Source organism: Xanthomonas campestris pv. asclepiadis (assembly GCF_020784175.1).
Classification (GTDB): domain Bacteria; phylum Pseudomonadota; class Gammaproteobacteria; order Xanthomonadales; family Xanthomonadaceae; genus Xanthomonas; species Xanthomonas campestris_D.
In genome coordinates, this window is the sequence record NZ_JAJGQM010000035.1 from 1 (window position 1) to 57671 (window position 57671).

The following is a 57671-nucleotide window of genomic DNA, read 5'->3' on the forward strand; positions in this document are numbered from 1 at the left end:
GCCTTCAGGTGGGGCCATTGTCCAACCGCAGCGTCGCAGATCCTGCAACTACCGGCTGAGGAATGGGGCTAATCAAGAAACGTTGAGAGTCATCCGCGCGAAAGAGACATCCAGAACATATAAAAAGGTTACGAACGTTGTAGGCATCATCGACACTCTTGAACCCGGTCCGGGTGAAATGATTCAACGCGATTGGACTGCCGAACCGATGGTGCGTTGTTCTGATAGCGTTGTCCGACGCTATCCGAGTCCAGGATGGGAGCCGAGTCCAAATTACCTGAGCCAAATTTCAGAGGGATGGATTTATAGTGCACCGTCGGATCGGGTAACTCAACGTTTTGGTGCGTTGGGGGTGACAGATGACAACCAGCGGGCATTCATGGTGGCTGGCCATCCGGTCAGTCCGATAAGTATTGATGATTTCGAGGCATATGCACTGCCAAATGGTAAGTTCATGGTGCCACAACCTGGGTTTACTGATTGCTCCTCTGCATGCGAATTAATGATGAGGCTTGACCATCAGGAAATTTCAGTTGTCGGCAATAGCGGCCGCCTGTTCATGGGGGCGCGCAGGTCTATGTCGGAGATTGCGTCATCTTTGAGGGCAAAGACCGGAATGGAGCCGGTATCGCTTCAGTACAAAAACATCAGCTATAAAAGAATTCTGTGGGGAGGTTTGCATGAAGCACGGAAGGGCGCGTTGCGTGACATTGGGAAAAAGATCGATGAAATGGGTCCTTGCATATTCTCTGCAGCCGGGCATGTTGTAATGCTTGATGGCGTGAGGGAGGGCAAAGAAAATTTTTACTTGAGCATAAGGGAGCCATTTCATGGGGAAGTTTTGGAGTTTAAAGATACAAGAAAGTTCTTTTTTAGAGATAGGAAAGATGCGAATGATGTAGTTGATTTTGAGGCCATTTTTCTGAAGCAACCCTAGGGTCCGTCATCAATTGTCGGGACAGGCGATGCTTGATTCACAATGCGACAGCTTCTTCAACCTGTCACGTGAGAACGAAAGCTTCGCTGTTGGTCAATATGTGGTCCCGCCAACACTGCGAGACGGTCTGAACCAACTGTCGGACAGCGGTGATGGTCTGCACGCCGCTGGACGCACCATCGGTACCGGCCCATGCCCTCATGCTGTCGTAATTAGTGGCCCCTGAGAAATCCTAATCGGCCGGAACAGCAGCCCGGTGGTCGATGCCACCGGCCTGCCGTTCGATGGCGGGCAGTTGTTTGAAGGCATTCGTGCCGGCAGCCGGGCGGGGCGTCACCGCCGAAGGCTTGGCCATCGACGACGGCCATCTCGATTCGGCCGCCGCCACCGGCAATGCGCGCGTTGATGCCGCTTTTTGCGTGAGCGCGCGCAACGCCGTGGGCATCGTGCGCGGCAGCTGCCCGTCCGGCCCGCGCATCGGTGTGGGCGCCGGCCCGCTGCTGTTGCGCGACGGCAAGCGCCAACCGCGCGAAGCCAGCCGCGCCGACCACTACGACGGCGCCGAACCGCGCAGTGCGCTGGGCCTGGATCGCGCGCGCAGGACGCTGTGGATGGTGGTGGCCGCCAGCCGCAGCCGGGCTATAGCGTCGGCATCACCCCTGGACGCACTGACCGCGGTGCTGCAGCAGCTTGGCGCCACGTCTGCCATCAACCTGGACGGCGGCGGCTCCAGCACCCTGGCCGCGCGGGTGGACGGGCGCGTGCGCACACTCAATCGCCCCATCCACACACCGGCATCCCGGGGCGCGAACGCCCGGTCGCCAACCAGCTCGGGGGACGCATCGCGCCGCGGCCCTGAGCGCACGCGGGCGGCGCGGTACCATTGGCGGTTTGAACCACGGTCCGCGCCATGAAGATTGCCTCCTGGAACGTCAACTCGCTCAACGTGCGCCTGCCGCACCTGCAACAGTGGCTGGCGGACTTCGCGCCGGACGTCGTGGGCATCCAGGAAACCAAGCTGGAAGACCACAAATTCCCGGATGCGGCCCTGGCCGCGCTGGGCTACCGCAGCGTGTTCTGCGGGCAGAAGACCTACAACGGCGTGGCGATCCTGTCGCGCTCGCCGGCGCTGGAGGTGCAGATGGGCATTCCTGGCTTCGATGACGTGCAGCAGCGCGTGATCGCCGCCACCGTCGATGGCGTGCGCATCGTCAATCTGTATGTTGTCAACGGCCAGGACGTGGGCACCGACAAATATGCCTACAAGCTGCGCTGGCTAGCCGCCGTGCACGACTGGCTGGCGCAGGAACTGCAACGCCATCCGCAGCTGGTGGTGCTGGGCGACTTCAACATCGCCCCGGACGCGCGCGACGTGCATGATCCGGCAGTGTGGAACGAGCACCACATCCTCACCTCCACCGCCGAGCGCGCCGCGTTGGAACAGCTGCTGGCGCTGGGCCTGCACGATGCCTTTCGTCTGCATCACGACGCCGCCGAGCAGTTCAGCTGGTGGGATTACCGCCAGGCCGGATTCCGCCGCAATCTGGGCCTGCGCATCGATCTGACCCTGGTCTCGGACGCCTTGCGCGCCCGCGCGGTGGAAGCGGGCATCGACCGCGAGCCGCGCACCTGGGAGCGCCCCAGCGACCATGCGCCGGCCTGGGTGCGACTGGCCGAGGCCGACGCATGAGCGAGCGGCATCTGCGGCGTAGCACGCACAAGGTCGGTGAGGTCACCCTGGGCCCGGTGCATCGGCTGAGCTGTCACTGCGGCGCGGTGCAGATCGATCTGGATCTGCCGCACGGGCTGCTCGATCCGCGCCGTTGCGACTGTTCGATGTGTCGCCGCCGCGGCGCCATCGTCGCCTCGGTCACGCTCGATGGCCTGCATGTGTTGCAGGGCGAAGACGTGCTGCGGCTGTATCAGTTCAACACGCATACCGCGGCGCATTATTTCTGCGGCGTGTGCGGCATCTATACCCATCATCGGCGGCGCTCCAATCCTGACGAATACGGCTATAACGTCGGTTGCCTGGAAGGCGTCAATCCCTATGCGTTGAACATCGCCGTGCCGGTGGAAGACGGGGTCCACCATCCGGCCGATCGGGTTGCGGTCGATGGCTGAAACGGCAACGCCCGGGCAAGCCCGGGCGTTGGATGCTGCAGCGTTGCGTGTGCGTCGTTTAGCGTACGCGGCCACGTGTAAACAGGTTGACGATGGCCAGCAGGATCACCGCACCGACCAGCGACCACACGAAGGTCCACAGGGTGATGGCCTGATTGATGCCGCCACCGAACAGGAACCCGGCAATCAGTGCGCCGATGATGCCGACCACGATATTGAGGATGATGCCCTGCTGCGCATCGCGACGCATGATGATGCTGGCCAGCCAACCCACGATGCCGCCGACGATCAACCAGATGATGATGCCCATGTTGCCGAACTCCTCATTCGATTGCACCGGAAGTAGTGCATGGACGCCATTCAACGCAGACAGGCGTGAAGTGACTGTCGAGCGCGATCACACGCCGATGCGACCGTTGTGCTTGGTGCACGCAGCGTGACAGCGCACGCAAGCTGGCACATCGGACCGGTGCAACTGTGGCTGCGTCCGCACCGGCATGGCGAGCGCGGCGAGCCACAGGCGCGCGAGCTGCTGGGCCAGGCGCTCGCGTTGGAACCTGCCCGGGTACCGCTGCTGCGTGACGCGCGCGGGCGCCCTTCGCTGCAACCGGCCTTGCCTGACTGGGACACCGGCTGGAGCCATAGTGGCGACTATCTGTTGGTCGGCCTGGGCAACCGCGTGCGGCTGGGCGTGGACCTGGAACGCATCCGCGCGCGCCCGCGGCTGCTGGAGATCGCGCAGCGATTCTTTCATGCCGACGAAATCGCACTGCTGGCCGGGCTGGAGCCGGGCGCGCAGCAGGCGCTGTTTTTCCGCCTGTGGTGCGCCAAGGAAGCGCTGCTCAAGGCGTACGGGCATGGTCTGTCGTTCGGCCTGCATCGGCTCGCCTACGCAGTGGCACCCGACGGCGCACTGCAGTTGCAGTGGTGCGACCCGGCGCTTGGCCAGGCCGCGCGATGGCAGTTGCACGAGTGGTGGGCCGCGCCGGACTGCCGCGCTGCACTGGCGTTCCATCCATTGCCGGCCGAATAGGCGCGGCGATCAACGCACTGCATCTCTGCACCGCAGCAGCGCGTTGTCTTGATCGGGATGCAGCACGTACGGGCCGTGGATCTGTGCCGCAGCGGCCCGACCGACGTCTCAGGCACGTTCCGGCCGCGCCGCGGCATGCGGCAGGATCGGCTGACGAAACTGCGCCACCCCATCCAGATCGCGCAAGGTCACCGTCAGCACGCCGGTGCGTGCATCGATCTCCACTTCGCCAAAGAATTGAAATCCTGCCAGCGGCGACAGGTTCGGCGCCGGCGGGGCTTTCTGAAAGATCACTGTCGGCCCGAACGTGGCGTCCAGCGCATTCGGGCCGAAGCTGCCGGCATTGAGCGGGCCGGCCACGAATTCCCAGAACGGCTCGAACTGCTGGAACGCCGCGCGATCCGGGTGGTAGTAATGCGCAGCGCAATAATGCACATCGGCGGTCAGCCACAGCGTGTTGCGAATGCGCGCTGCGCTGATGAAACGCAGCAGCGCGGCAATCTCCTGTTCGCGCCCACGCGGCACGCCCGGATCGCCGTTGGCGATCGCCTCCCAGCGCGCGCGGCCCGCTGCGTCCTGCCCATCGGGGACCTGCAGGCCGATCGGCATGTCGGCGGCGATCACCTTCCATTGCGCGCGTGAACCGGCCAGTTCGCGCTGCAGCCAGGCCAGCTGCTGCGTACCGAGAAATGCCGCGTCCGCGCCCGGCTGCGGTTGCAGGTTGTCGCTGTTGGCGCCGCGATAGCTGCGCATGTCCAGCACGAACACATCCAGCAGCGGGCCGTAACTGATCTTGCGGTAGATGCGACCGTCGCCATCGGCACGCACGCCGCGCATCGGTGCGTATTCCAGAAATGCCTGGCGCGCACGACCGGCCAGCATCCGGATATCACGCACCTGATAGCGCGCGTCCAGCTGCTTGCCGGGCGACCAGTTGTTGGTGGTTTCGTGATCGTCCCATTGCCAGAGTTGTGCGACCTCGGCATTGAAGCGGCGCACATGCTCATCGAGCAGGTTGTAGCGGTAATTGCCGCGGAATTCGTCCAGCGTTTCGGCGACCTTGCTCTTGGCCGCGGTGGTGAGGTTGCGCCAGCGCTTGCCTTCTTCGACGACCAACTCGGCCGGGACGGGGCTGTCGGCGTAGATGGTGTCGCCGCTGTGCAGGAAGAAATCCGGATTGCGCTCGCGCATCGCGCTGTAGATGCGCATGCCGCCGATCTCCGGATTGATGCCGAAGCCCTGGCCGACGGTATCGCCGCTCCAGACAAAGCGCACATCGCCACGCGCCTGCGGCGCACTGCGCAGATGGCCGTGCACCGGTGCGCTCAAGACGCCGTTGTCGGCATCTTCGAAGCGCACCCGATAGAAGATGTCCTGATCGCGCGGCAATGCGCCCATATCCACCCGCGCAGTGAAATCGTGCGCCGGCAAGGCCACCGGCCCATCCACGCGACGCGCCTGCCGCAGGCTCGGGCGCGTATCCCATTCCACCCGTAGCCGCGCCGGCCGATCGCAGCGGCTCCACAGCATGGCCCGGCCATCCACGACATCGCCGCTCTGCACCCCATCGGTGATCAGCGGCCGCCCGGACGGCGCAGCCAGGCTGCGCGTGGACCAACCGGCCGTGGCCGGCAGCAACAGGCCGGCACCCAAACCTTGCAACACGCGGCGGCGGGCGGGATCGGCGGTGGGCATGGCATCCTCGATGCGTCTGGCAGCGGGCATCCAGATATAGCGCCGCTGTCTTACCGGGGCGTGTCCATGGCGCTGCATGAAGCGCCCGGGCTGTGGTGATGGATGCAGTCACAGTTGTGCGGCACGCACAGCAAGAAGTGCGCGGCAAAGTCATGCAAAGCGGTTCACGCGCGCTGCGACGGTTGCGGAGATCGGCGAACGCAAGCTGGTTGATTGGTGCATGAAGTCGCCCCCACACGCGTCAGCAGAGCGCAGACTCACGCCTCCACCGCCCCCGCCTTGCCGTCTTCGACCACAAAGCGCTTCACCGTCGAGACCGTGGCATCGCGGTCGCGGCGGTCGGAGATACCTTGCAGGCGGGTTTCCATCCGCCCCGGCGTCAGCGTCACCGAGACATAGCCGCGGGTTTCGCCTTCGGCGTAGTGCACATGCGGATTGAGCGCCATGGTGGCGTGCAGTTCGGCGTTGCTCTGGCCGTCGGAGGTGATCGAGGTGCCGACGAATTCGGTGGCCAGCGTCGCCGAGTCCGGGTCGGCCGGATCTTTCTTCAGATCGTTCACCCAGTACGAGTGGATGTCGCCGCCCCAGAACACCGGGTTGCGCAGCCGGGTCGTGACAATTGCGTCGAGCATGCGCGTGCGTGTGGCCGGGTAGCCGTCCCAGCCGTCGGTCCAGTGGCCGAGCACGCCGTCGCGGCCATGCTGGTTCATCGGTGCGACCAGCAGATCCTGCGCGATCACGTTCCAGCGCGCGGGCGATCGTGCGAAGGCGCCATGCAGCCAGCGCTCCTGTTCCCAGCCGAGCATGCTGCGGCGCGGGTCAGTGCGTTCGCGGCAGCTGTCGTCCACCACGTGGCCGCCGCGCCAGCCGTTGGCCTGCGGGCAGGGTTGTTCGCTGCGGTACTGGCGCCCGTCGAGCACGTAGAAACGCGCCAGCTGGCCGTAGTCCAGCGCCCGGTAGATGCGCATGTCGGCGCCATGCGGGCGGCTGCGTGCGCGCAATGGGAAATGTTCGTAAAAGGCACGGTAGGCGGCCGCGCGCCGGGCCAGGAAGGTGTCGACCGCAATCGACGGGTCCTGTGACCAGCGATTGGCGTAATCGTTCTGTACCTCGTGGTCGTCCCAGGTTGCGACGCAGGCGCTGCCGGCGTGCAGCGCCTGCAGGTCGGGGTCGGTGCGATACAGCGCATAGCGGTTGCGGTAGCCGGCCAGGTCCAGGCACTCGCCGCTGCCGTGCGGGCGCACGATCTTGTTCGCCGCCTCGCCGCGGTTGCTGTACTCGTAGATGTAATCGCCGAGGAAGAACACCAGGTCCGGCTGTTCGGCGGCCAGGTGGCGGTAGGCGCTGAAATAGCCCAGCTCCCAGTGCGAGCACGACACAAAGCCCAGTCGCGCCGCATCCGGTAGGTGATGCGGCGCCGGCAACGTGCGCGCGCTACCGATGGCGCTACGTGCGCCCAGCGCCTGGAAGCAGTACCAGTACGGGCGATCGGCGGCCAGGCCGGCGACCTCCACATGCACCGCATGGCCCCAGGCCGGGCTGGCGACGGTCTGGCCCTGGCGCACGATGCGGCGCATGCCCGGGTCGCTGGCCACCTGCCAGCGCACCTGCACCGGGGCGCTCAGTCCGCCCCGTCCATCCGGCTCCAGCGGGTGTGGTGCCAGCCGCGTCCAGATGACAAAGCCGTCGGCCAGCGGGTCGCCAGCGGCCACGCCCAGGGTGAACGGGTCAGGGCTGCCGCCGGCACGCGCGAACGGGCTGAGCAGTCCGGCGGCCGCCAGCCCGGCGCCGGCAACGAGAAGACGGCGGCGGCCGTGATCCACGGCGGCAGGTGCATTGTCGGGGGCAGGCAAGGGCGATGCGGACAACGGGTCGATCAAGGACATGGGCACACAGGCGATCTGGCGAACGCGACCATAGTGCGACGGGCGGATGTCCGTTGGATGGCAGCGGCACTGCGGGCGCTGCCGGCGCAGGCTCGCGCGCACCATCGACCATCGACCATCGACCATCGACCATCGACCATCGACCGACGACCGACGACCGACGGCAGAGGGCGGACACGGGAGTACCGCAGCGGCGGTTGATCCTGCCCACAGCGATGCGCATGTGCCGGTGCAGCCGCGGCTGTCGTGGCTGCAGGTCCTGCGGCATCGCCAGGCCTGGACGTTTGTGCTGGGCAGGTTGAAGTACGACGGCTTCCTGCCCACGCGCCGCGCATCGCCACCATGCGCGGTACACGTGCACCTGCACGCCGGCCAGCTGCGATAATCGCGGCATGAACGATGCCGCACTTGCCCCCGATGTAGCCGCCGCACTGGCGCATGGCCTGCAGGCCCAATCCCTGGATGCGGACTTTGCCGCGCCGTTGTTGCGCTATCTGACGCTGCTGGTGCGTTGGAACAAGACCTACAACCTCACCGCCGTGCGCGACCCGCGCGAGATGGTCACCCGCCATCTGCTCGATTCGCTGGCCATGCAGCCCTACATCGCCAGCGGCACGCTGGCCGACCTGGGCACCGGCCCTGGCCTGCCCGGCATCCCGCTGGCGATCACCCGCCCGCAGCTGCAGGTGACCCTGGTGGAAAGCAACGGCAAGAAGGCGCGCTTCATGCGCGAGGCGCTGCGCCAGCTGGCGCTGGGCAACGCACGCGTGGCCGAATCGCGCGCCGAAGCGCTGGACGAACCGGCCGCCTACGACCACCTCACCGCGCGGGCGCTGGATACGCTGGCCGGCATCATTGACGTCGGCGGCCACCTGCTGCGCCCGGGCGGCAGCCTGCTGGCGATGAAGGGCATCTACCCGCACGACGAGATCGCCGCGCTGCCCCCCGGCTGGACGGTAGCCGAGGTACATCCGCTGCAGGTGCCCGGCCTGGAGGGCGAGCGGCATCTGGTGGTGGTGCGCAAGGCAGGCTGAAACGGCCGGCCTGCCCGGCCGCGCGCATTCACTCCCCAGATCCCCAATCCCCAATCCCCGCGCTGGGACTTCCGGCCCATGGCAGCTCACCCGCGTGCTGCCATCATGGGGCGGTCGATCCAGAAGCAGGCTTTCCGTACGTGACCTCTCCGCTGACCGTTGCACTCGCACTCGCCCTGCTGGGCACCTCGTTCGTCGCCTCTGCCCAGGCCGCCACGCCGCCGGCTCCGGCCACGCTGACCGCCGAGCGCCCCGTCGATGCGCGCTTCCGCGCCATCTACGAAAAAGAATGGAGCTGGCGCCAGGCCGAGACCGGCCAGGCTGACGAAGACAGCGACACCACCGGCGACAACACCCATCTGCCCGATGTCGGCCCGGCCGCGCAGCAGGCGCGCCTGGCGGTATGGGACGGCGTGCTCAAGCAGCTCGACGGCATCGACCCGAAACAGCTCTCGCCCAGCAATCAGGTCAACTACGCCATCTACCGCCCGCAGGTGGAAAACCTCGCCGCCGAAGTGCGCCTGCGCCTGTACGAGATGCCGTTCAACTCGGACAGCTCGTTCTGGTCCAACCTGGGCTTCATGGCGCAGCGGCCGATGAAAACCGCCGCCGAGTACCGCGCCTATATCGCGCGCCTCAACGATGTGCCGCGCTACTTCGACCAGCAGACCGCCAACATGCGCGCCGGCCTGGCACGCGGGTTCAGCGTGCCGCGCGCGGTGCTGGATGGCCGCGACGTTTCCATCGCCACCGTTGCCGAGGTCAAGGATCCCACCGCGTCCAGCTTCTACGCGCCGTTCAAGCAGCTGCCGGCGCAGATCCCCGCCGCCGAACAGGCACAGTTGCGCGAGCAGGCCAAGGCCGCGCTGAGCAATGCAGTGCTGCCGGCCTACAGCAAGCTGCTGAGCTTTTTCCGCGACGAGTACATGCCCAAGGCGCGCACCACGCTGGCGGCCGAAGCGCTGCCCGACGGCAAGGCGTTCTATCGCCAGCAGATCCGCGAATACACCACGCTTGACCTGACCCCGGAGCAGATCCACAAGATCGGCCTGGACGAGGTGGCGCGCATCCAGGCGCAGATGGACGCGATCATCCGGCAGGTCGGTTTCAAGGGCAGCTTCGCGCAGTTCCTGACCTTCCTGCGCACCGATCCGCAGTTCTACGCCAAGACCCCGCAGGAGTTGCTCGATCGCGCCGCGTGGATTTCCAAGCGGGTGGACGGGCAGGTCGGCAGGTTCATCGGCACGCTGCCGCGCGGGCGCTTCACCATCAAGCCGGTGCCGGACGATATCGCCCCGTTCTGGACCGCCGGCCGCGGTGGCGCCACCACCTACTGGGTCAACACCTACAACCTGCCATCGCGGCCGTTGTACAACCTGCCGGCGCTGACCCTGCACGAGTCCTCGCCCGGGCATTCGCTGCAGGGCTCGCTGGCGCTGGAGCAGGGCGACCAACCGGCGTTCCGCCGCGAAAACTACATCTCCGCCTACGGCGAAGGCTGGGCGCTGTACACCGAAAAGCTCGGCCAGGAAATGGGCATCTACGAGACCCCGTACGAGGAGTTTGGCCGGCTCACCTATGAGATGTGGCGCGCCTGCCGGCTGGTGATCGACACCGGCGTGCACCACGACAGCTGGAGCCGTGCGCAGGCGCTGGCCTACCTGCGCGACCGCACCGCGCTGAGCGAGCACGAGGTCACCACCGAGGTGGACCGCTACATCTCCTGGCCCGGACAGGCGCTGAGCTACAAGCTGGGCGAGATCAGCATCGTCAAGCTGCGCGCCGAGGCTGAGAAAGAACTGGGCGACCGCTTCGACATCAAGGCCTTCCACGACGCGGTGCTGAAGCAGGGGTCGGTGACCTTGCCGGTGCTGGAGCAGCAGGTGCGCGCCTTCATCGCCGAGAGCAAGGCGCGCCCGGCCGATGCCAAGTCGACCCGCAACGCGGCGCCGTGATGCCCTGGTGCATTTGGAGCGGCTGACAGCACCATCTTTAGTGCGGCTGGTCTGTGGTTTGGCTGCAGGGCCCTTGCCCGCCCACCATCGCAGGACACGCTGCAAGTACGTCCTTGTAAGCTCTTACGCGGCATCCATGCCGCGTAAGGTCCCGCGACGGTGAGCGGGCAAGGACCAGTCGAGTTGGTCTGTGTGCATGGCTTTAAAAAAGCCGCCGAAAAACTCTCTGGTGCGGTGTCCTCGCCGATTGCGGGACCGTGTGGCGGCATGGATGCCGCCACCGAGCCTCCAGGGATGGATTCACGGCGTGTCCCGCAAGCGTCGAGGGCACCGCGCCCTCGACGCACTAAGCTTTTGACCTGAGCTTCCGACTAAACCGTGCATGCGATTGTGTAACTCCCCCGGCCCCGATACGCTGCGCCCATGTTGCTTCGCCGCGCCCGCCTATTGCACCCGTTGCTGCGCCTGATGGCGTTGGCGGTGCTGGTCATGGGCGTACTGGTCGCACCGGTGGCCTGTGCCCTGGGCGATGTGCATGCACTGGCCCACGACCAGGCGCATCTGGAAGACACCGCGCCGCACGGGCATGACGGCGCGGAAGAGCGCGATGCCGGCGAGCGTGACGGCGCCGGTCTGCTGCATGCGCTGATGCACAGCGGCTATTGCCACGGGCATAGCCCGGCCATGCTGTCGGCGTTGGCCTGGGGCCCGCTGCCTGCCTGCGCGCAGGTGCAGCCAGTCACGCTGCCGATCGCCTACCGCTCGCAGCTGAGCGAGACCGGATTGCGTCCCCCGATCGCGGCCTGATGCATCGCCGGCAGCTGCCGGCCTGTCCATCGATCCCGATTCCGGAGACACCCTCATGTGGTTGCGACTGACGGCACTGGCCGTCTTCGCGGTCGTACCGTGCGCCATGGCGCAGGACGCACCGCCCAAACCCGTGCTGACCCTGGACGACGCCATCGCGCGCGTCGCCCGGCAGCACCCCGACCTGCGTCTGGCCGATGGCCAACGCGCGGTCCTCACCGCCGACGCCGAGCGCGACGCGCTGCGTCCGCCGTTGCGCATCGGCGCCGAACTGGAAAACGTGTTCGGCACCGGCCCGACCCGCGCGCTGGACCAGGCCGAACTCACCGTCACCCTGGCCGGGGTGCTGGAACGCGGCGGCAAGCTGGACGCACGCCGCACCCTGGCCCAGGCACGCATCGACGCACTGGCCCCGCAACGTGCGCTGGCGCGCCTGGATGTGCTGGCCGAAGTGGCGCGGCGCTATCTGGCCATCGGCATGGCTGCGCAGCGGCAGGCAGTTGCGCTGGAAACGCTGGCGCAGCGGCAGCGCACCGTCAGTGCCGCGCGCCAGCGGCTGCAGGCTGGAGCCTCGCCTGAATCGGTGCTGCTGACCGCTCAGGCCCTGCAGGCGCGCGCGGAGCTGGAGCGCGACCGCGCGCAGCAGGAGCTGCTGGCCGCGCGCCGCCAGCTGGCGGTGTTGTGGGGGCAGCGCACGCCGGACTTCGGCGAGGTCACCGGCGACCCGCTGCAGTTGCCGGCGATTCCCGACTTCGAGGTGCTGGCACAACTGCTCGATGCCACTCCCGAACTGGCGCGCTTGAACGGCGAGCAGCGCGTGCGCGAGGCGCGGGTGCGGCTGGCACGCAGCCAGGCGCGTCCGGATCTGGACTGGCAGGTGGGCGTGCGGCGGCTCGAAGCCAACGACGCCACCGCGGTGCTCGGCAGCGTTTCGCTGGCCCTGGGCAGCGCCGCACGCGCACAACCGGAGATCCGCGCCGCCGAAGCGGAGCTGTTGTTGCTGGACATCGAACGCCAATCGCAGGCGCTGGTGCTCTACACCACGCTGGCCGACGCGCATGGCCGCTACCGCGCCGCACAGCTGGAAGTGACGCGGATGCGCAGCGATGTGCTGCCCGCACTTGCGCGGGCCGATGCCGCCGCCGAGCGCGCCTACCGGGCCGGCGCCACCAGTTATCTGGACTGGGCGCAGTTGCAGGCGCAGCGCAGCGATGCACGCCAGCAGCAGCTGGCGGCGGCGCTGGAAGCGCAGACCGCATTGATCGAGATCCAGCGCCTGACCGGGCAGCCGTTCGTGGCCGACAGCACTGCGCAGGTGGGGCCATGAGCGCTACCTCCGCTGTGCGGTTTCGCCACGCCTGCCTGCGTCCGCCTGGATCTGCTGCACCTGTATGGGTTTCGACGCTTGCAACCGCATCGGCATCCAGCAGTCCCCAAGTGCTGCTCGCGCCTACCGCGGATCCAGCACAGACCTTCTTCGTTCGTTCGCCCGACGCACTGCGCCGGCGCCAACCAGGACCAATTTCGATGAAAAGTTTTTTGATTGTGCCGCTTGTGCTGGCGCTGCTGCTGAGCGGCTGCGGCGGCAACAGCGGCAACAGCGAAGAAGCCCATGACCATGCAACGCCCGGTGCCGAGGGCGAGGCCGACGCACATGGCGAAGACGCCGAAAAAGGCGCGCACGGTGGGCGCCTGCTCAGCCAGGACGGCGACAGCGTGGAGCTGGCGATTGCCGAAGACGGCACGCCGCCGACGTATCAAGCCTGGCTGTACCGCGACGGCAAGCCATTGCCGCCCAGCGCCGGTACTGTCGAAGTGCGCTTGACCCGGCTCGGTGGCGTCCACGAAGTGCATCGATTGCGCGCGCGCGACGACGGCAGCCTGTTGGCCGACAGCACAGTCGGCGAGCCGCATTCGTTCGACGTGGAAGTGCGCGCCACCGTGCAGGGCAAGCCGCGTCGCTGGGCCTATCCCAGCTATGAAGGCCGCACCACCATCGCGGCGAAGATCGCGCAGGATGCCGGCATCCGGGTCGCGCCGGTCGGTCCCGGCAGCATCGCCGACCAGCATGAAGTGCAGGGCCTGCTGACGCCGGCAGAAGGTGCGCAGGCGCAGGCCACTGCGCGCTTTCCCGGGCCGGTGCGCAGCCTGCGCGTCAACGTCGGCGACCAGGTGCGCGCCGGCCAGGTGCTGGCCACGGTGGAGAGCAATCTGAGCCTGACCACGTATCCGGTCAGTGCGCCGATCAGCGGCACCGTGCTTGCCCGCAATGCCAGCCTGGGCAGCAACGCCAGCGAAGGCCAGGCGCTGTTCGAGATCGCCGACCTGTCGAGCCTGTGGGTGGATCTGCACATCTTCGGCGCCGATGCCGGGCACATCACTGCCGGCGCACCGGTGACGGTGACGCGCATCAGCGATGGCGTGGTGGCGCAGACCACATTGGAACGCGTGTTGCCGGGCACGGCGACGGCGAGTCAGAGCACGGTGGCGCGCGCGGTGCTGCGCAACAGCGATGGCTTATGGCGGCCGGGCTCGGCGGTCAAGGCGCGGGTGACGGTGGCGCAGCAGCCAGCGGCGATGGTGGTGCCGGTGGGGGCCTTGCAGCAGTTTCGCGACTGGGAGGCGGTGTTCGTACGGGTGGGGGATGTGTACGAGGTGCGGCCGGTGACACTGGGCGCGCGCGATGCGCAGCAGGTGCAGGTGGTGTCGGGTCTGGCGTTGGGGGATGCGGTGGTGGTGGAGCAGAGCTATCTGGTCAAGGCCGACATCGAAAAGTCGGGGGCGTCGCATGATCATTGATCGCTGCGTGTCCGGTTTGCGTCTGCCTCGACCGCAAGCGCGTGCGTGCGAACAGCTTTTCCATTCTTCTGTGAAACGTTTTTTACGTCATCCACGCACTCACGGCGCAGGCGATTACGTCAGCAACGGCGTGAGAATCTGCGCTGCGAAGGTCGGATGTGTCAGGGGCGATCGCGATAGCGGCGAAGGTCGGGATCCTCGCTGTGGTGCTGCCGTCGGCCGACGGCAGCCCGCTGCGATTGCACAGGCGTCGTGCGTGCGTACGCATGCACTGATCTGTGTGGCTGCGCACGCAGTTGCGCCGAGTGTGCGCGGAGGTGCGCGTCATGCTCACTAACATCATCCGGTTCGCGATCGCGCAGCGCTGGTTGATGCTGGCGTTGACGGGGGTGTTGATTGCGATCGGTGCGTGGAGTTTTTCGCGCTTGCCGATCGATGCCACGCCGGACATCACCAATGTGCAGGTGCAGGTCAATACGGCCGCGACTGGGTATTCGCCGTTGGAGTCGGAGCAGCGGGTGACGTTCCCGCTGGAAACGGTGCTGGCGGGATTGCCGGGGCTGGAGTCCACGCGCTCGTTGTCGCGCTACGGCTTGTCGCAGGTCACCGCCGTGTTTGCCGATGGCACCGATCTGTATTTTGCGCGGCAGCAGGTGGCTGAGCGGTTGCAGCAGGTCAAGTCGCAATTGCCGGCCGATCTGGAGCCGCAGCTAGGGCCGATCGCTACCGGCCTGGGCGAGATCTTCATGTACACGGTGGAAGCCAGGCCCAATGCGCGCAAGCCTGATGGCAGTGCGTGGACCGCGACCGATCTGCGCACCCTGCAGGATTGGGTAGTGCGCCCACAGTTGCGCAACGTGCCCGGCGTGACCGAGGTCAATACCATCGGCGGCTATGCGCGGCAGATCCATATCACCCCGGATCCGGCGCGCCTGGTCGCCCTGGGGTTCACGCTGGACGATGTGGCGCGCGCGGTGGAGGCGAACAACCGCAACATCGGTGCCGGCTATATCGAACGCAACGGCCAGCAGTTCCTGGTGCGGGTGCCGGGGCAGGTGGACGATATCGCGCAGATCGGGGCGATCGTGCTGGATCGGCGCCAAGGCGTGCCGATCCGGGTGCGCGATGTGGCACAAGTCGGCGAGGGGCGCGAGTTGCGCACCGGTGCGGCCACCCAGGACGGCAGCGAAGTGGTGCTCGGCACGGTGTTCATGCTGGTCGGTGCCAATAGCCGCACCGTGGCGCAGGCCGCAGCGCAGCGGCTGGAAGTGGCCAATGCCAGTCTGCCGGCCGGCGTGCAGGCGGTGCCGGTCTACGATCGCACCGCACTGGTGGACCGCACCATCGTCACCGTCGCCAAGAACCTGATCGAAGGCGCGTTGCTGGTGATCGTGGTGCTGTTCCTGCTGCTGGGCAATGTGCGTGCGGCCCTGATCACCGCGGCGGTGATTCCGTTGGCGATGTTGTTCACCCTCACCGGCATGGTGCGCGGTGGCGTGTCCGGCAACCTGATGAGTCTGGGCGCGCTGGATTTCGGCTTGATCGTCGATGGCGCGGTGATCATCGTGGAGAACTGCCTGCGCCGCTTCGGGCAAGCGCAACTGCGCCTGGGGCGGGTGCTCAAGCGCGATGAGCGTTTCGAATTGACCGCCGAGGCCACTGCCGAGGTGATCCGCCCCAGCCTGTTCGGGCTGGGCATCATCACCGCGGTGTACCTGCCGGTGTTCGCGCTGACCGGTATCGAGGGCAAGATGTTCCACCCGATGGCGATCACCGTGGTGCTGGCGCTGACCGGCGCGATGTTGCTGTCGTTGACCTTCGTGCCGGCGGCGATCGCCTTGTTGCTCGGCGGCAAGGTGGCCGAGCACGAAAACCGAGCGATGCGCTGGGCGCGTGGCGTGTATGCGCCCTTGCTGGATCGCGCGCTGCGTCACGGCCGTTGGGTCGGTCTCGGTGCGTTGGCGGCGGTGGCGCTGTGCGCGGTCCTGGCCACGCGCCTGGGCAGCGAGTTCATCCCGAACCTGGACGAGGGCGATATCGCGCTGCACGCCTTGCGCATTCCCGGCACCAGCCTGGAACAGGCCATCACCATGCAATCCACACTGGAAAAACGCATCAAGCAGTTTCCGGAAGTGGCGCATGTGTTCGGCAAGCTCGGCACCGCCGAAGTGGCCACCGATCCGATGCCGCCGTCGGTGGCCGATACGTTCCTGATCATGCATCCGCGCGAGCGATGGCCGGACCCGCGCAAGCCCAAGGCGCAACTGGTGGCCGAGATCGAGGAAGCGGTGAAGCAGCTGCCCGGCAATAACTACGAGTTCACCCAGCCGATCCAGATGCGCATGAACGAGCTGATTTCCGGCGTGCGTGCGGATGTGGCGATCAAGGTCTACGGCGATGACCTGGACACGCTGGTCAAGTTGGGACAACGCGTGCAGGAAGTTGCCAGCACGGTGCCGGGTGCGGCCGACGTGAGCCTGGAGCAGGCCACCGGCCTGCCGATGCTGGCGGTGGTGCCCGATCGCGTTGCACTGGCCGGGTACGGGCTCAATCCCGGCGTGGTGCAGGACACGGTGTCGGCGGCGGTGGGTGGGCAGGCGGCCGGGCAGTTGTTCGAAGGCGACCGCCGGTTCGACATCGTGGTGCGCCTGCCCGAAGGCCTGCGGCAGGACCCGACGGCGTTGGCCGATCTGCCGATCCCGCTGCGTGGCGATGGCGAGCGCGCCGATGTCGACGAGTCCAGCCGCGCGGCCGGTTGGCGCAGTGGCGAACCGACCACGGTGCCGCTGCGCGAGGTCGCCAAGGTCGAAACGGTGCTCGGGCCCAACCAGATCAATCGCGAAGACGGCAAGCGCCGCATCGTGATCACCGCCAATGTGCGCGACCGCGACCTGGGTGGATTCGTCGCCGAGGTGCAGCAGCGCGTGCGGGCCGAGGTGGTGCTGCCCACCGGCTACTGGATCGGCTACGGCGGCACCTTCGAGCAACTGATCTCCGCCGGCCAGCGCCTGGCCTGGGTGGTGCCGGGGACCTTGCTGCTGATCTTCGCGCTGCTGTACTGGTCGTTCGGCTCGCTGCGCGATGCGCTGGTGGTGTTCAGCGGCGTGCCGCTGGCCTTGACCGGCGGTGTGGTGGCCTTGGCGCTGCGCGGCCTGGCGTTGTCGATCTCCGCCGGCGTCGGCTTCATCGCGCTGTCGGGGGTGGCGGTGCTTAACGGCCTGGTGATGATCGCCTTCGTGCGCAGCCTGCGGGCCGAGGGCCTGTCGCTGGAGCAGGCGCTGCGCGAAGGCGCGCTGAGCCGTCTGCGCCCGGTGCTGATGACTGCCTTGGTGGCCGCCCTCGGCTTTGTGCCGATGGCCTTCAACGTCGGCGCCGGGGCCGAGGTGCAGCGCCCACTGGCCACGGTGGTGATCGGCGGCATCGTCTCGTCCACGCTGCTGACCTTGCTGGTGCTGCCGGTGCTGTACCGCTGGCTGCACCGCGAGCGGCCGGGGCGGCTTGCACCAAAGGCGGTTGGTTGAGGTGTGACACGATCCCGGCAGGCGCGTCTGCCGGGATCCGAATGGCCGCAGCTTCAGTCAGCGGCTGGTAGGCAAGGGCTGCCGGGCGCCAGGCGGCACGCACGGTGGCGCAGGCTAAGTGCTTGCGGCACAAGGAATTGCCGTGCATAATGCGCGGCTCGCTGTGCCCGGATCGCTCCGGATGGCGGCACCCAGCGCGATGGGGTTGCCGGCTTGTTCCCAGCGTAAGTTCTTGATTCCCAACGTTGCGTGGCAGCTGATGCTGTCGGGGCCGCCGCTCCCCAGGCTATGGGTGGCAATTCATTTATCGAGGTGCGTAATGTCCCGCGTATGCCAAGTGTCCGGCAAGCGTGTGCAGACGGGTAACAACGTCTCCCACGCAAACAACAGAACCCGTCGTCGCTTCCTGCCCAACCTGCATGAGCGCCGCTTCTGGGTCGCCAGCGAGAACCGTTGGGTGAAGCTCCGTGTCTCCGCGCATGCATTGCGCACCATCGACAAGAACGGGATTGATGCCGTTCTGAAAGAGCTGCGTGCGCGCGGCGAAAAGGTCTGAGGAGTAAGCAGTCATGGCAAAAGGCAAGCGTGACAAGATTCGTATGATTTCCTCGGCCGCTACCGGCCACTTCTACACCACGGACAAGAACAAGAAAAACACTCCGGGGAAGATGGAAATGATGAAATACGACCCGGTCGTGCGTAAGCACGTGATGTACAAGGAAGGCAAGATCAAGTAATCCACCGATTACCGGATCTGCATCCAAGCAAACACCCGCCGAAAGGCGGGTGTTTGCGTTTGTGGAGTGTTGCGGGGTTGATCGCAACAATGGTCAGCGTGCACTTCCCTCTCCCTCCGGGAGAGGGGTTGGGGTGAGGGTACGGGGCGAAGCCACTCGCAAGCGAGACGTCGTTTTTCCGATTGCACGCACCGTTAGTCGCTTGCAGTTCGAGGCGAAGCAGCCGGCGTTTCACTTCCGAAGGCGCGTGGCGACGCGTTTGGCATCGCAGGCGGTGACCGCTCTCCGAGGCGCCCCTCATCCGCCCCTGCGGGGCACCTTCTCCCGATGGGAGAAGGGAACACCGCTACAGCCCGCGCGCGCGCAATTGCGCATCCAGCCGCGGATACACCCGTCGCGCATTGCCTTCGAACACCTTGCGCTTGTCGGCATCGGAGATCGCCAAGGCATCGATATAGCGCTTGGTGTCGTCGAAATACTGGCCGGTCTGCGGGTCGATGCCGCGCACCGCGCCCACCATCTCCGAACCGAACAGGATGTTGTCGATGCCGATGACCTCGAACAGCAGATCGATGCCGGGCTGGTGATACACGCAGGTGTCGAAGAACACATTGCGCATCACATGCGTGGACAGCGGCGGCTTGCCGAGCATGTCGGCCAGGCCGCGGAAGCGGCCCCAGTGATACGGCACCGCGCCGCCGCCGTGCGGGATGATGAAGCGCAAGTCCGGGAAATCGGCGAACAGGTCGCCTTCGAGAAACTGCATGAACGCGGTGGTATCGGCGTTGAGATAATGCGCGCCGGTGGCGTGGAAGTTGGTATTGCAGCTGCCCGACACATGCACCATCGCCGGCACGTCGAGCTCGACCATCTTTTCAAAGAACGGATACCAGGCGCGATCGGTCAAGGGCACGCCGTTCCAGTGGCCGCCGGACGGGTCGGGATTGAGATTGCAGCCGACAAACCCGAGCTCGGTGACGCAACGTTCCAGTTCGGCGATCGATTGGGCGATCGGCACACCCGGCGACTGCGGCAACTGGCACACACCGATGAAGGTCTGCGGATACAGCTGCACCACGCGCGCGATCAGGTCGTTGCAGTGACGCGTCCACACCTGGCTGACCGCCTCATTGCCGATGTGGTGCGCCATGGTGCTGGCGCGTGGCGAAAAAATCGTCATGTCCGCACCGCGCTCGCGCAGCAGGCGCAGCTGGTGCTGTTCGATGCTTTCGCGCAATGCATCGTCGGAGATGGACGGATATACCGGCGCGGGCAAGGCCGGATTGTCGTAGTGGGCGATCTGCGCCTTGCGGAAGGCGTCATGCGCCGTGGGCGCGGTGGTGTAGTGGCCGTGGCAGTCGATGATCATGGTGATGGTCTTCTTGAGTAGGCAGGCTCGGCGAGCCAACGACTGCACGCGCGAACGGCGGGCGCACGCGGGGCACGGAACCTGCAGGTGCCCACGTAGGTTGCGGTGCGCGCATGGATGCTCACGCGAAGGTCGCTGCAGCACGTGGTGTCGGCCAGGCCGCGCGGCAGGCGCAGGTCGTGGGCCGGGCATGGCCGATGGCGATCGATCCAGCGTGGTGGCGCATCCATCCGCTCAGCCATACAGCTGCCCATCGAACAGCTTGCGTGCGGTGCGCAGTACCGCGGCACGCACCACCTCGCCGCGCGAATCGACAGTGATCACGCAGCTGCTTGCACCGCTGGGATGTTCGACCTCCAGCTGCTGTGTGGTGCCGCCAGGCAACTGCGCCAGCGCATGCGCGGGCGAGCCGAGCAGCAGGCAGGCAGTGGCCACGGTGACGGCCCCGAGCACGCCGATCGAGGCGTGGCAGCGGTGCGGAATGAACGAGCGCACGCTGATCGCGCCGCCATGGCGCGGTGCGGCGACCAGCATCATCTTGGGCACGGTGGCCTTGGCAACATCGCCCAGCTGCATCAATGACCCGGCTTGCAAACGAAGTGATTCCAGGCGGATTTTCAGTGCCTCGTCTGCATCGAGGGTGTTGCGGTCTTCGTAACCGCTGATGCCGAGATCGCTGGCGCGCAGCACCACGCAGGGCATGCCGTTGTCGATCAGCGTGACCTCCACGCCATCCAGGAGATCGACACGGTTGCCGGTGGGCAGCAAGGCGCCACACGAGGAGCCGGCAATCCCGGCAAAGACCAGTGCAATCGGCGCAGCGGTGCCGGGCACGCCGTCGATGCGGGCGTCGCCGTCGTAGCGCACCTGGCCGCCGGGCGTCTGCACGCTAGCGGTGGCCAGCGTGCCGGTGTTGCGCATGAAGATGCGCACCTCGGTCTCGCCATCGCGTGCCGGCAACAGGCCGCGTTCCAGTGCGAACGGCGCAACCCCGGCCAGCATGTTGCCGCAGTTCTGCGCGTCGCTGACCTGTGCCTGTTCCACCGACACCTGCAGGAACAGATAGTCCACGTCGGCATCGGCGCGCGCCGAGCGCGACACCACCGCGACCTTGGAGGTCAGCGGGTCGGCGCCGCCCATGCCGTCGATCTGGCGGACATCCGGCGAGCCGTAGGCGCGCAGCAGGAAGGCGTCGCGTGCGGCGCGCTCGCCCGGCAACTCGTCGGCCAGGAAAAAGCCGCCCTTGGAGGTGCCGCCGCGCATCCACATCGCGCGTACCTGCTCAGACATAGCGCAGGCCCCTGGCCGCCAGGCGCTCGCGCATGGCGTAGATGTCCAGGCCCAGTTCGCCGCGTGCCAGGCGCTCGCGTTTGCGCAGCTCGCGCGCCTCGCGTGCCTGCGCTTCGGCCAGCACGGCGGCAGCGCTGGCACGCGGCACCACGCACACGCCATCGTCGTCGGCCACCACCACATCGCCCGGTTGCACCAGCGCGTCGGCGCAGACCAGCGGCACATTGACCGAACCCAGCGTCTCCTTGATGGTGCCCTGCGCGCAGATCGCGCGGCTCCAGGCGGGGAACTGCATCGCCGTAAGATCGCGCACATCGCGGACCCCGGCATCGATGACCAGTCCGCGGCAGCCACGCGCCTGCGCCGAGGTGGCCAGCAGATCGCCGAAGTAGCCGTCGCAACAGGTGCTGGTTGGCGCGACCACCAGCACGTCGCCGGGCTGCAGCTGCTCGATGGCCACATGCATCATCCAGTTGTCGCCGGGCGGGATCGACACGGTGACGGCGGTGCCGGCGATGCGGCAGCCGGTGTAGATCGGGCGCAGCCGATGGTGCAGCAGACCGCTGCGCCCCTGCGCCTCGTGCACGGTGGCCACGCCGGCCTGCGCAAGCCCGTCGACGACGGCCAACGGGGTACGCTCGATCCGGGTGACGACCTGGCTCATCCATCCATCCTCGTTAGGAGTGCGCCGAGTCTGTGTGGCGATCGCCTGCTGGCTCAAGATTAATTTGAGGTATGCATATTGGTTTTGCTTATAGTTAGAGCATGCCGCCGACTCCCGAGCCGAACCTTCGCCATCTGTACGCCCTGGCCGTGGTGCATCGGCTGGGAAGCATCAGCGCAGCCGCGCCGCAGGTGAACCTGTCGCAGCCGGCATTGACGCAGGCGGTGGCGCGGCTGGAGCAGCAGCTCGGGGCGCGTTTGTTCGAGCGGCATCCGGGCGGCATGGTCGCCACCGAGGCCACGCAGCTGCTGGTGCCGCGCATCGAGCGAGCGTTGGCGCAACTAGGGCGCGGCATCCGGGTGGCACGGCGGGCGCTGCGGCTGCCGGTGCGCCCCGGCCTGGAGCGGCGGGTTTCGCTGGGGCAGCTGCAGGCGCTGGTCGCGGTGGATGTGGCGGGGAGTTATTCGCTGGCGGCGGCGCGCGTCGGGGTCTCGCAGCCGGCGATCTACCGCGCGGTGCAGTCGTTGGCCGATGTGATCGAGGTGCCGCTGACGGTGCGTCGCGGCAAGACCGTGCAAGCCACGCCGGTGGCCACGCGGCTGTTGCGGCAGGTGCGCCTGGCGCTGGCCGAATTGCGCGCCGGCCTGGACGACGTTGCCGCGTTGCGCTCGCAGAATGCCGGCCGGATCGCGCTGGGGGTGATGCCGTTGGCGCGGGCGATCCTGCTGCCGCAGGTGTTGGCGCGGTTTGCGCGTGCGCATCCCGGTGCCAGCGTCAACGTGGTCGAAGGCCCGTATGCCGAGCTGCTGGCGCATCTGCGCGAGGGCGGACTGGACATGCTGATCGGTGCGCTGCGCGAGCCGTTGCCGCTGCGCGATGTGCTGCAGGAGCCGTTGTTCGACGACGAGCCGGTGATCGTGGCGCGCAGCGGGCATCCGCTGGCCGGGCGCGCCTATGCGTTTGCGCAGTTGCTGGACTATCCCTGGGTGATCGCCACCACCGGCACACCGGTGCGCGCGCGCTGGGAGCGCATGTTTCGCGATCAGCAGATCGAGCCACCGGCACTGCGCATCGAATGCGGCGCGGAGCTGACCATCCGCGGGCTATTGCTGGAAGGCGACTGGCTCACGCTGATGTCGCGCGACCAGTTCCTGTTCGAGCGCCGCGCCGGGTTGTTGTGCGAGATCGGCCGCGCCGGGCCGCAACTGCGCCGCCAGATCGGCATGACGCTTCGCAGCGACTGGCATCCCACCCGTGCGCAGTCGGCGTTCGTGCAGACGCTGCGGCAGGTCTGCGCCGAGCGCGTGCAGCCGGCTGACGCGCAGGGCGGGCCGTTTCGCTATTGCGTGCCGATCGACGTGCCCGCCCCGTTGCGTTCACGCACCGGGCGGTCAGAATCGGAACCTTCTTGAGAACGGATTGCTGATGCTGCCTGACTGGTTGCAAGGGACCTGGCTACTGGCGCTGGACTGGGTGATTCGCCTGGCCGCGCTGTTGTGGATTCCGGCCCGCACCACGCCCGGTGCAGCGCGTAGCTGGTTGCTGCTGATCGGCTTCGTGCCGGTGGTCGGCCTGCCGCTGTATCTGCTGTTCGGGCATCCGTGGCTATCGCGGGTGCGCGTGGAACGCCAGGCCACCGCCTCGCAGGTGATCCGCGAGCAGCAACTGCCGCTGCATGCCTTGCGCTGGACCCCGCAGGCGGACACCAGCAGCGCCGAGGTGGTGCCGCTGATCGAACGCCAGGGCGATTTCATGCCTACGCTGGGCAATGCGGTGGAGTTGCTGGACGACTACGCGCAATCGCTGCAGGCCCTGGTCACGGCGATCGACACGGCGCAAAAGCGCGTGCACCTGCTGTATTACCTGATGTTCGACGATGCGGTGGGCGATGCGGTGGTCGCTGCGCTGCAACGCGCCAGTGTGCGCGGCGTGCGTTGCCGCGTGCTGCTGGATGCGGTGGGTGCCAAGCGCGGTCTGCGCCATTACCGCAAGCGGCTGCAGGCAGCCGGGGTGGACGTGCTGGCGGTGTTGCCCGGCGGCCTGCGCTGGCGCCGCAGCGGTCGCATGGATCTGCGCAACCACCGCAAGATTGCGGTGATCGACAACCAGGTGGGCTTTGTCGGCTCGCAGAATCTGGCCGAGGCCGGATTCATCGATGGGGTGCCCAATCGCGAGCTGGTGGCGCGCGTGCGTGGGCCGGTGGTCAATCATCTGGAAGCGGTGTTCGCCAGCGACTGGTTCACCGAAACCGGGCAGCGCCTGGACGTATGGCCGGACGCACCGGTCTGCGAGGCCAACATCGCCACGCAGCTGCTGCCCAGCGGGCCGGCGTATCCGTTCGAGAATGCGCGCGATGCGATCAATGCGGTGATCCATCTGGCGCGCCGCAAGGTGGTGCTGGTGACACCGTATTTCGTCCCCGACGAGGCCTTGCTCAGTGCCTTGCGCATTGCCGCGGTGTCGGGCGTGGATGTGCAGCTGATCCTGTCGGAGAGCAACAACCAGGTCCTGGCGGCCTGGGCGCAGGAGGCGTATTTCGAAGAGCTGCTGCGCTGCGGGGTCAAGATCGCGCTGTACCGCCCGCACTTCCTGCATGCCAAGCACCTGAGCATGGATGAGGACATCGCACTGGTCGGCTCGATCAACCTGGACATCCGCTCGTTCGCGCTCAACGCCGAGATCGGCATGCTCTGCTACGACCAGGGCGTGGTGCAGCGGCTGCGTGCGATCGAGCAGGATTACCTGGCCAACGCCCGCCAGCTGGAGCTGGAGCAGTGGCGCACGCGCCCGGCCTGGCGCCGCAGCCGCGAGGGCATTGCACGCCTGGCCGATGCGTTGATGTAGACCTTGCGTGTGTGCCTGGTTCACCCGGCGCAGTGCCCGTTGGGGCGTGGGGTGGTGCCTGCGATGGCAGGCGTCATGCTGGGTGCAAGCGTGCCAGCAAGGTCTCGCCGGGTGCGAGCGTGCCCGCGCTGCAATTGACGCCTCAGGCGACCTCTATTGGACGGGCGCGGCAGTCGACCGGTCTGCCTGCACGGCGCTACCCCGGCCATTGCGGCAGGCATGGCCACTGTCATCGGTGCGACGCGACGCATCGCCTACAATTGCCGGATGAATGAACTGCGTGATCCCGGCGATGCAGTGATCGCCATCGTTGGCGGTGGCGCATCCGGTGTGCTGGTGGCGCTGCAGCTGCTGCGTCAGGCCGTGGCGCCGCTGCAGATCGTGCTGATCGAGCCGCACGCGGTGCTGGGCGAGGGCGTGGCCTACTCCACCGCGCGGCCGGAACATCTGCTCAACGTGCCCGCCGCGCGGATGAGTGCGTTGGTGGAGGCACCGCAGGATTTCGTCGATTACCTGCGTGCGCACAGCTGCTGCCCGGAGCTGGAGGACGCGCAGCTGCCGCAGCACTTCGTCGGGCGTCGGCACTACGCGCCTTACCTGCGCAATCGCCTGCAGGCTGCGCGTGCGCAGGGCCCGGCGACGCTCACCGTGCACGGCGCCCGCGTACAGACATTGCAATGCGATGCCGATGGCGCGCTGTTGCAGCTCGACGATGGACACACCCTGCAGGCCACCAGCGTAGTGCTGGCGGTAGGCAACGCGTTGCGGCCGTTGCCGCTGCGCGGTGCCACCGGCCTGTCGGCAACCCAGCGGGTAGAAGCCTGGGATACCGAGGCGGTCGCCGCGTTGCCGCAGGACGCGGCGGTGTGCATCGTCGGCTCGGGACTGAGCATGGCCGACACGGTGGTGACGCTGGCCGCGCAGGCGCATCGCGGGGCGGTGCACGTGGTGTCGCGGCATGGGCTGCTGCCGTTGCCGCAGGCGCATTGCGTTGCAGCGGACTTCGATCCGCAATCCTTGCTGGCGCTACCGCTGCGTGCGCGCATGCGCAGCGTGCGGGAGCATGCGCGGGTCGCGAGGGCGCAAGGCCTGCCCTGGCAGAGCGTGATGGAGCGTGTGCGCCCGCTGAGCCAGGCACTGTGGCAGACATTATCAACTTCCGACCAACGCCGCTTCCTGCGCCATGTGGTGCGCTATTGGGATGTGCATCGCCACCGCATCGCCGCGCCGGTGCATGCGCAGTTGCAGGCGATGCAGGCGCGCGGGCAATTGCAGCTGCATCGCGCGCGGCTGGAGGTGGCGTACCAGGCCGGTGCCTGCGTGCGGCTCAGTGCCGGCGCCAGTGCCGGGCATGCGCTGCAGCTGGATGTGCAGACGCTGGTCAACGCCACCGGCGTGGAAATGCGCGTGCAGGCGATGCGCAACCCGCTGCTGCAGCAACTGCTGGGGCAGGGCATTGCGGTCGCCGGGCCGCATGGCATCGGGGTGGATACCGATGCCGATGGCTGCCTGATCGATGCCGATGGGCGCGCCAATCCGCGGCTGCGGGTGATCGGCAGCCTGCGGATCGGTTCGTTGTGGGAGAGCCTGGCGGTACCGGAGCTGCGTGAGCAGGCAGCGGCGATTGCGCGGGATGTGTTGGGACTACTGGGGCGGTGATTGATCGGCGTCGCTCCCTTCTCCCGCCTGGAGAAGGTGGCGCGTAGTGCCGGATGAGGGCGCCTCAGACATCTACCAGTGCCTGCAGTGACAAACGCGTCGCCACGGCCTTCGGACGTGATGCACCGACTGCTTCGCTTCGTACCCTCACTCCGACCCCCGCTCCGCGCCCGGGCCCGCGCCCGGCCCACGTCTTGCGACGCGGGCGATCCAGGACACGCGCGCCAATGGCGTGCAAGCGGCGCCTCTTCGCCCCACCGGGAGAGGGGCTTACTTCCTTCTCCCATCGGGAGAAGATGCCCCGCAGGGGCGGATGAGGGCAGGGCGCAGCCCCGCATTCCCAACCGCTTCATCGCAATCTCAGCCGCAGCGACGCCACAACCGGTAAAATACGGCGGTGGATGTCTCTCATTTGCTCGATCATTTAAACCCCGCCCAGCGCGAGGCCGTTTCCGCGCCGCCGGGGCATTACCTGGTGCTGGCCGGCGCCGGCTCCGGCAAGACGCGCGTGCTGATCCATCGCATTGCCTGGCTCAACGAAGTCCAGGGCGTGCCCAACCACGGCATCTTCGCGGTGACCTTCACCAACAAGGCCGCCGGCGAAATGCGCCACCGTACCGACCTGCAGCTGCGCAACGGCAGCCGCGGGATGTGGATCGGCACCTTCCATGGGCTGGCGCATCGGTTGCTGCGGCTGCACTGGCAGGATGCGCGGCTGCCGGAAGGTTTCCAGGTCATGGACAGCGACGACCAGCTGCGGCTGGTCAAGCGCGTGGTGCAGGCGCTGGAGCTGGACGAGGGCAAGTATCCGCCCAAGCAGATGAGCTGGTGGATCAACGAGCAGAAGGACGAAGGCCGCCGTCCGCAGCATATCCAGCCCGAGCCCAACGACGACTGGACCGAGGTGCGCCGGCAGGTCTACGCCGCCTACCAGGAGCGTTGCGACCGCTCCGGCCTGCTGGATTTCGCCGAGTTGTTGCTGCGCGCGCACGAACTGCTGCGCGACACCCCGGCCTTGCTGGCGCATTACCGTGCGCGCTTCCGCGAGATTCTGGTCGACGAGTTCCAGGACACCAACGCCATCCAATACGCCTTCGTGCGCGTGCTGGCCGGCGAGAGCGGGCATGTGTTCGTGGTCGGCGACGACGACCAGGCCATCTATGGCTGGCGTGGTGCCAAGGTCGAGAACGTCCAGCGCTTCCTGAAGGACTTCCCCGGCGCGCAGACCGTGCGGCTGGAGCAGAATTACCGTTCCAGCGCCAATATCCTGGGCGCGGCCAATGCGGTGATCGCGCACAACCCGGACCGCATCGGCAAGCAGCTGTGGACCGACTCCGGCGACGGCGATCCGATCGACCTGTACGCGGCCTACAACGAGGTCGACGAGGCGCGCTATGTGGTCGAGCGCGCGCGCCAGTGGGTGCGCGACGGCGGCAGTTACGGCGAAGTGGCGGTGCTGTATCGCAGCAACGCGCAGTCGCGCGCGCTGGAAGAGGCGCTGATTTCCGAGCAGCTGCCGTACCGCGTGTACGGCGGCATGCGCTTCTTCGAGCGTGCCGAAATCAAGGATGCGTTGGCGTACCTGCGCCTGCTTACCAACCGCAGCGACGATGCCGCGTTCGAGCGCGCGGTCAACACGCCCACGCGCGGCATCGGCGATCGCACGCTGGATGAAGTGCGCCGCCTGGCACGCGCCAATGCATTGTCGCTGTGGGAAGCGGCGATGTTGTGCACGCAGGAAAACACCCTGGCCGCGCGCGCCCGCAATGCGCTGGCCACATTCCTGAGCCTGGTCGGCCAGCTGCATGCCGAAACCGGCGACATGGAACTGGCCGAACGTATCGACCATGTGCTGATGCGCTCGGGCCTGCGCGAGCATTGGGCCAAGGAAAGCCGCAGCGGGCTGGATTCGGAATCGCGCACCGAGAACCTGGACGAACTGGTGTCGGTGGCCTCGCGCTTCACCCGCCCGGACGATGAAGACAGCCAGGGCATGACCGAGCTGGTGGCCTTCCTGGCCTATGCCTCGCTGGAGGCCGGCGAGGGCCAGGCGCAGGCCGGCGAAGAAGGCGTGCAGCTGATGACGCTGCATTCGGCCAAGGGCCTGGAATTCCCCATCGTGTTCCTGGTCGGCCTGGAAGATGGCCTGTTCCCGAGCGCACGTTCGCTGGAAGAAAGCGGCCGGCTGGAAGAAGAGCGGCGCCTGGCCTATGTGGGCATCACCCGCGCGCGCCAGAAGCTGGTGCTGTGCTACGCCGAATCGCGGCGCATCCACGGCCAGGACAACTACAACGTGCCCTCGCGCTTCCTGCGCGAGATCCCGCGCGAATTGCTGCACGAAGTGCGCCCGAAAGTGCAGGTCTCGCGCACCGCCTCGCTGGGCGCGGCACGTGGCGGACCGGTGCACGGCGTGGTAGAAGCCGCGCCGATCAAGCTCGGCGCCAATGTCGAACATCCCAAGTTCGGCGGTGGCGTGGTGGTGGACTACGAGGGCGCCGGCGCGCATGCGCGGGTGCAGGTGCAGTTTGACGACGTCGGCGCCAAATGGCTGGTGATGGCATACGCGAATCTGACGGTGGTGTAGGCGCGGCGAGCAATCGCACTGCATCGCGGTATGCGTTCGGTAGGCGGCAGCTGCGTCCCGATCTGGCCGGACAGTGTCATCGGCATGAAGGCACTGCCGGCAGCATTGGTGCATCGCCCGATGCATTCACCGCGGCATCCGTGACACCCTTGTGTCCGACTCGAATGCCTACAGACCCACGGCCCGATGCGCACCGAAAAACACAAGATGCTGGCAGGCGAGCTCTACAACGCTGCCGATGACGAGCTGCAGGCCGACCAGGCGGCGGCTGCCGACTGGATGGCGCGCTACAACGCCAGCGCCGCGCAGCCGTCCGCCCAACGGCACGCGCTGCTGGTCGAGCGCTTGGCCGAGGTCGGCGCGGGCGCGGTGATCCGCCCGCCGTTTCATTGCGACTATGGCTACAACATCCGTCTGGGCGCGGGCGTGTTCCTCAACTTCAATTGCGTGATTCTGGATGTCTGCGAGGTCAGCATCGGCGAGGGCACGCAGGTGGGCCCTGCGGTGCAGTTCTATGCCGCCGACCATCCGCGCGACGCGGCAGGCCGCGCCAGCGGGCTGGAGTTCGGGCGACCGATCCGCATCGGGCGCAACGTGTGGATCGGCGGCGGTGCGGTGGTCACCCGCGACGTGCCGGCCGGTGCGACTGCGCTGGGCAATCCCGCGCGCGTACGCGCAAGCCGCGACGCTGCCGATGCCGCGCCAACCGATTGAGTGTTGCAGCACGCCGTGTGGCCGCATTGATGCGTATCAATGCGTTTACCGCGGCGGACTGTCAGGCTGATTGCACCGGCAGCCAGGCCGGTCATCCAAGGAGGTCACCATGTACAAACGTATCCTGATCGCCATCGATGCGTCCGAGTTGTCGCATCGCGGTTTGTTCCAAGGCCTGGAATTGGCCAAGGCCACCGGTGCCAAGGTGGATATCGTCACCGTATCCGAGCCGTGGGCGATGGGCATGTACGACGCGATGGGCTGGAGCGTGGGCTACGAGGCAAGCCCGGAGTACCGCAAGGAGCGCGAAGCTGCTGCAGAAAAGATCCTGCGCCCGGCGCTGGAGCTGGCGGCTGCGGCAAATATCAAGGCCACCTCGCGCCACGTGCTGGACCGCTTCGCTGCCGAAGGCATCGTGCAGACCGCCAAGGAGTGCAACAGCGATCTGATCATCATGACTTCGCATGGCCGCCGCGGCATGCGCCGCATGCTGCTCGGCAGCCAGACGGTGGAGGTGCTCACGCACAGTTCGATCCCGGTGCTGGTGATCCGCTGATCGGTGGATGTTTTGCTTCGCCAAAGCAGATGCAAAGCGTCCTACGTTCCAAGTCGCACAATCTCCCGTAGGAGCGCGCCTGAGCGCGACGGGGCGTTATCGGTAAAGCCTCATCGCGCTCAGGCGCGCTCCTACCCGGATGGCGGATTGCGAATTGGAGGTCAGCTTTCCATTGGTGCCGGCTGTGCAAGACGCCGTAGCGCTTCGGTATGCGCCAGCGTGGCGGGCTGCACCGGCAGCGTGCCTGCGCGCACCGATGCGTGATCGCGCTGCGCATCCTCGCCCAGCTCGCGCATGAAGCGCCACACCGGCATGTAGTGTCCGCGGCGTGGCGAATGCGTCGGCGGCGCGGCGCGGCATTGGCGGCGCCAGTGCATCGGCGGCATGCCGAAACGCTGCTGGAAACAGCGTTGGAACTGCCGCTCCGACGCAAAGCCCATTTCGTACAGCAGCCAGGTCAGGCCGCACTCCGGGTAGACCTGCAGATAACGGTACGCGGCGCACAGGCGCTGCTCGCGGATATAGCTGGCCACGCTCCCGCGCGATTGGAACAGCCGGTACAACGACGCACGCGACAGCCCGAACGCCTGCTGCAGGGACTCGGTACCGAGCTCGGCCTCGCCGATATGCTGCTCGATGTAGGCCAGCAGATCGATCATCAGCGGCGCGTGCGCCTCCACCGACGAGGATGCCTGCGGGACGATGGCGCTGTAATAGCCGGTGTTGCTCATGCGGGTGCTGCCTGCGGCCCACTCCCCGGGGCCTGTCATCTGATCAACCGAGAAAAGTGGCGCCAAGCCATCACCGCTTTTCGTGAACCCGGCGCTGCGTCACGCATTGGTGCGATCGACGGCGATCCAGGCCAACCGGTCGGCCCTTGTTCTCGATGCGCCGCGACGCTCGGGAGCCACATGGACCCTGCCTGCGCCTTGGGTGGCGGCCAATGCAAAGCCAATCGCAACGGCATCGCATCGAGATCAGCGTTGGGAACGGCCCTCGCTAGCGCTGCGCTGAATGAGGTCGCACCGATTCGCTGACTCGCTGATTCGAAAAGACTGGGTTCTGCCGCGCGACGCCGGCCGCCAAGTGAATACCGAGCTCAGCACGACGAAGGCCCACAGCAAGGCGGTGGCAGATCACATCATCAATGCGGTGAGACGATTCGTCGGGTGATGGGCAGAGGTGCTGCTAGGGTGATGCAACGGTAGACGGAAGCGTCGTCGCCACCAGGCTCGCGCACAGGTGGAATCGTCCTGACAGCTGTCGGCATCTCGCATTAGCCAGACAGTCAGATCGCTTTCTCTTGATGCCTTCGCCGCACACGTTTCAAGACAGTGCTTGCTCTGCAGGAGACTTCCATGTCGTTCAATATCATCAGCTGCGATGGCGGTGGAATTCGGGGACTGATCACCGCACTCCTCATCCAGGACCTGGATCAGCACAGCAACATCCTCAGCCACGCAGCTTGCTTTGCCGGCACTTCCACCGGCGGCCTGCTTGCTCTGGCATTAGTGCAAGACGTCCCGATCGGCAAGATCATCGAGATGTACATGACCAAAGGCGCAAGCATTTTCGAACCCAACGGGCGGCTTCTCGATCAACAGGCGCAGCCGCGCGAGCAAGAGGTGGATGCGACGCTGGCTAGCGGGCCGGGCTTCTTCAGCAGCCAGTACAAGAACGATGGATTGATCCAGATCGCAAGCGGATTATTGGGTGCAACGCGGCTTGCAGACGCGAAGCGGCTCGTCGTCGTCAACGCCGCGCGCCTGTGGGATGCGACCAGTGGGAACTGGATGCCTGCCACGTTCTCCAACGGCGTCACAATGCGTACAGGCAGATCAGCATGGTTGATGCCGCGTTGGCCACGTCTGCCGCGCCAACCTACTTTCCGCCTTATCAGATTTCCGGAGCATACGGCGACTATGGGTTCTTCGCCGACGGCGGCGTGTTTGCCAACAATCCAGCCATGACCGCCGTGGCCGAGGCCATCGCCAGTGGCCTGGTGACCAACGTCGGCGATATCCAGCTGCTCTCGCTTGGAACCGGCAGCAGCCCGCAAGGAATTCCGTCCACCGCGATCGGCAACCCGCTCGACTGGGGCGCAACATCCTGGCTCTACCCCTGGGCCAGCGGCGCGGTTCCGGCCATGCCGCTGCTGAATCTGACCATGGACGCAACGGCTGAACTTGCAGGCATCCAGGCCGAGCAGGTGCTCGCCGGCAACGTCAAGCGCGCCAATGTCGAACTGCAACGTCCTTATGCACTGGATGACTGGAAGCATGTCGCTGATCTGGCCAGCGAAACCCAGGCTTACCTGCAGACCGATGCGTGGAAACAGACGCGTGACTGGGTCGCCAGCCGCTGGACATAGGGCGGGTATCGGAATGTTCGCGCAGTCCAATGATGTGCCAGGGTGCCGGACGATCGGTAGCCCGTGGCGAGAGGCGAGTCGGGACGGCCTTCCCGGTCCCGAAAATAAGGAGCAATCATCATGGCGATCACAATCCTTTCCGCGGTGTACGGCACCGGCAATGCAGGAATCGATGTTACCCAGGTGTGCCAAGACAGCGTCAATACAGGCAATGACGATATCACCGCAAGCAACGCCTTCTTCCGGAACGACCCTGATCCGGGCAAGCGCAAAAGCTTTGCGATTCTTTACAAAAATCCGGCATTGAATGGCGGCAATCCCATCGCGCTCGGTTGTGGGGAAAACGGCCAGATCGATCTGGTTCCCAATCCGCCGACTGCCAGCACGCCCGTCCCGGTGCCTAGCAAGCCCAGTTTTACAGTCGTCCGTGCGATGTACGGTACCGGCAACAATGGTTACGACGTCACCGCGACCTGCCAGTGGCTGGTCAACAACGGCGGCACCACGATCCCGGTGAGCAACGCGACATTCGGCGGGGACCCCGATCCCAACGTCCAAAAGAGTTTTGCCATCGTCTACACCGCTGCGGGCGGCGGCGCGCAGCAGTTCCGTGCCGGTGAGGAAGGTTCGACATTGACCTTGAGTTAGCAGGTTTTGAGCAGAGGTCTACAGCGCTCACATGCGTCAGAGGATGCGGTCTGACAGATCCGCGGCTGTCCGGTACCTTCTCCCACCAGCGGAGAAGGACTGGAGAATATGCGGCGTAGGAGACGCTGACGGCTGAGCGTGATGCTTGGGGTACCACGCCTCGGCTAATCAGATCCCAAGAGTGCGTCAATAAGATCGAACCCGCTGGCTGGATGATTTGACGAGCCGGTCGTCCGTCATCAGCCAGGGTTGCAAGCCACGCTGGTCTTCGCATCTTGTTGAAGGTTGAACGAAACCAATGAGCCACGTTATCTCTGCCACATGTTGTCTGGCCCTTGCCCTTGCCGTGTCGAGCACGCCCGCATTCGCCGCCGAACCGATCACTGGAAAATGGTTCACTGATAACCAGCAGGCACTGGTCGACATCCAGCCCTGCGGCACGTCGCTGTGCGGCACCATCGTCAAGGTGCTGCGGGCCAAGCCCGGTAGCCGGAAGACCGATGCGTTCAATCCGGATCCGGCCAAGCGCAATAACCCGATGGAGGGCACGCTGATCCTCAGCGAGTTGGTGGATGCAGGGGATCTGTGGAAAGGCAGGATCTACAACCCCGAATCCGGCAAGACCTACAACGCCAAGATCCAGCGTGGGGCGGATGGCTCCTTGAAGGTGGAAGGCTGCGTGGCCTTCGTGTGTCAGGGGCCGACCTGGCAGCCCGCACCTTGATGGCTGCCTGACCTGGCCGGCGCGGCGCGCGTCTGCCAGCGGCGGCGCAAGCGAGCTAAACCGTTTGGTTTTGAAACGCCCACCCGATCGCCAATGCGGGATACTGCGCTCCCACGCAGGCGAGATGGGCCCGATGTCCGAGCTGCCGATCACCGAGTTGTTGCAGGCCTGGCAGCGCGACGAACCCGGCGCGGGCGATGCATTGGCGCGGCAGGTGTACAGGGCGCTGCGCGAGACCGCGTTGCGGGCGCTGCGGCGCGACGCGCGCGCAGGCTTGCAGGCGACCGAGCTGGTACATGAGGCGTGGATGCGGCTGGAGCAGGGGCAGCAGGGATTTCAGTCGCGTGCGCACTTCTATTCTGTTGCCGCGCTGCAGATGCGCCATCTGTTGGTGGATCTGGCACGGCGGCAGGCCAGCGCCAAGCGGCTCGGGCAGGCGGTAACGTTGACGATCAGCCTATCCGATGGCGCGCCGCGGCCAGAGGCATTGCTGATGGTGGCCGACGCCTTCGACAAGCTGGCGCGCGTGGATGAGCGCAAGGCCAAGGCATTCGCGCTGACCGAACTGGTGGGTTTCAGCGTGGCCGAGGCGGCCGCGCAACTGGAGGTGTCGGTGCCGACGCTGGAGCGCGATCTGCGCTTTGCGCGGGTGTGGCTGGCGGCGCAGCTATGAGCATTGCCGCCACCTCCTGGCAGCGATTGGAAGCCTTGTTCCATCAGTCCTGCCAGCTGCCGGTGGAAGCGCGCGAGACATTTGCGCGCGCGCAGGCCGGTGACGATGTGGTGCTGCGCGATGCGTTGCTGGCGATGCTGGCGGTGGAATCGCAGGCCACGCTGCGCGTGCGTGCGCCGTTGAAGCAGGCCGTGGCGGCATTGCGCGCGCCATTGCCGGAACTGCCGGCCGGTACACGCTTCGGTGCATGGGCGATCGACCGCCTGATCGGCGCCGGCGGCATGGGCCAGGTGTATCTGGGCCATCGCGCCGACGGTGCGTACGAGCGCGAGGTGGCGATCAAGCTGGTCGCCGCCGAGGCGTTGGATGTGCAAGGCCGCGCGTTGTTCGAATTCGAATGTCGCCTGCTGGCGCAGATGGTGCACCCGGCGATCGCGCAGATCCACGATGTGGGCACCGATGCGCACGGCCGCCCGTACCTGGTGATGGAATACCTGCGCGGCGAGCCGATCACCTGGTGGTGCGATGCGCATCTGCTGTCGCTGCATGCGCGTGTGCTGCTGATGCTGCGGGTGAGCGAGGCGGTGCAGCACGCACACCAGAAAGGCGTGATCCATCGCGATCTCAAACCCAGCAATGTCTTGGTCAGTGAAATCGATGGGCGGCCGATGCCGGGCGTGATCGACTTCGGCATCGCCATCGATGCGGCCAACCCCGGCATGACCTCCGCGCAGGGCCGCGGCACGCCCGGCTACATGAGCCCGGAACAGGCGCGCGGCGTGCAGGACGTGGATGCGCGCAGCGACATCTATGCACTGGGCGCAATGTTCTATGAGTTGAGCTGCGGGCTGGCGCCGGTGGCCGGGCGCGATGGGGTGCCGCAGCCGCCATCGCAACGCGTGGCGGCGGTACCGGCCGACGCGCGTGCGCGGATCTGCGCGGCACGCGCGACCACGCATCCGCGACTGCAGCAGCAACTGCGCGACGGCCTGGATGCGATCGTGTTGCGTGCGTTGGCGCCGGAGCCTGTTGCACGCTATGCGTCGGTGTCGGCCTTGCTGGACGATCTGCATCGCTGGCTCGATGGGTATCCGCCGCGGGCCCTGCAGGCAGGCCATTGGTTGCGCGTGCGCAAGTTTACCCAGCGCCACCGCAGTGGCGTGTTGGCTGCCGCACTGGTGTCGATCGCGCTGATTGCCGGCTTGGGCGCAACGCTATGGTCGCTGCAACACGCCGCGCGCGACGCGCAACGCGCGCAAGTCACCGGCGATTTCATGAGTTCGGTGTTGTCCAGCGTGGATCCCGGCATTGCGCAGGGTCTGGACAAGACGCTGATGCTGCGCGTGCTGCAGCAGGCCTCGCAGCGCGCCGCGCGTGAACTGGCCGACCAGCCGGACGCGCGCATCCAGGTGGAGCTGACGCTGGGTCGCACGCTGATCGCGCTCGCCGACTATCCGCAGGCGGTGGCGCATCTGCGGACCGCGCATGCACTGGCACAGCGCAGCAAAAGCGCAGCCAGCCTGCAGGCATTGCAAGCGGCGTCGATGCTCGGCCAGGCGCTGACTGGCGCCGGCACGGCGCGCGAGGCCGAACAGGTGTTACGCCAGGGCATGGCGCAGGCAGCGCACGGCAATGCAAGGCAGCAGGCGCTGGGCAATGAGATGCGTGCGTGGCTGGCGTGGACGCTACGCGGCCAAGGCCGCATGCGCGATGCGCTGATAGAGGGCCGGCATGCCTATGTCGCTGCCGTGGCCAACGTGTCCACAACTGCCGACCAACGCATCGACGCGGGCAATGTCTATGCCGGCATTCTGGCCGACGTCGGGCAGCTGACCCCTGCGATTGCGTTGCAGCGAAGCCTGCTGCGCGAGCGGATTGCCGCACGTGGTCCCGATCATCCGTTGGTCGTGCCGATGCGCAACAGCCTGGCCGTGTTCTTGCTGACGCAGCGTGATTTTGCTGCGGCCGAGGCCGAACTCACCTCGCTGCTGCGCGTCACCCGCAAGCTCTATGGCGATAACGCCGCCGATACCCTGATGGTGGAAGGCAACCTGGCCCACGCATTGCGTCAGCAGGGCAAGCTGGCCGAGGCCGGCCCGCATTACCGCGCCGCGATGGAACGTACACGCGCCCTGTTCGGCGACGATGCGCAAGCCACCATCACCTCTCGCAGCAATCATGCGTTCTGGTTGTTGGACGACGGCCAACTGGATGCCTCGCTGGCCGAACAACGCGCATCGCTGGTCTCGTCCATGCGTGTATTGGGCCGTGCGCATCCACAGACCGCCGAGATCCTGCGCGGCATGTCCGAAGCCGAGCGCAGGCTCGGCCAGCGGGCCGCCGCACGCGATCACGCACAGCAGGCGTTGCAGATCCTGACCGGCATCCACGGCGATGCCGAGGAACCGTTGCGTGCCGCACGCCTGACCCTGGCGCTGGTCACTCCGGCCAGTGCGCCTCCTGCCACTGCAAGCGCACCGAACACGGCCTCGGTTGCGCAACGCTGAGAGCCCGTGTCGGGTTGGCCGGGTGCCACCGGCCGAGCGTGGCTGCCACTGCAAAGGTTGGAGCGTGGCCCTGCATGTCGCGCGCCTGACAGGCCTGGACGCGTGCCCGATGATCGCCGGCGAGGCACCGTCTGTCGGCGTGTCGTGGGTCGAGCCTGAGGCCCAGGGCACCGACCGTGCTGATCGGCGGCCTGCCCGCGACGCGCATCGTCGGCCTGGCGGTGCGCCTCGGCCCCCGTCTGGCAGCGTGGCCGGCGTGCCCATCGCATCAGCCGGCCTCCGGATCGTCACCGCAGTCGGCGCGCCGCCGGCCTACATCAACGCCACCACTGCCGCTGCCGGCCTGCTCGATCCGGCCGGCGGCTCCGGCTCACCGTGCCTTCGCCAGCCGCGGGCAGAGCTTGGCCAGCCGCAGCGTGGCGTGTGCAGATCTGTCCACCAGCGGCATCCTTACCTGCCTTCGGCCTGGCCCACGCCGACCCCGCGCACCAACGCACACCCCGCAACGCCGCAAGGTGACGCCACCGGGACCAACGACTGAAGGGCCCATGGACCGACGCTCCACGAATCCCGAATCACCAGCTATACAGCTTCCAATACACCTTGTTGACCTTGTCCCTCTCCGCATCGGTATGCCCGTCGTGATCGCGGTCGTACAGGAAGTAGGGCGCCCCGCGTGCAGGCGTCACGCGCACCATTTCCAGCTGGCCGTTGACGCGGTACTCGTCGACCTTGTCGCCGTTGCCCATGGTCTTGCTGGTGACATCCGCACCGGCCGGTACATCGCCAACCGCACCGCTGGTGGCGCATCCGCCGAGCAGCAGTAACGGCAGCAGCAAAAGACTCGCTCTGATCATTGTCGTCATCCGTTCTAGGTCGTCGGCCAGTATGCGCTGGCGAGGTGTAGCGTGGGCGTGCAGCGTAGAATTGGCGCATGAGCAGATTAGTCCTGATCGACGGGTCCAGTTACCTGTACCGCGCGTTCCACGCGCTTCCGCCGCTGACCAATGCCCAGGGCGAGCCCACCGGCGCCTTGTTCGGCGTGGTCAACATGCTGCGCGCCACCTTGAAGGAGCGCCCGGCCTATGTCGCGTTCGTGGTGGATGCGCCGGGCAAGACCTTCCGTGATGACTTGTATGCCGACTACAAGGCAAATCGCCCGTCGATGCCCGACGACCTGCGCGCGCAGGTGCAGCCGATGTGCGACATCGTGCATGCGCTGGGCATCGACATCCTGCGCATCGATGGCGTGGAAGCCGACGATGTGATCGGCACGCTGGCCCTGCAGGCCGCCGCCGATGGCCTGAGCGTGACCATCTCCACCGGCGACAAGGACTTCGCCCAGCTGGTGCGTCCGGGCATCGAACTGGTCAACACCATGAGCGGCAGCCGCATGGATTCGGACGCGGCGGTGATCGCCAAGTTCGGCGTGCGCCCCGACCAGATCGTCGACCTGCTGGCGCTGATGGGCGACACCGTCGACAACGTGCCCGGCGTGGAAAAGTGCGGCCCCAAGACCGCCGCCAAATGGCTGGCCGAATACGATTCGCTCGATGGCGTGATCGCCAACGCCGACAGGATCAAGGGCAAGATCGGCGAGAACCTGCGCGCCGCGTTGCCACGGCTGCCGCTCAACCGCGAACTGGTCACCATCAAGACCGACGTGACCCTGGCCAGCGGCCCGCGTGCGCTGGACTTGCGCGAGCCCAACGCCGAAACGCTGGCGGTGCTGTACGCCCGCTACGGCTTCACCCAGGCGCTGCGCGAACTCGGCGGCGCCGCCGCCCAGGCCGGCCTGCTGACCGAGCCGATGCCGTTGGGTGCCGCTGCAGCCAGCGCCCGCACCGAACCCGGCCGCGCGCGCGGCACCGGCTTCGTGTCCGGCCCGGTCAGCGCTCCGGTCGAAGTGGACCCGGCGCTGTCGGCACCCGGCCAGTACGAGACCATCCTGACCCAGGAACAGCTCGACAGCTGGATCGCGCGCCTGCGCGCCGCCGGCCAGTTCGCCTTCGATACCGAAACCGACAGCCTGGATCCGCTGCAGGCCGACCTGATCGGCCTGAGTGTGGCCGCCGAGCCCGGCCAGGCGGCGTATCTGCCGTTCGGCCACAACTTCCCTGGCGCCCCGGCCCAGCTCGACCGTGCCCGGGCGCTGGCCCAGCTGGCGCCGCTGCTCACCGACCCGGCGGTGCGCAAGCTCGGCCAGCACGGCAAGTACGACCTGCACGTGATGCGCCGCCATGGCATCGCCCTGGCCGGCTACAGCGACGACACCCTGCTGGAAAGCTTCGTGCTCAACTCCGGCAGCGCCCGCCACGACATGGACAGCCTGGCCAAGCGCTACCTCGGCTACGACACGGTCAAGTACGAGGACGTCTGCGGCAAGGGCGCCAAGCAGATCCCGTTCGCCCAGATCAGCCTGGAGGATGCCACCCGCTACGCCGCCGAAGACGCCGACATCACCCTGCGCCTGCACCAGGTGCTCGGCCCCAAGCTGGCCGCAGAACCCGGCCTGGAGCAGGTCTACCGCGACATCGAGATGCCGCTGGTGGAAGTGCTGGCACGCATCGAAGCCAACGGCGTATGCGTGGACGCGGCCGAACTGCGGCGCCAGAGCGCGGACCTGTCCAAGCGCATGCTCGCCGCCCAGCAGAAAGCCACCGAGCTGGCCGGGCGCACCTTCAACCTGGATTCGCCCAAGCAGCTGCAGGCGCTGCTGTTTGACGAGCTCAAGCTGCCCGCCGTGGTCAAGACGCCCAAGGGGCAGCCCTCGACCAACGAAGAGGCGCTGGAAGCCATCGCCGACCAGCACGAACTGCCGCGGGTGATCCTGGAATACCGCGGCCTGACCAAGCTGCGCAGCACCTACACCGACAAGCTGCCGGAGATGATCCACCCGCAGTCCGGGCGCGTGCACACCAGCTACCACCAGGCCGGCGCGGCCACCGGGCGGCTGTCCTCGTCCGATCCCAACCTGCAGAACATCCCGATCCGCACCGAGGACGGCCGCCGCATCCGCCGCGCCTTCGTCGCCCCGGCCGGGCGCAAGCTGATCGCCTGCGACTACTCGCAGATCGAGCTGCGCATCATGGCGCACCTGTCCGGCGACCCCGGCCTGGTCGGCGCGTTCGAGTCCGGCGCCGACGTGCACCGCGCCACCGCCGCCGAGGTGTTCGGCCGCACCATCGACACCGTCAGCGGAGATGAGCGCCGCGCCGCCAAGGCGATCAACTTCGGCCTGATGTACGGCATGAGCGCCTTCGGCCTGGCCCGTCAGCTCGGCATCGGCCGTGGTGAGGCGCAGGACTACATCGCGCTGTACTTCAGCCGTTACCCGGGCGTACGCGACTTCATGGAAACCACCCGCCAGCAGGCGCGCGACAAGGGTTACGTGGAGACGGTGTTCGGTCGCCGGCTGTACCTGGATTTCATCAACGCCGGCAGCCAGGGCCAGCGCGCCGGCGCCGAGCGCGCCGCGATCAATGCGCCGATGCAGGGCACAGCGGCGGACATCATCAAGCGCGCCATGGTCAGCGTGGACGGCTGGATCGCCGACCACGCCGAGCGCGCGCTGATGATCCTGCAGGTGCACGACGAACTGGTGTTCGAAGCCGAGACCGATTTCGTCGCTACGCTGCTGAGCGAAGTGACCACGCGCATGTCGGCCGCTGCCGAATTACGCGTGCCGCTCGTGGTCGATTCCGGCGTTGGCGACAACTGGGATGAGGCGCACTGACGCAGCCGATAACGCTGATATGCTGAATGCGCAGACCAGACATAATACGAATTGAGCCTGCGCCGATGGAATGAATAATCGCTAAATTCTACATATTTTTAACAGTTATCTTCACGATCCATCAATGTGGAAAATGGTGTTATATCCCTCGACGGGCGCAACGCCTGTCGTCAGATCTCTCCCATCCCCTGGAGCAGATCTCGGAACGGAAACTACTCCCCAAGTTTCCGTTCCCTGGCCCCGCCGACCTCCCCCTGGTCTGCGGGGCTTTTTATTTCCGGCCTTGAATTATTTTGCTACGCAACATAACCGGTTCATCGCATTGCGCATTCACCGGTGCCGTTGGCAATCACAAATTTAAATGGGCCGAATTAATTCAATAAATCAACACAGCGTTTCATCAGCGCTGTGTTTTTAATCGGCAGATTCAACCCAGCCAGTCGCGCGGGACCAGATAGTCCATCAGCCCTGCCTCGGCGCTGCCCGGTTCCGGCGTGAAGCCGTATTCCCAGCGCACCCGTGGCGGCAGGCTCATCAGGATGCTTTCGGCACGCCCGCCACTTTGCAGGCCGAACAGCGTGCCGCGGTCATAGACCAGGTTGAACTCCACGTAGCGGCCACGGCGGTAGAGCTGGAACTCGCGCTCGCGTTCGCCGTAGGGCGTGTCCTTGCGGCGCTCGACGATCGGCAGGTAGGCCTCCAGGAAGCCGTCGCCCACCGCGCGCTGGTAGGCGAAGTCGCGTTCGAAATCCTGCCCCAGGTCGTCGAAGAACAGCCCGCCCACGCCACGCGTCTCGTTGCGGTGGCGCAGGAAGAAGTACTCGTCGCACCAGCGCTTGTGCGCGGCATAGCGTTCCTCGCCGAACGGCGCGCACAGGGCTTGCGCGGTGCGGTGCCAGTGCAGCACGTCCTCGTCCACCGGATAGAACGGGGTCAGATCGAAGCCGCCACCGAACCAGGCCGCCACCACTTCGCCATCGCGCTCGGCGCGGAAGTAGCGCACGTTGGCGTGGGTGGTGGGGACATGCGGATTGTGCGGATGGAACACCAGCGACACGCCGCAGGCGCGCCATGTCGCCCCCGCCAGCTCGGGCCGGTGCGCACTGGCCGAAGGCGGCAGGCGCGAGCCGGACACATCGGAAAACCCGATGCCGGCCTGCTCGAACACCGTGCCATCGCGCAGGATGCGGGTGCGTCCGCCACCGCCTTCTTCGCGTTGCCACAGGTCTTCGGCAAAACGCGCGCTGCCGTCGATGGCTTCCACGGCAGCGCAGATACGATCCTGCAGGCCGGTCAAATAATCGCGTACTCGGTCGAATTCGTTCATGCCACGATTCTAAGCGCTGCGTCGCGCTTCTTGCAGTCGGGCAAACGCGCCCGTTTGTCGCAGGGCGAGGCGCTGCGTCGTGTGGGGATTGGGCGCATGAGCAGCCAGGCTTTGCTGCGTCGTCTCACACCAGGCTTCACGCCTGGTGTTTTCCGTTGGGATTGGGCGGTGTGGGCGAGGCAGAAGCACGAGCAAAAGCAGAAGCAGAAGCAGGGCATTGATCTGCTGGTTTGCTGCAGGGCCCTTGCCCGCCCACCCTCGCAGGACACGCCGCAAGTACGTCCTTGTAGGCTCTTACGCGGCATCCATGCCGCTCAAGGTCCCGCGACGGTGGGCGAGCAAGGGCCTGTCGAGAGGGTCGGTGTGCGCAGTACAAGCAAGGTGCGACGTACGCTGTTCGAATAACGGCGCGTGCTCATCTTCCAACGCATGCCAAGCAGCGGGCACGCTTTAAGCAAGCAAAGGTCCCGCGACGGTGGGCGAGCAAGGGCCATCTGAGATGGTCGGTGTGCATGGGCAAGAGGCACAGGCCAATCAACGGATGATCAGGCCTTGCGCGAGGCCGTAAATTCGGCGCGCACCGCAGGCGTGCACAACCGCCATGCCAGCGCCGCGTGGAGGCAGCCGATTGCCACTACGCCCAGGCCTGTCAGCAGCAGCGCCGCCTGACGGGTTGCCTGCAGGCGTGCCTGCAGCTCCGGCCACTCGGGGCCGTGCACGACATCGGCAGGCAGCATCGCCTGTACACCCTCGAACAATGGCCCGATCAAGGCCAGGCCGCCGACATTGAGCAGTCCCGTCACCAGCAACACCACCACGAACCCCACTCGCGCCCACTCGCGTCGCTGCAGCAAGGCCCAGCTCAACCACGCGAAGGCGACCGACAGCAGCATGCCCATGACTGACAATGACACGGCATGATCGATCAGCCACTGCAGCGAGGCGGGCAGGGTGATCCCTTCGGGTAAGCCCAACGCTGCCGCGTCGGGCATCAGCGCGATCATCACGATCTGCAGCAGGTTGGACATTGCACTGACGATGCCCAGCAACAAGGACACCCATGCCAGCGGCGTGACGAAGCCGCCGCGTCGTCGAGAGGCCGGCGTCGGCGTGCTCATTGCAGCGAGGCGATATGGGCGGCCACGGCAGCCTGGCCCGGAGGATCCAGCGCTGGCTGCAGTTGCGCGTACCAACCCGGCAGCGCGTCGGCCGGCAGGCACTGGCGCAACAGCGGTGTGCTGCGCTCCAGGAAGGCTTCGAGGAAGGGCAGCCCGCGCACGTAGAGGAAATGGCTGTCGGTGATCGACATTCCTGCGTAGGCCTCGCGCAACCAGTCCAGATGCGGCAACGCGTGCGCGCCGTGCCCGGCGCGGGTCAGCGCGGTGAGGAAGCTGGTGCGTGCCGTGGCCGGCGAAGTGGAGCGCTCCTGCGCGTTCAAATCGTCGAAGGTCAGCAGCCACTGCTCGCCACGATCGATCTCGTTGCACATCACCGAGGTGGTCGCCAACTGCAATGCGTTATGCGCGGTGGGCTCCAGCTCGTACAGCGCCAGCCAATAGGGATACGCCTCGTGGTAACGGTCCAGCGCGCTCAATGCCAGGGCGCAGAGTCGCTGCGCATCCGCACCGGCCTGCAACTGCGCTTGCGCTGCGTTATAGGCGCCCACGTGATCGCCGCGCTGAAACGCCGTCAGCGCCGGCTGCAATGCGGGGTCGATTTCGGCAGCTGCCTCGCCGGCATCCTCGGCAGGTGCCGTCGCTACGGTGGGTTCTGCACGTGGCGGCTTCGCCACGGCGGTCTTGCGTCCAAACAAACGGTCCCACAGGCCCATCGCGTCTACCTTGTGTGCGCCAGCAATGAGTGGAAGGTCGCCGCCAGGCCGGCGGCAGACCGGTGCAGAGGGCGAATGCAAGAACCCTCTGCCGGTCCTGCATCAAGCTTAGAGCCACTTGCGTAGGGAGAGGTGAGTGCAACGCAACCAGCCTGCGTGCTGGCTGCGCGACACGTTGCATCCGGTCGGATTTCCGCAGGCGGCTGTCCTCCGCGGCGATCGCTTCCTGACGAGGCGGTGGAAACGATCGCCCACCACAAACGTCAAACGCGCATCTGTGACTTCGCCGGCGACGTGGCGCCTGGAAATGCTGCGCTCGGCACCGCAGCCATCGGTGGATGTCGGTGCCGGCAACGCCCGTCTTGCAACGGGCGCAGTGCGGCGGTCAGCGCTGCGGCTTCACCTGCTCATTGAACAGCTTGAGGATGCGCTTGTATTCGTCCAGCCACGAATCGGCACGGGTAAAGCTGTGGCGTTCCAGCGGATACGGCGCCACCTGCCAGTTGTCCTTGTGCAGCTCCATCAACTTCTGGGTCATGTCGACCGAGTCCTTGAAGAACACGTTGTCGTCGATCATGCCGTGCGCGATCAGCAGATGGTCGCGCAACCCGTCGGCGTAGTTGATCGGCGATGAGGTCTTGTACGCGTCGGGGTCGAGCTCGGGCGTATTGAGGATGTTGGAGGTGTACTCGTGGTTGTACTGCATCCAGTCGCCGACCGGACGCAGCGCCGCGCCGGCCTTGAAGATGCCGGGGCTGCGGAACAGCGCCATGTAGGTCATGAAGCCGCCGTACGAACCGCCGTAGATGCCGGCGCGCGCGCGGTCGCCCTGCTTCTGCGTCACCAGCCACTCCAGCCCGTCCAGATAGTCTTCCAGCTCCGCGTGGCCCATGTTGCGGTAGATCGCGGTGCGCCAGTCGCGGCCGTAGCCTTCCGAGGCGCGGTAGTCCAGGTCCAGCACGATGTAGCCCTGCTGCACCAGCAGGTTATGGAACATCTGCTCACGGAAATACGGCGTGTAGCGCTGCGAGACGTTCTGCAGGTAGCCGGCGCCATGCACGAACATCACGATCGGATACTGCTTGCCGGGCTCGGGGTTCTGTGGCCCGTAGTACTTGCCCCAGACCGTGCCGGCGCCATGCTTGGACGGCACCTGCACATACTGCGGTGCGATCCACGGCTGCGCCTTGAAGGCGGGCGTGCGGGTGTCGGTCAGCACCGTGGCCTGGCCGCCCGCGGCCGGCACCACCGCCAGCTGCGGTGGCAGGTAGCTGCCGGAATAGCGCACCAGCAACTGCTGGCCGTTCGGCGACAGACGGAAGCCTTCCACGCCATTCAACGCAGTCACTTCGGTGAGCTGATCGCTGTGCAGATCCAGCTTGCAGACCTCGTAATCGCCCGGCCATTTCTGGTTGCAGAGGAAATACATGCCGCTGCCATCGGCGCTGGGCACCGGCATCGACACTTCCCACTTGCCGCGCGTGCGCTGGCGTGGCTTGCCGTTGCCTTCCACGGTGTACAGCTGCGAATAGCCGGATTCTTCCGACAGCAACCACAGCGTGCGATTGTCGGGCAGCCAGCCGAAATCGTTGAAGTCCCAGTTGATCCAGGCGCTGTCGCTCAGGCGATGCCGCGGCTGCAAGGTGGCATTGGCCAGGTCGACGCTGGCGATCCAGCGGTCCTTGTTGTCCACCGCGCGAATCTCCACCGCCACATTGCGCCCGTCATCGCTCCAGTGCACCGCCGGCCCGCTGCCGTCGCCATCGCTTTCCACACGCACGGCGCGGTTGCCCTTGAGCGTCTCTTTCTTGGCCGCCTTGCGCAGCGCGGCCAGCGGGTCGGTGGCAATGCCCGGCAGCGTGTCGAACGACAGCGCTCTTGCAGTGCCGGCGCTGACATCCACCAGCCACAGCGCATGCGCCACCGGCGCATTGCGACCGACGCGGGTGCGCACTTCCTGGAATTCTTCGTAACCGGATTCGGTCACGTACTTGGGCATCTTGCCGGCCTGGCCCTCTTCGGCACGCTTGGCCTGGGTCACCACCAGCAGATGGCGGCCGTCCGGCGACAGCGCGCTGTCGACGATCTCCACCTCATCACCCAGATACACCGGTGCCGCCGCACGCGTGGCATCGGCGCGGCGCCAGGCGTCTTCCTGCGTGCGTAAGGCATCACGCTGCTCACGATCGCGCCGCAGCGTGGCCAGCGTGGACAGTTGCTGCTCGCGCAACACGTCGGCCTTGGGCGCAGCGTTGGGATCGCGCTCGGCCTTGACCACTGCAACCTGCGCAGTGCCGGCATCGGCGCGCCAGTGGTACCAGTTGTTGCCCGCGCGCCAGATCGCACCGCCATCGCTGGCGAACTGTGGGCGCGATTCGACCTCGTTGCTGCGGGTCAGCTGGGTCAGCGCGCCGGAGCGCAAATCACGCAGGAAGATGTCGCCATTGCGCGCAAACAGCATGCGCTGGCGGGTGGCGTCGTAGCTCGGGTTATCCGCATCCAGGCCGGCGCGTGCGTTGTCGGCCACACGTTCGGCGGTGCCGCCGCCGGCGCCCTGGCGGTAGGTGTCGCGCACCGGGGAACCAGCGCGCTTGAGCAGGTATTGCACCTGTTTGCCGTCCCACTGCCACCAGGCCTGATCCACCGACGGCCCGATCCAGTCCGGATCGGCCATCACCTGTTCGATGGTGAGCGGTGCGGCGGACTGCGCGTGCGCGGTGACAGCCAGCAACAACAAGGACAGTGGCAACAATCTGGGCATCGGTAACAACTGGACGCAACGAAGAGCGGACAAGCCTAGCAGTTCGCTTCCATCGGGAGCTTGGGCCACAGGTCATGTGTGCGGTAGCGGTGCGTGCGCCATCGAAAAGGCGGGCATTCGCCGCTGGCGAACGCGACCATATGCAGCGTGCGCATGTTGGCCAATGTCAGCGCATCCGCTCGATGCACTCCACACCGCGCGTCGCGCCAGCAACGACGTGGCGTCTGCGTCACGCACGCCTTTACCGAGGTTCAGAACCGCCACCACCGCCACGCAGCCGGAAACCTCCCGACTTGCCAGCAGGGCAGGTGGCGGCCAAGCTAGCGCGCTTTTGCGATTGTCGGTTTCCCATGTCCAGCCTGCCTGTTCCTGCCGTTTCCCACCCGATGGCCGTCGGCGCACCCGGCCGGCCGCTGGCCTGGCGCGCGGGGCAGTCGGTCGATCTGGCCACCTTTATCGCACACGTGCATGGCCTGGCACAGCAGCTGCCGGAGGGTCGCCACGCGGTGAACCTGTGCGAAGACCGCTATCGCTTCATGGTCGCGTTCTATGCATGCGCGCTGCGCGGGCAGGTGTCGCTGCTGCCGTCCTCGCGCGCACCGGCCGTGGTCGGCGAAGTGCAGGCGCGGCATGCCGATGCGTACTGCCTGGGCGATCTGGCGCTGGAGCTGGCACCGCCGCGCTACTGGCAGCTGCCGGCCGAGTTGCCGCAGGCCGCAGGCCCGATCCCGCAACTGGCCGACGACGCCCTGGTGGCCATCGGCTTTACCTCCGGCAGCACCGGAAGCCCGCAACCCAACCCCAAGACCTGGGGCAGTTTCCTGACCAGCACGCGTCAGGATCTGGTCGCGCTGGAAAGCCTGTGGGCGCACACCGACGCGGTGCCGCACGTGGTCGCCACGGTGCCGCCGCAGCACATGTACGGCATGGAGTTGTCGGTGCTGCTGCCGATGGTGACGGAGCTTGCGGTGCATGCGGGCCGTCCGTTCTTCCCGGACGATGTGGCGCGCGCGCTGGCCGATATTCCCGCCCCGCGCGTGCTGGTGACCACGCCGGTGCATCTGCGCGCACTGGTGGAATCCGGCGTGGCGTTGCCGCCGCTGGTCGGTATCGTCTCGGCCACCGCGCCGTTGGCGCAGGAGGTGGCCGCTGCCGCCGAGGCGCGCTTTGGCGGTGAGGTGCGCGAGATGTTCGGTTCCACCGAAACCTGCGTGTTCGCCGTGCGCCGCACCGCGCTGGAAGCGGCATGGACGCCGCTGCCCGGTGTCCGCCTGGAAACGCAGGCCGCAGGCACCTTGGTGCACGCGCCGCATCTGGCCACGCCGGTGCTGCTGGCCGACATGATGGACGTGGCCGCCGACGGCCGTTTCCAGGTGCGCGGCCGGCAGGCCGATCTGCTGGAAATCGCAGGCAAACGCGCCTCGCTGGCCGATCTTACCCGTCGCCTGCTGGCCATCCCCGGCGTGATCGATGGCGTCATCGTGCAACTCGCACCCGACCCCGGCCAGGCGGTCGGGCGCATCGCCGCACTGGTGGTCGCCCCGACCCTGGACGAAGCGCAGATTCTCGACGCCCTGCGCGTCAGCGTCGACCCGGTGTTCCTGCCGCGCCGCCTGCGCAAACTCGCCGCACTGCCACGCAACGAAACCGGCAAGCTGCCACGCGATGTAGTGCTGGGTTTGCTCAACGGCTGATTGCAGCTCTCGCCACGGAGCATTGCTGCCGCGTGGCTGCAGCGGGCATCAGCACCGATGCCCGCAGTCGCTCACCCATGCACCCCATCGATCTCCACTGCCAGCTCGTCGCGGCAGATCACCGCGTGCAGCAGCAGACGCGGCACCGCATCGCCGAAGCGGGCGTCCAGCGCCTGGGCGACCTTGGGCAGGTCGTCCTGCTCGCGCACGTAGACCTTCAGACGGGTGCCGGCGCCGAACTGCGCGGGCAGGGCGGGGGCATGCTGGCGGGCGGCGCCGAGCAGGGCGTCGAAGTTGGCGAAGGTCTCTTCCAGCTGCGCCAGCAACTGGCCGGTGTGCATCGAGGCATGCCCGACCACGGCGGCGGTGCCCGACAGCAGCAGCGGCATGTCGCTGCCGGCCGGCGGCAGCATGGCGCGCGCGAAACTCGGCGGCTGTGGGCCGTATTGGCGCGGGTAGTTGTAGGCGCTGACCTGGCGCGGGTTTTCCAGCGGGGTGCCGGCATCGCTGGCGGCCAGCCAGTAGATCTGGATGATGCGTTCGGCATCGCAGCGGCCTACTGCGGTGGCGGCCGGCAGCTGCGCAGTGTCGAAGGCGCCCAGGCCGCGCGCACGGCCCACGCAGAACTGCCGGTAGCGTTCGCGGTCGCCACTGCCCAGGGTGATGGCGTCCAGATAGTTCCAGATACGCAGCAGGCGCGGGGTCTGGCTGCGGGTGACGAAGGCGGTGATTTCCGCATAGGCCTTGGCGGCGGCGGCTTCGATATCGACATCCTGCTCGTCGATTTCGATCACGCCGAACTGCAGGCGGCCGTCGCTGGCCCAGGCGATGTTGCCATCGCGCCCGCTGTGGACTGCCGCGTCGCTGCGCCACACTTCCAGCACGTCGGCCCGATAGGGCTGCAGCGGCACGCGCAGGTAGCGCGGGTCGTCCAGGCGTGGCGCCGCAGTGCCGAAGCCGAACACGGCCAGCACCTGCGGGTCGGCCAGCACGGCGGATGGATCGGTCTGGTCGACATAGTCGACCTGCAGGCGGGGATGGCGCACGCTGTGCGTGGTCTGGGCCTGGGAAGCGGTCATCGCGTATCTCGTTGTTGCGTATCGCGTTGCAAGGTGTCGCCGTCGAAGCCGAGCGTGGCCTGACGTCGGCGTTGGCGCCAGGACTGCCAGGCGCGCGGCATCATCGACAAAGTGGTCAGTGCATAGATGGCGCGGAACGCGCGCAGGCGCAGGCGTACCTTGGGGCTGTCGAACACATCGCCGGCCAGCATCGCCACCACCGCCTGCTCGATCTGCCAGGTGTTCTGCGGTTGCGCGAACAGGGCGCGCATGGTCGGCGAAGTGAAGCGGTAGATGAACCACTTGAACTCGTCCACGCCGCGCCTGAGTTCGCGCTGCAAGGCGCGCTGCAGTTTCGCCTCGTGCTCCGGCGTGCGCAGGGCCTGGTCCACCATCGCCGCACCGCGTTCGGCGCTGTGCATGGCCAGGAACACGCCCGACGAAAACATCGGGTCGACGAAGGTGTAGGCATCGCCCAGCATCAACCAGCGCGGGCCGGACATGCGCGTGCATTCGTAGGCGTAGTTGCCGGTGGCATGCACCGGGGCCACGCGTTCGGCACCGAGCATGCGCGCGTTGAGCTCGGCATTGAGCGCGAGCGTGCGCATGAAGAAGCCTTCGCTGTCGCCCTTGCGGGTCTTCATGTATTCCGGGTAGCAGACCGCGCCCACGCTCATGATGTCGTCCGGCAACGGAATCAGCCACATCCAGCCATGCGCGTGGCGGTAGATGCTGATGTTGCCGGCATCCTCGCCCGGCCGGCGCGCCACGCCGCGGAAGTGGCTGAACAATGCGGCCGACTGATGTTTGGCATTGGCGCGTTTGAGCTTGAAGCGGGTGCCCAGGAAGGTGTCACGGCCGCTGGCATCGAGCAGATAGCGCGGGCGGAACCGCTGCACCCCGGCCACGCCTTGCGCCTGCAGCACCGGCTGCTGCCCGTCGAACTCCACCGCTTCGACCTTGACCTGATCGCGCGCATCCACGCCCACTGCCCGCGCGCGCTCGAACAGCACCTGGTCGAACTGCGCACGTGGCACCTGGAAGGCGAAATCGGCCTTGGCATCGAGCGCATGCGAAAAACGAAAGGTGTTGTAGCCGCCGCTGTCGTTGGGAAAGTCCGCGCCGCGCTTGAGCACGCCGATGCCGCGCACGTCCTCCAGCACGCCCAGGCGTTCGAGAATCGGCACGTTCATCGGCAGCAGCGACTCGCCGATATGGAAGCGCGGATGCTGTGCCTTCTCCAGCAAGGTCACCTGCCAGCCCTGCTGGGCCAGCACGATCGCCGCCGTACAGCCCGCCGGCCCGCCGCCGATGATCAGCACATCCGGGCACTCGGGCCCGGGAGCCGGCCCGGCTGCCGGCATGGCGGTCGGGGTGGGGCGAACAGCAGTGGGAGTCATCCTGGAACGAACCTGCAGCGGGCGAGCGTCATGCAGTCATGATAGCCTGACCGGCGGCCCGGAAGGTATGCCAGCCGCCGAATCGCCGTTGCAGAACGATCGACACCCTCGAGATCGACACCCTCGACAATGCGGCCGCAAGGCAGGCGTGGCGAGTACTCGGAATCGGCCGCCACGGCAACGTACACTGTGGTTGCGCAATCGCCCAAGCCGACCTGACGGTTGTCTGCAACGCTGTGGTGGTTGTGCTGAAATCCTCGCTCTGACTCTGTCGCCCGACCCTCACCTGGAAGCTCTCTGGATGTCCTCGCAAACCGCTGCCGAACGTGAACTGGCCGAACTCCTGGTCGAAAGCCTGAACCTGGAAGACGTCCAGCCCGCCGACATCGATCCGGAGGCGCCGTTGTTCAATACCGGGCTGGGACTGGATTCGATCGATGCGCTGGAACTGGCGCTGGCGATCAGCAAGCGCTATGGCTTCCAGCTGCGCTCGGACAATGACGAGAACCGTCGCATCTTCGCGTCGCTGCGCGCATTGTCGGCGCATGTCCAAGCCAACAAGACCGTCTGAGGTTCCAACCGCCGCGCCTGCCGATGCGCCCCCGTGGGTGCTGGGGCTGGGCGTGTTGCTGGCGGTGGCGTATTCGCCGCTGGCGCATTGGGCCAACGCCAGCCATCGCCCTGACCTGGCGGTCATCGCCGGGGCCTTGCTGGTGCTGATGGTGCTGATCGAACCGATGGTCGCGCGCCGGGCCTGGGCCTGGGCGCTGGCCGTGCTGACCTTGCTGGGCCTGAGCGCGTTGTGGCACTCGCCGTACGCGATGCTGGTGCTGGCCGCCCCGCCGGTGGTGTTCACCGGCTGGATCGCCTGGTTCTTCGGGCGCAGCCTGCGCCGCGGGCGCACGCCGTTGATCAGCCGCATTGTCGAAGGGCTGTATCGCCAGGCCGGCATGCCGATCAGCCCGGAGCAATACCGCTACACGCGCCGCCTCACCCTGGCCTGGACGCTGCTGCTGTGCGCGCTGACCCTGGTCAACCTGGTGCTGGGCCTGTGCGCCGAGCCCAGTGGCGTGCTGGCGCAACTGGGCTACGCCTCGCCGCTGCCGATCAGCGACGCGCGCGCGTCGTTGTTCGCCAATCTGCTGGCGTACGGGGTGGTTGGCGGGTTCTTCGTGGGCGAATATCTATTGCGCGGCCGCTGGTTTCCACAGCGCCCCTATCGTAATCTGCCAGACTTCTTGCGCCAGATGGCGCGGCTCGGGCCGGAATTCTGGCGCGATCTGCTGCGCTGAGTGCGTGGCCAGTGGCAGCGACGTACGTGCACATTTTCGGGGACAAGACAAAAATGCCGCTGGCAAGGATGCCGTCGCGCCTGGCGTGGGCCGTGTTCAATCTGCTGCAACTGGCCTTCACGCTGACGTTTACCGCTGGCGGAATCGTCTATGCCCTGGTGCTGCTGGCGATCACGCGCGATGCCGACCGCCTGCTGCGCATGGGCGCCTGGATGTGGTCGCCGGTGCTGTTTCGCGGCGCCGGTGCCACGGTGATCGTGGAAGGCCGCGAGCGCGTGGACTGGTCCAGGAGCTATCTGTTCGTCAGTAACCATCAGTCGGTCATCGATATCTGTGCGTTGTTCTACGCCTTGCCGGTGCCGCTGCGGTTCCTGCTCAAGGACGAAATGCTCAAGGTGCCGTTCGTGAACTGGTATGCGCGGGCCACTGGCATGCTGTTTCTGGACCGCGACAGCCGGCGTGCCGGGGCGATGGTGCGCCGGCAGGCAGCCGCGCTGCTGCGCGAGGGCAAACAGTTGTGCCTGTTTCCCGAAGGTACCCGCAGCCGCAGCGGCGCATTGTTGCCATTCAAGGCCGGGCTGTTGCAGGCCGCTATCGATGCTGGTGTGGCGGTGGTGCCGGTGGCGGTGGATGGCTGCGGCAAGGTTCTGCCGGTGGAGGGTATGTTCAGGGTGCGCCCGGGCATCATCCGCGTGCGTATCGGCGATCCGATCCCGGTGACCGGGCCGGATGCGCCGGACCGCCAGCAATTGACCGAGCAGGCACATGACGCCGTGGCTGCGATGCTTCAACCCAGGATTTGAGTTACCCGCTTATGGATTTTGTCGTGCCGCATGATCATCCCTGCCTGCCCGGGCACTTTCCGGGTCGCCCCGTGGTGCCTGGCGTGGTCGTGCTCGACCATGTGCTGCAGGCGGTGGAGGCCGCGTATGGCCCACGCGCGGCGGCACGCCTGCCGCAGGTGAAGTTCGTGCGGCCGTTGTTGCCCGGGCAGACGGCATCGGTCACGCTGGACGGCGTTGGCCCGCGCTGGCGCTTTCGCGTGCAGCGCGCCGACGAGCTGCTGGTCAGCGGCGAACTGGTGGCGGAGGCGGCGCAATGAGCAGCCAGTGGAAGCAACGTCCCGAAGGCGGCGGACGTTTCGCGCTGTGGCTGATCCGCGGCATCGCCCAGCATGCCGGGCGCGCGGTGGGACGCGCGCTGCTGTACCCGATCACGCTGTACTTCCTGCTGGTGCGTGCGCCCGAGCGCAGCGCCTCGCGTGCCTATCTGACCCACGTGCTGGATCGCCCGGCCACGCTGCGCGATGTGGCGCGGCATATCCACACCTTCGCCTCGATGATTCTGGACCGCGTGTACATGCTGTGCGGGCAGATGCAGCGCTTCCGGGTCGACATTACCGGGCTGGATCAGCTGCATACGCAGATGGACCGCGGCCGCGGCGTGCTGATCTTCGGCTCGCACCTGGGCAGCTTCGATGCGCTGCGCGTGCTGGCCACCGAGCGGCCGGACGTGCAGGTCAAGGTGGTGCTGGACAAGGCGCACAACCGCGCCATGACCGAGCTGCTGGGCGCGCTGAATCCGCAGCTGGCGGCCAACATCATCGATGCCGGCATGGACGCGACCTCGATCGTCATGGCGATCAAGGACGCCACCGATGCCGGCGCGCTGGTGGCGCTGCTGATCGACCGCCCGCGCGAGGGCGACCCGGCATTGCCGGCGATGTTCCTCGGCCGCAACGCGATGTTCCCGACCTCGCCGTGGCTGATCGCCGCGGCGCTCAAGGTGCCGGTGGTGCTGGCGTTCGGCCTGTATCGCGGCGGCAATCATTACGAGCTGGCGTTCGAGACCTTCAGCGAAGGCCTGGACGTGCCGCGCCGTCAGCGTGCGCCGGTGCTGGCGGTACTCATGCGCGATTACGCGGCCAGGCTGGAACATTACACACGCTACGCGCCGTACAACTGGTTCAACTTCTACGATTTCTGGAACACCCACCATGCCGATGTGCCGCACCCTGCCGTGGATGCTGATACTGCTGTTCAGCGCCGCACCGCTATGCGCCGCACCGCCTGAGACGCTGGACGTCGGCCAGGTGCTGCAGCGCCTGGCACGCCCCGCACCGGTCAGTACCGAGTTCGTCGAACTGCGTGGCTCGGCCCTGCTGAAGACGCCGCTGCGGGTGCAGGGCCACTACCGGCGTCCGGACGCACAGACGCTGGTGCGCGAGGTCAGCGCACCGTATCGCGAGACCACCACGTTGCAAGGCGACGAAGGCGTGCTGGAACGCGACGGCAAGGCGCCGCGGCGTTTTTCGCTGAGCCGGGTGCCCGAGCTGGCCGGCTTGAAGTCCGGCTTCGGCGCATTGCTGGCCGGTGACCGCGCGCTGCTGGAGCAGCAATACCGCATCAGCGGGCAGGGCCAGCTGCAATCCTGGGCATTGACCCTGCAGCCCAAGGACGCCGCTGTCGCCAGGCAGGTCCGCGAGTTGCGGCTGTACGGTCGCAACGACGAACTGCGTTGCATCGAAAGCCTGCCGGTGAAAGGCGATGTGCAGCGCACCCTGCTGGCCGGAGCCGCACGTGACGCCGCGGCAGTCAACGACGCGGCGGCCTTGACCACGCTCTGCCACGGCCCGGGCGCGTGACCACGCGTAGGCTGGTGTCGCCGGCCGTCGTCAGCCACAACCTACTGCTCGCGTCCCCCCAGACACGCGTGACGCTGCCGCAAGATGCCGCGCACACGGCCGGTGGATGGTGCGCTGGCACAACGAGGCTTGCGCATGGCGTTTAAATTGACCGCAAACCGCCGTATCGGCCTGGCGCTGCTGTGGCTGGCGTTGCTGGCCGTGGCCGGGTTCTGGTTGAGCGAGACGCTCAGGGTCACCGGCGACCTGCGCAAGTTCATGCCCGCCCCGCGCACGCCGGCGCAGAAACTGCTGATCGAGGAACTGGGCGAAGGTCCCGGCTCGCGCCTGTTGCTGATGGCGCTGTCCAACAGCGACCCGGCCACGCTGGCTGTGCAGTCGCAGGCATTGCAGCAGGCCCTGGCCGCACAGCCGGAGCTGTTCGAGCTGGTTGGCAATGGTGGCAATGCGGGCCTGGATGCGATCCCCGAGCGCCTGCTGCCGTATCGCTATCTGCTCAGCGACAGCTTCGACACCGCGCCGCTGGATGCGCACACCCTGCAGGCGGCGTTGCAGTCGCGCGTGCAGGATCTGGGCTCGCCTGCGGCCGCGATGGTGGAGCCGTTGTTGCCGCGCGACCCCACGCTGGAAGTGCTGCATCTGGCCGAAACCCTGCAGCCGGCAGCGGCGCCGCAGACGCGCAACGCGGTGTGGTTCGACCGTGCCGGCACCTCGGCCCTGCTGATCGTGCAGACGCGCGCAGCCGGCTTCGATCCTACCGGTCAGCAGCTGGCCTATGACGCGGTGCAGGCGGCGTTTGCCAAGGTCAGCCAGGGCACCTCGACGCAGCTCGTCCTGACCGGCCCCGGCGCCTTTGCAGTGGAAATCACCGCGCGCACGCAGGGCGAGGCGCAATGGATCGGCACGCTGGATACGGTCGGGCTGGTACTGTTGCTGCTGGTCGCCTACCGCAGCTGGAAGATTCCGGTGCTCGGCGTGCTGCCATTGGCCAGTGCCGGCCTGGCCGGTCTGGCTGCAGTGGCGCTGCTGTTCGATGGCGTGCACGGCATCACCGTGGCATTCGGCTTCACCCTGATCGGCGTGGTGCAGGATTACCCGATCCACCTGTTCAGCCATCAGCATCCCGGCCTGGATCCGCGCGCCAACGCGCGCCATCTGTGGCCGACGCTGGCCACCGGCGTGGTGTCGACCTGCATTGCCTATGTGACCTTCCTGTTTTCCGGTGTGGACGGCTTGCGGCAGCTGGCGGTGTTCACCATCGCCGGGCTGGCGACCGCCGCGATCACCACCCGTTGGCTGTTGCCGGCGTTGATCGACCCAGCGCCGCGCGACTACGCCGATTCGCGCATCCTCGCCGCGCTATGGCGCGGCATCGCGCGCCTGCCACGGCCGCGCATCAGTCTGGCGGTGATTGCGCTGATCGGCATCGCGGTGATCGCGTTTGCACCGGGGCAATTCTGGCAGAACGATCTGTCGAAACTGACCCCGGTGCCGCCCAAGGCGTTGGCGCAGGACACGCATCTGCGCCAGGAACTGGGCGCTCCCGACGTGCGCTACGTGCTTGCATTGCCCGCAGCCTCTGATGAGGCGGCGCTGCAGGCCAGCGAGCAGTTGCGCCCGCGCCTGGACGCGCTGGTGCGCGACGGCGCATTGACCGGTTACGACATGGCCGCACGCTACCTGCCCAGCGCCAAGACCCAGCGTGCGCGCCAGGCCGCGTTGCCGGATGCCGCGCAGGCCCGCGTGCTGACCGAGCGCGCGGTGGCCGCCACGCCGTTCCGCAGCGATGCGTTCGCGCCGTTCCTGCAGGACCTGGATGTTGCCAAGCGCGCCGCGCCGGTGTTGCCGAAGGACCTGGCCGGCTCGCCGCTGGCAACGTCGGTCGGTGGGCTGCTGCTGGGGCGCGGCGATCGCAGCACCGCGCTGGTGTCCTTGACCGGCCTGCGCGATCCGTCGGTGGTGGCCGCCGCCGTGCAAGGTAGCGGCGCGCAATTGCTGGATCTCAAGGACGCCTCCGAATCCCTGGTCGCCGCGTACCGCGGGCGTGTGCTCGGCGCGCTGGGGCTGGCCGCGCTGCTGCTGGCGGCGACGGTGGCGATCGCGTTGCGCGCCCCGCGCCGGATCGTGCGCGTGTTGCTGCCGATGGCGCTGACCACGGTGCTGATCCTGGCGATCCTGCGCGGCATGGGGGTGGAGCTCAACTTGTTCCATCTGATCGCGCTGATCCTGGCGGCAGGCCTGGGCCTGGATTACGCATTGTTCTTCGACCATGCCGGCGACGATCACGCCGACCAGCTGCGCACGCTGCATGCCTTGATCGTGTGCAGCCTGATGACCTTGCTGGTGTTCGCGTTGTTGGCTGCGTCCAGTATCCCGGTGCTGCGGGCGATCGGCAGCACGGTGGCGCTGGGGGTGTTGTTCAATTTCATCCTGGCCTTGCTGGTGTCGTGCGAGCCGGCGCTGGAGCGTGCAAGAAGTGGAGGTGAACATGCAGGGACGTGACGCGATTGCTGCCTTGATTCCGCACCAGGGCAGCATGTGCCTGTGGGAAGAGGTGGTCGACTGGGATGCGCAGCGCATCGTGCTGCGCAGTCACGCGCATCGCAGCGACACGCATCCGTTGCGCGCCGATGGCCGCCTGCGCGCGCTGCACCTGTGCGAATACGGCGCGCAGGCAATGGCGGTGCATGGCGGTTTGTTGGGGCATGATCCCAGCCAGCCAGCGCGCCTGGGCATGCTGGTCGCCCTGCGAGGCGTGGAGTTGCATCTGGCCTATCTGGACGACCTTCCTGCTGCG

The 57671-nt window shown here is 66.7% G+C and carries 49 protein-coding genes and 3 pseudogenes (1 of these 52 running past the window's edge); 38 read left to right on the plus strand and 14 right to left on the minus strand.

What is annotated here, in order from left to right:
• The 4 genes from LL972_RS15090 to LL972_RS15105 all read left to right on the plus strand — a co-directional run.
• The coding region (locus LL972_RS15090) for a hypothetical protein (protein ID WP_228328326.1) at nucleotides 1–937 on the plus strand (937 nt) is incomplete at its 5' end.
• Between the two features lie 299 nt (nucleotides 938–1236).
• A complete protein-coding gene (locus LL972_RS15095) occupies nucleotides 1237–1851 on the plus strand; it encodes a phosphodiester glycosidase family protein (protein WP_228328283.1) in 615 nt (204 codons plus the stop codon).
• Entirely contained in the window at nucleotides 1848–2627 is a 780-nt protein-coding gene (xth, locus tag LL972_RS15100) for an exodeoxyribonuclease III (RefSeq protein WP_228328284.1), read from the plus strand. Before LL972_RS15095 ends, xth begins: the two co-directional genes overlap by 4 nt.
• Nucleotides 2624–3061 carry a GFA family protein gene (locus tag LL972_RS15105; RefSeq protein ID WP_228328285.1) on the plus strand — a complete coding sequence of 146 codons (438 nt, stop codon included), beginning with the start codon at nucleotides 2624–2626 and terminating at the stop codon, nucleotides 3059–3061. Before xth ends, LL972_RS15105 begins: the two co-directional genes overlap by 4 nt.
• 58 nt (nucleotides 3062–3119) lie before the next feature.
• Here the strand turns inward: LL972_RS15105 and LL972_RS15110 are convergent, their stop codons facing one another.
• A complete protein-coding gene (locus tag LL972_RS15110) occupies nucleotides 3120–3371 on the minus strand; it encodes a GlsB/YeaQ/YmgE family stress response membrane protein (RefSeq protein ID WP_228328286.1) in 252 nt (83 codons plus the stop codon).
• A gap of 126 nt (nucleotides 3372–3497) precedes the next feature.
• On the opposite strand from LL972_RS15110, the gene LL972_RS15115 reads away from it, so the two are divergent.
• Nucleotides 3498–4094, plus strand: a complete 597-nt coding sequence (locus LL972_RS15115) for a 4'-phosphopantetheinyl transferase family protein (RefSeq protein WP_228328287.1) — start codon at nucleotides 3498–3500, stop codon at nucleotides 4092–4094.
• Nucleotides 4095–4202: 108 nt separating this feature from the next.
• Here the strand turns inward: LL972_RS15115 and LL972_RS15120 are convergent, their stop codons facing one another.
• Complete coding sequence (locus tag LL972_RS15120) at nucleotides 4203–5789, minus strand: alkaline phosphatase D family protein (RefSeq protein ID WP_228328288.1); 1587 nt, start codon at nucleotides 5787–5789, stop codon at nucleotides 4203–4205.
• A gap of 257 nt (nucleotides 5790–6046) precedes the next feature.
• Nucleotides 6047–7675 (minus strand): alkaline phosphatase D family protein, encoded by a 1629-nt coding sequence (locus LL972_RS15125; RefSeq protein WP_228328289.1) that lies wholly within the window; start codon nucleotides 7673–7675, stop codon nucleotides 6047–6049.
• 130 nt (nucleotides 7676–7805) lie between these two features.
• Here LL972_RS15125 and LL972_RS21805 point away from each other — a divergent pair.
• The 9 genes and pseudogenes from LL972_RS21805 to rpmG form a co-directional block, all read left to right on the plus strand.
• A pseudogene (locus LL972_RS21805) lies at nucleotides 7806–7985 on the plus strand (hypothetical protein); the annotation flags it as partial.
• Nucleotides 7986–8067: 82 nt separating this feature from the next.
• Nucleotides 8068–8709 carry a 16S rRNA (guanine(527)-N(7))-methyltransferase RsmG gene (gene rsmG / locus LL972_RS15130; protein WP_228328290.1) on the plus strand — a complete coding sequence of 214 codons (642 nt, stop codon included), beginning with the start codon at nucleotides 8068–8070 and terminating at the stop codon, nucleotides 8707–8709.
• Nucleotides 8710–8849: 140 nt separating this feature from the next.
• Nucleotides 8850–10664, plus strand: coding sequence for a DUF885 domain-containing protein (locus LL972_RS15135; protein ID WP_228328291.1), 1815 nt, complete (start codon nucleotides 8850–8852; stop codon nucleotides 10662–10664).
• Nucleotides 10665–11087: 423 nt separating this feature from the next.
• Complete coding sequence (locus LL972_RS15140; protein WP_228328292.1) at nucleotides 11088–11471, plus strand: hypothetical protein; 384 nt, start codon at nucleotides 11088–11090, stop codon at nucleotides 11469–11471.
• A gap of 55 nt (nucleotides 11472–11526) precedes the next feature.
• Nucleotides 11527–12798 carry a TolC family protein gene (locus tag LL972_RS15145; protein WP_228328293.1) on the plus strand — a complete coding sequence of 424 codons (1272 nt, stop codon included), beginning with the start codon at nucleotides 11527–11529 and terminating at the stop codon, nucleotides 12796–12798.
• A gap of 200 nt (nucleotides 12799–12998) precedes the next feature.
• A complete protein-coding gene (locus LL972_RS15150; protein ID WP_228328294.1) occupies nucleotides 12999–14270 on the plus strand; it encodes an efflux RND transporter periplasmic adaptor subunit in 1272 nt (423 codons plus the stop codon).
• Nucleotides 14271–14596: 326 nt separating this feature from the next.
• Nucleotides 14597–17791, plus strand: coding sequence for an efflux RND transporter permease subunit (locus tag LL972_RS15155; protein ID WP_228328295.1), 3195 nt, complete (start codon nucleotides 14597–14599; stop codon nucleotides 17789–17791).
• A gap of 319 nt (nucleotides 17792–18110) precedes the next feature.
• Complete coding sequence (rpmB, locus tag LL972_RS15160) at nucleotides 18111–18347, plus strand: 50S ribosomal protein L28 (protein WP_002809459.1); 237 nt, start codon at nucleotides 18111–18113, stop codon at nucleotides 18345–18347.
• 13 nt (nucleotides 18348–18360) lie between these two features.
• Nucleotides 18361–18528 (plus strand): 50S ribosomal protein L33, encoded by a 168-nt coding sequence (rpmG, locus tag LL972_RS15165; protein ID WP_002809462.1) that lies wholly within the window; start codon nucleotides 18361–18363, stop codon nucleotides 18526–18528.
• Between the two features lie 346 nt (nucleotides 18529–18874).
• On the opposite strand, the gene LL972_RS15170 is transcribed toward rpmG, so the two are convergent.
• The 3 genes from LL972_RS15170 to LL972_RS15180 all read right to left on the minus strand — a co-directional run bounded on the left by LL972_RS15170 (nucleotide 18875) and on the right by LL972_RS15180 (nucleotide 21851).
• Entirely contained in the window at nucleotides 18875–19897 is a 1023-nt protein-coding gene (locus tag LL972_RS15170; RefSeq protein ID WP_228328296.1) for an amidohydrolase family protein, read from the minus strand.
• 234 nt (nucleotides 19898–20131) lie between these two features.
• The gene (locus LL972_RS15175) at nucleotides 20132–21187 is read right to left on the minus strand and encodes a 4-oxalomesaconate tautomerase (protein WP_228328297.1); all 1056 of its coding nucleotides are present in this window, start codon (nucleotides 21185–21187) and stop codon (nucleotides 20132–20134) included.
• Nucleotides 21180–21851 carry a 4-carboxy-4-hydroxy-2-oxoadipate aldolase/oxaloacetate decarboxylase gene (locus LL972_RS15180; protein ID WP_228328298.1) on the minus strand — a complete coding sequence of 224 codons (672 nt, stop codon included), beginning with the start codon at nucleotides 21849–21851 and terminating at the stop codon, nucleotides 21180–21182. Before LL972_RS15180 ends, LL972_RS15175 begins: the two co-directional genes overlap by 8 nt.
• A 101-nt stretch (nucleotides 21852–21952) precedes the next feature.
• Between LL972_RS15180 and LL972_RS15185 the strand changes: the two genes are divergently transcribed.
• The 6 genes from LL972_RS15185 to LL972_RS15210 all read left to right on the plus strand — a co-directional run bounded on the left by LL972_RS15185 (nucleotide 21953) and on the right by LL972_RS15210 (nucleotide 30208).
• Nucleotides 21953–23263 (plus strand): LysR substrate-binding domain-containing protein, encoded by a 1311-nt coding sequence (locus tag LL972_RS15185; protein ID WP_228328299.1) that lies wholly within the window; start codon nucleotides 21953–21955, stop codon nucleotides 23261–23263.
• Between the two features lie 13 nt (nucleotides 23264–23276).
• Nucleotides 23277–24695: a cardiolipin synthase gene (gene cls / locus LL972_RS15190; protein WP_228328300.1), complete on the plus strand. Its 1419-nt coding sequence runs from the start codon at nucleotides 23277–23279 to the stop codon at nucleotides 24693–24695.
• A 267-nt stretch (nucleotides 24696–24962) separates the two neighbouring features.
• Nucleotides 24963–26354, plus strand: a complete 1392-nt coding sequence (locus LL972_RS15195; protein WP_228328301.1) for an FAD/NAD(P)-binding protein — start codon at nucleotides 24963–24965, stop codon at nucleotides 26352–26354.
• A gap of 397 nt (nucleotides 26355–26751) precedes the next feature.
• Complete coding sequence (gene uvrD, locus LL972_RS15200) at nucleotides 26752–28938, plus strand: DNA helicase II (RefSeq protein WP_228328302.1); 2187 nt, start codon at nucleotides 26752–26754, stop codon at nucleotides 28936–28938.
• Nucleotides 28939–29124: 186 nt separating this feature from the next.
• Nucleotides 29125–29652, plus strand: coding sequence for a sugar O-acetyltransferase (locus LL972_RS15205; RefSeq protein WP_228328303.1), 528 nt, complete (start codon nucleotides 29125–29127; stop codon nucleotides 29650–29652).
• A gap of 109 nt (nucleotides 29653–29761) precedes the next feature.
• A complete protein-coding gene (locus LL972_RS15210) occupies nucleotides 29762–30208 on the plus strand; it encodes a universal stress protein (RefSeq protein WP_016902734.1) in 447 nt (148 codons plus the stop codon).
• A 161-nt stretch (nucleotides 30209–30369) separates the two neighbouring features.
• On the opposite strand, the gene tagK is transcribed toward LL972_RS15210, so the two are convergent.
• The gene (tagK, locus tag LL972_RS15215) at nucleotides 30370–31005 is read right to left on the minus strand and encodes a transcriptional regulator TagK (protein ID WP_228328304.1); all 636 of its coding nucleotides are present in this window, start codon (nucleotides 31003–31005) and stop codon (nucleotides 30370–30372) included.
• Between the two features lie 561 nt (nucleotides 31006–31566).
• On the opposite strand from tagK, the pseudogene LL972_RS21810 reads away from it, so the two are divergent.
• The 8 genes and pseudogenes from LL972_RS21810 to LL972_RS15250 all read left to right on the plus strand — a co-directional run.
• Nucleotides 31567–31887, plus strand: a pseudogene (locus LL972_RS21810) (patatin-like phospholipase family protein); the annotation flags it as partial.
• 89 nt (nucleotides 31888–31976) lie between these two features.
• A pseudogene (locus LL972_RS21815) lies at nucleotides 31977–32123 on the plus strand (hypothetical protein); the annotation flags it as partial.
• A gap of 51 nt (nucleotides 32124–32174) precedes the next feature.
• On the plus strand, nucleotides 32175–32579 hold the full coding sequence (locus LL972_RS15225) for a hypothetical protein (RefSeq protein WP_266104651.1): 405 nt from the start codon (nucleotides 32175–32177) through the stop codon (nucleotides 32577–32579).
• 120 nt (nucleotides 32580–32699) lie between these two features.
• Nucleotides 32700–33227, plus strand: coding sequence for a hypothetical protein (locus tag LL972_RS15230; protein ID WP_228328307.1), 528 nt, complete (start codon nucleotides 32700–32702; stop codon nucleotides 33225–33227).
• Nucleotides 33228–33525: 298 nt separating this feature from the next.
• The gene (locus LL972_RS15235) at nucleotides 33526–33951 is read left to right on the plus strand and encodes a DUF2147 domain-containing protein (protein WP_228328308.1); all 426 of its coding nucleotides are present in this window, start codon (nucleotides 33526–33528) and stop codon (nucleotides 33949–33951) included.
• A 133-nt stretch (nucleotides 33952–34084) separates the two neighbouring features.
• Nucleotides 34085–34624, plus strand: coding sequence for an ECF-type sigma factor EcfK (gene ecfK, locus LL972_RS15240; protein WP_126947086.1), 540 nt, complete (start codon nucleotides 34085–34087; stop codon nucleotides 34622–34624).
• The gene (locus LL972_RS15245) at nucleotides 34603–37131 is read left to right on the plus strand and encodes a protein kinase domain-containing protein (RefSeq protein WP_228328309.1); all 2529 of its coding nucleotides are present in this window, start codon (nucleotides 34603–34605) and stop codon (nucleotides 37129–37131) included. The genes ecfK and LL972_RS15245 overlap by 22 nt, the downstream gene beginning before the upstream one ends.
• 64 nt (nucleotides 37132–37195) lie before the next feature.
• Nucleotides 37196–37672, plus strand: a complete 477-nt coding sequence (locus LL972_RS15250; protein ID WP_228328310.1) for a hypothetical protein — start codon at nucleotides 37196–37198, stop codon at nucleotides 37670–37672.
• Between the two features lie 34 nt (nucleotides 37673–37706).
• On the opposite strand, the gene LL972_RS15255 is transcribed toward LL972_RS15250, so the two are convergent.
• Nucleotides 37707–37988, minus strand: a complete 282-nt coding sequence (locus LL972_RS15255) for a DUF2782 domain-containing protein (protein WP_104585172.1) — start codon at nucleotides 37986–37988, stop codon at nucleotides 37707–37709.
• A gap of 77 nt (nucleotides 37989–38065) precedes the next feature.
• Between LL972_RS15255 and polA the strand changes: the two genes are divergently transcribed.
• Nucleotides 38066–40867, plus strand: coding sequence for a DNA polymerase I (gene polA, locus LL972_RS15260; RefSeq protein WP_228328311.1), 2802 nt, complete (start codon nucleotides 38066–38068; stop codon nucleotides 40865–40867).
• A gap of 427 nt (nucleotides 40868–41294) precedes the next feature.
• On the opposite strand, the gene hemF is transcribed toward polA, so the two are convergent.
• From hemF to LL972_RS15280, 4 genes are all read right to left on the minus strand, one after another.
• Nucleotides 41295–42194, minus strand: coding sequence for an oxygen-dependent coproporphyrinogen oxidase (gene hemF / locus LL972_RS15265; protein ID WP_228328312.1), 900 nt, complete (start codon nucleotides 42192–42194; stop codon nucleotides 41295–41297).
• Nucleotides 42195–42739: 545 nt separating this feature from the next.
• On the minus strand, nucleotides 42740–43312 hold the full coding sequence (locus LL972_RS15270) for a hypothetical protein (protein ID WP_228328313.1): 573 nt from the start codon (nucleotides 43310–43312) through the stop codon (nucleotides 42740–42742).
• Complete coding sequence (locus LL972_RS15275; RefSeq protein ID WP_228328314.1) at nucleotides 43309–44025, minus strand: hypothetical protein; 717 nt, start codon at nucleotides 44023–44025, stop codon at nucleotides 43309–43311. The genes LL972_RS15270 and LL972_RS15275 overlap by 4 nt, the downstream gene beginning before the upstream one ends.
• Before the next feature lie 385 nt (nucleotides 44026–44410).
• Nucleotides 44411–46777, minus strand: a complete 2367-nt coding sequence (locus LL972_RS15280) for a S9 family peptidase (RefSeq protein WP_228328315.1) — start codon at nucleotides 46775–46777, stop codon at nucleotides 44411–44413.
• Between the two features lie 359 nt (nucleotides 46778–47136).
• On the opposite strand from LL972_RS15280, the gene LL972_RS15285 reads away from it, so the two are divergent.
• Nucleotides 47137–48480, plus strand: a complete 1344-nt coding sequence (locus LL972_RS15285; RefSeq protein ID WP_228328316.1) for an AMP-binding protein — start codon at nucleotides 47137–47139, stop codon at nucleotides 48478–48480.
• Nucleotides 48481–48551: 71 nt separating this feature from the next.
• Here LL972_RS15285 and LL972_RS15290 read toward each other — a convergent pair whose 3' ends face one another.
• Both LL972_RS15290 and LL972_RS15295 read right to left on the minus strand, forming a co-directional pair.
• Nucleotides 48552–49559 carry a pteridine-dependent deoxygenase gene (locus tag LL972_RS15290; RefSeq protein WP_228328317.1) on the minus strand — a complete coding sequence of 336 codons (1008 nt, stop codon included), beginning with the start codon at nucleotides 49557–49559 and terminating at the stop codon, nucleotides 48552–48554.
• Nucleotides 49556–50902 carry an NAD(P)/FAD-dependent oxidoreductase gene (locus LL972_RS15295; RefSeq protein WP_228328324.1) on the minus strand — a complete coding sequence of 449 codons (1347 nt, stop codon included), beginning with the start codon at nucleotides 50900–50902 and terminating at the stop codon, nucleotides 49556–49558. The genes LL972_RS15290 and LL972_RS15295 overlap by 4 nt, the downstream gene beginning before the upstream one ends.
• A gap of 337 nt (nucleotides 50903–51239) precedes the next feature.
• Between LL972_RS15295 and xanC the strand changes: the two genes are divergently transcribed.
• The 8 genes from xanC to LL972_RS15335 all read left to right on the plus strand — a co-directional run.
• On the plus strand, nucleotides 51240–51509 hold the full coding sequence (gene xanC / locus LL972_RS15300) for a xanthomonadin biosynthesis acyl carrier protein XanC (protein WP_005914783.1): 270 nt from the start codon (nucleotides 51240–51242) through the stop codon (nucleotides 51507–51509).
• Nucleotides 51510–51546: 37 nt separating this feature from the next.
• A complete protein-coding gene (locus LL972_RS15305; RefSeq protein ID WP_228328325.1) occupies nucleotides 51547–52230 on the plus strand; it encodes a ketosynthase in 684 nt (227 codons plus the stop codon).
• A 53-nt stretch (nucleotides 52231–52283) separates the two neighbouring features.
• Nucleotides 52284–53033, plus strand: coding sequence for a lysophospholipid acyltransferase family protein (locus LL972_RS15310; protein WP_228328318.1), 750 nt, complete (start codon nucleotides 52284–52286; stop codon nucleotides 53031–53033).
• A gap of 71 nt (nucleotides 53034–53104) precedes the next feature.
• Complete coding sequence (locus LL972_RS15315) at nucleotides 53105–53332, plus strand: hypothetical protein (protein ID WP_228328319.1); 228 nt, start codon at nucleotides 53105–53107, stop codon at nucleotides 53330–53332.
• Entirely contained in the window at nucleotides 53329–54303 is a 975-nt protein-coding gene (locus LL972_RS15320) for an acyltransferase (protein WP_228328320.1), read from the plus strand. Before LL972_RS15315 ends, LL972_RS15320 begins: the two co-directional genes overlap by 4 nt.
• A complete protein-coding gene (locus LL972_RS15325; RefSeq protein ID WP_323134222.1) occupies nucleotides 54227–54874 on the plus strand; it encodes a LolA-related protein in 648 nt (215 codons plus the stop codon). Before LL972_RS15320 ends, LL972_RS15325 begins: the two co-directional genes overlap by 77 nt.
• A gap of 135 nt (nucleotides 54875–55009) precedes the next feature.
• Nucleotides 55010–57376, plus strand: coding sequence for an MMPL family transporter (locus tag LL972_RS15330; protein ID WP_228328322.1), 2367 nt, complete (start codon nucleotides 55010–55012; stop codon nucleotides 57374–57376).
• Nucleotides 57363–57671, plus strand: the 5' portion of a protein-coding gene (locus tag LL972_RS15335; RefSeq protein ID WP_104585239.1) for a phosphotransferase. It continues 132 nt past the right edge of the window; only the first 309 of its 441 coding nucleotides appear in the window; it begins with the start codon at nucleotides 57363–57365; its stop codon lies off the right edge, out of view. Before LL972_RS15330 ends, LL972_RS15335 begins: the two co-directional genes overlap by 14 nt.

Coding starts and splice junctions, on each gene's coding strand:
- LL972_RS15140 (WP_228328292.1), top strand. CDS start 11,088: ATGTTGCTTCGCCGCGCCCGCCTATTGCACCCGTTGCTGCGCCTGATG.
- LL972_RS15210 (WP_016902734.1), top strand. CDS start 29,762: ATGTACAAACGTATCCTGATCGCCATCGATGCGTCCGAGTTGTCGCAT.
- LL972_RS15105 (WP_228328285.1), top strand. CDS start 2,624: ATGAGCGAGCGGCATCTGCGGCGTAGCACGCACAAGGTCGGTGAGGTC.
- LL972_RS15155 (WP_228328295.1), top strand. CDS start 14,597: ATGCTCACTAACATCATCCGGTTCGCGATCGCGCAGCGCTGGTTGATG.
- LL972_RS15325 (WP_323134222.1), top strand. CDS start 54,227: ATGCCGATGTGCCGCACCCTGCCGTGGATGCTGATACTGCTGTTCAGC.
- rpmB (WP_002809459.1), top strand. CDS start 18,111: ATGTCCCGCGTATGCCAAGTGTCCGGCAAGCGTGTGCAGACGGGTAAC.
- LL972_RS15175 (WP_228328297.1), bottom strand. CDS start 21,187: ATGTCTGAGCAGGTACGCGCGATGTGGATGCGCGGCGGCACCTCCAAG.
- LL972_RS15185 (WP_228328299.1), top strand. CDS start 21,953: ATGCCGCCGACTCCCGAGCCGAACCTTCGCCATCTGTACGCCCTGGCC.
- LL972_RS15285 (WP_228328316.1), top strand. CDS start 47,137: ATGTCCAGCCTGCCTGTTCCTGCCGTTTCCCACCCGATGGCCGTCGGC.
- LL972_RS15235 (WP_228328308.1), top strand. CDS start 33,526: ATGAGCCACGTTATCTCTGCCACATGTTGTCTGGCCCTTGCCCTTGCC.
- xanC (WP_005914783.1), top strand. CDS start 51,240: ATGTCCTCGCAAACCGCTGCCGAACGTGAACTGGCCGAACTCCTGGTC.
- LL972_RS15195 (WP_228328301.1), top strand. CDS start 24,963: ATGAATGAACTGCGTGATCCCGGCGATGCAGTGATCGCCATCGTTGGC.
- cls (WP_228328300.1), top strand. CDS start 23,277: ATGCTGCCTGACTGGTTGCAAGGGACCTGGCTACTGGCGCTGGACTGG.
- LL972_RS15255 (WP_104585172.1), bottom strand. CDS start 37,988: ATGATCAGAGCGAGTCTTTTGCTGCTGCCGTTACTGCTGCTCGGCGGA.
- LL972_RS15295 (WP_228328324.1), bottom strand. CDS start 50,902: ATGCCGGCAGCCGGGCCGGCTCCCGGGCCCGAGTGCCCGGATGTGCTG.
- LL972_RS15225 (WP_266104651.1), top strand. CDS start 32,175: ATGACCGCCGTGGCCGAGGCCATCGCCAGTGGCCTGGTGACCAACGTC.
- LL972_RS15270 (WP_228328313.1), bottom strand. CDS start 43,312: ATGAGCACGCCGACGCCGGCCTCTCGACGACGCGGCGGCTTCGTCACG.
- LL972_RS15310 (WP_228328318.1), top strand. CDS start 52,284: ATGCCGCTGGCAAGGATGCCGTCGCGCCTGGCGTGGGCCGTGTTCAAT.
- LL972_RS15205 (WP_228328303.1), top strand. CDS start 29,125: ATGCGCACCGAAAAACACAAGATGCTGGCAGGCGAGCTCTACAACGCT.
- LL972_RS15170 (WP_228328296.1), bottom strand. CDS start 19,897: ATGATCATCGACTGCCACGGCCACTACACCACCGCGCCCACGGCGCAT.
- LL972_RS15230 (WP_228328307.1), top strand. CDS start 32,700: ATGGCGATCACAATCCTTTCCGCGGTGTACGGCACCGGCAATGCAGGA.
- hemF (WP_228328312.1), bottom strand. CDS start 42,194: ATGAACGAATTCGACCGAGTACGCGATTATTTGACCGGCCTGCAGGAT.
- LL972_RS15120 (WP_228328288.1), bottom strand. CDS start 5,789: ATGCCCACCGCCGATCCCGCCCGCCGCCGCGTGTTGCAAGGTTTGGGT.
- LL972_RS15275 (WP_228328314.1), bottom strand. CDS start 44,025: ATGGGCCTGTGGGACCGTTTGTTTGGACGCAAGACCGCCGTGGCGAAG.
- ecfK (WP_126947086.1), top strand. CDS start 34,085: ATGTCCGAGCTGCCGATCACCGAGTTGTTGCAGGCCTGGCAGCGCGAC.
- LL972_RS15110 (WP_228328286.1), bottom strand. CDS start 3,371: ATGGGCATCATCATCTGGTTGATCGTCGGCGGCATCGTGGGTTGGCTG.
- LL972_RS15125 (WP_228328289.1), bottom strand. CDS start 7,675: ATGTCCTTGATCGACCCGTTGTCCGCATCGCCCTTGCCTGCCCCCGAC.
- rpmG (WP_002809462.1), top strand. CDS start 18,361: ATGGCAAAAGGCAAGCGTGACAAGATTCGTATGATTTCCTCGGCCGCT.
- LL972_RS15180 (WP_228328298.1), bottom strand. CDS start 21,851: ATGAGCCAGGTCGTCACCCGGATCGAGCGTACCCCGTTGGCCGTCGTC.
- LL972_RS15330 (WP_228328322.1), top strand. CDS start 55,010: ATGGCGTTTAAATTGACCGCAAACCGCCGTATCGGCCTGGCGCTGCTG.
- LL972_RS15290 (WP_228328317.1), bottom strand. CDS start 49,559: ATGACCGCTTCCCAGGCCCAGACCACGCACAGCGTGCGCCATCCCCGC.
- rsmG (WP_228328290.1), top strand. CDS start 8,068: ATGAACGATGCCGCACTTGCCCCCGATGTAGCCGCCGCACTGGCGCAT.
- LL972_RS15150 (WP_228328294.1), top strand. CDS start 12,999: ATGAAAAGTTTTTTGATTGTGCCGCTTGTGCTGGCGCTGCTGCTGAGC.
- xth (WP_228328284.1), top strand. CDS start 1,848: ATGAAGATTGCCTCCTGGAACGTCAACTCGCTCAACGTGCGCCTGCCG.
- LL972_RS15145 (WP_228328293.1), top strand. CDS start 11,527: ATGTGGTTGCGACTGACGGCACTGGCCGTCTTCGCGGTCGTACCGTGC.
- polA (WP_228328311.1), top strand. CDS start 38,066: ATGAGCAGATTAGTCCTGATCGACGGGTCCAGTTACCTGTACCGCGCG.
- LL972_RS15320 (WP_228328320.1), top strand. CDS start 53,329: ATGAGCAGCCAGTGGAAGCAACGTCCCGAAGGCGGCGGACGTTTCGCG.